The sequence below is a fragment of the Limnobaculum zhutongyuii genome (assembly GCF_004295645.1).
In the GTDB taxonomy this organism is placed as follows: Bacteria; Pseudomonadota; Gammaproteobacteria; order Enterobacterales; family Enterobacteriaceae; genus Limnobaculum; species Limnobaculum zhutongyuii.
Genome location: NZ_CP034752.1, coordinates 3,339,397 through 3,397,067, shown reverse-complemented (window position 1 = coordinate 3,397,067; position 57,671 = coordinate 3,339,397). Strand labels below are relative to the sequence as shown.

The 57,671-nt window shown below is 47.3% G+C and carries 34 protein-coding genes and 2 pseudogenes (1 of these 36 running past the window's edge); 27 read left to right on the top strand and 9 right to left on the bottom strand.

What is annotated here, in order from left to right; genetic code table 11:
* The 5 genes and pseudogenes from EKN56_RS15150 to EKN56_RS15125 all read left to right on the top strand — a co-directional run.
* Positions 1–3,359, top strand: partial view of an autotransporter-associated beta strand repeat-containing protein gene (locus EKN56_RS15150; protein ID WP_168189667.1) — the 3' portion only. It extends 1,990 nt beyond the left edge of the window; the window shows 3,359 of its 5,349 coding nt (coding positions 1,991–5,349); its start codon lies off the left edge, out of view; the stop codon is at positions 3,357–3,359.
* A 92-nt stretch (positions 3,360–3,451) separates the two neighbouring features.
* A complete protein-coding gene (locus tag EKN56_RS15145) occupies positions 3,452–7,234 on the top strand; it encodes an autotransporter outer membrane beta-barrel domain-containing protein (RefSeq protein ID WP_130592553.1) in 3,783 nt (1,260 codons plus the stop codon).
* An 875-nt stretch (positions 7,235–8,109) separates the two neighbouring features.
* The gene (locus EKN56_RS15140; protein WP_130592552.1) at positions 8,110–13,008 is read left to right on the top strand and encodes an autotransporter outer membrane beta-barrel domain-containing protein; all 4,899 of its coding nucleotides are present in this window, start codon (positions 8,110–8,112) and stop codon (positions 13,006–13,008) included.
* 597 nt (positions 13,009–13,605) lie between these two features.
* A pseudogene (locus EKN56_RS15135) lies at positions 13,606–16,382 on the top strand (autotransporter outer membrane beta-barrel domain-containing protein).
* 460 nt (positions 16,383–16,842) lie between these two features.
* Positions 16,843–20,139 (top strand): S8 family serine peptidase, encoded by a 3,297-nt coding sequence (locus EKN56_RS15125; RefSeq protein ID WP_130592549.1) that lies wholly within the window; start codon positions 16,843–16,845, stop codon positions 20,137–20,139.
* Positions 20,140–20,509: 370 nt separating this feature from the next.
* Here EKN56_RS15125 and EKN56_RS15120 read toward each other — a convergent pair whose 3' ends face one another.
* Positions 20,510–21,403, bottom strand: a complete 894-nt coding sequence (locus EKN56_RS15120; RefSeq protein WP_130592548.1) for a LysR family transcriptional regulator — start codon at positions 21,401–21,403, stop codon at positions 20,510–20,512.
* Positions 21,404–21,570: 167 nt separating this feature from the next.
* Here EKN56_RS15120 and EKN56_RS15115 point away from each other — a divergent pair, with 167 nt between their 5' ends.
* Entirely contained in the window at positions 21,571–22,248 is a 678-nt protein-coding gene (locus tag EKN56_RS15115) for a nitroreductase (protein WP_185955846.1), read from the top strand.
* A 482-nt stretch (positions 22,249–22,730) separates the two neighbouring features.
* Complete coding sequence (locus EKN56_RS15110) at positions 22,731–24,029, top strand: cytochrome P450 (protein ID WP_168189666.1); 1,299 nt, start codon at positions 22,731–22,733, stop codon at positions 24,027–24,029.
* A gap of 99 nt (positions 24,030–24,128) precedes the next feature.
* Here the strand turns inward: EKN56_RS15110 and EKN56_RS15105 are convergent, their stop codons facing one another.
* The 3 genes from EKN56_RS15105 to EKN56_RS15095 all read right to left on the bottom strand — a co-directional run bounded on the left by EKN56_RS15105 (position 24,129) and on the right by EKN56_RS15095 (position 26,426).
* Positions 24,129–24,869 (bottom strand): SDR family oxidoreductase, encoded by a 741-nt coding sequence (locus EKN56_RS15105; RefSeq protein WP_130592545.1) that lies wholly within the window; start codon positions 24,867–24,869, stop codon positions 24,129–24,131.
* 13 nt (positions 24,870–24,882) lie between these two features.
* A complete protein-coding gene (locus tag EKN56_RS15100) occupies positions 24,883–25,353 on the bottom strand; it encodes a (R)-mandelonitrile lyase (protein WP_185955845.1) in 471 nt (156 codons plus the stop codon).
* Between the two features lie 77 nt (positions 25,354–25,430).
* Entirely contained in the window at positions 25,431–26,426 is a 996-nt protein-coding gene (locus EKN56_RS15095; protein WP_130592544.1) for an aldo/keto reductase, read from the bottom strand.
* 164 nt (positions 26,427–26,590) lie between these two features.
* Here EKN56_RS15095 and EKN56_RS15090 point away from each other — a divergent pair, with 164 nt between their 5' ends.
* From EKN56_RS15090 to EKN56_RS15080, 3 genes are all read left to right on the top strand, one after another.
* Positions 26,591–27,484 (top strand): LysR family transcriptional regulator, encoded by an 894-nt coding sequence (locus EKN56_RS15090; RefSeq protein ID WP_130593726.1) that lies wholly within the window; start codon positions 26,591–26,593, stop codon positions 27,482–27,484.
* A 97-nt stretch (positions 27,485–27,581) separates the two neighbouring features.
* Entirely contained in the window at positions 27,582–27,923 is a 342-nt protein-coding gene (locus EKN56_RS15085; RefSeq protein ID WP_130592543.1) for a DUF6506 family protein, read from the top strand.
* 6 nt (positions 27,924–27,929) lie between these two features.
* Complete coding sequence (locus tag EKN56_RS15080) at positions 27,930–28,763, top strand: helix-turn-helix domain-containing protein (protein WP_130592542.1); 834 nt, start codon at positions 27,930–27,932, stop codon at positions 28,761–28,763.
* 457 nt (positions 28,764–29,220) lie between these two features.
* Here the strand turns inward: EKN56_RS15080 and EKN56_RS15075 are convergent, their stop codons facing one another.
* Together EKN56_RS15075 and EKN56_RS21315 are read right to left on the bottom strand one after the other, a co-directional pair.
* On the bottom strand, positions 29,221–30,639 hold the full coding sequence (locus EKN56_RS15075; protein ID WP_130592541.1) for a sodium:proton antiporter: 1,419 nt from the start codon (positions 30,637–30,639) through the stop codon (positions 29,221–29,223).
* Between the two features lie 103 nt (positions 30,640–30,742).
* Positions 30,743–31,632: pseudogene (locus EKN56_RS21315) on the bottom strand (LysR family transcriptional regulator).
* Positions 31,633–31,860: 228 nt separating this feature from the next.
* On the opposite strand from EKN56_RS21315, the gene EKN56_RS15060 reads away from it, so the two are divergent.
* The 6 genes from EKN56_RS15060 (at position 31,861) to EKN56_RS15035 (ending at position 37,482) form a co-directional block, all read left to right on the top strand.
* On the top strand, positions 31,861–33,174 hold the full coding sequence (locus EKN56_RS15060) for a CitMHS family transporter (RefSeq protein ID WP_130592538.1): 1,314 nt from the start codon (positions 31,861–31,863) through the stop codon (positions 33,172–33,174).
* Positions 33,175–33,201: 27 nt separating this feature from the next.
* On the top strand, positions 33,202–34,539 hold the full coding sequence (locus EKN56_RS15055; protein WP_130592537.1) for an acyclic terpene utilization AtuA family protein: 1,338 nt from the start codon (positions 33,202–33,204) through the stop codon (positions 34,537–34,539).
* Positions 34,540–34,541: 2 nt separating this feature from the next.
* Positions 34,542–34,841, top strand: coding sequence for an AtuA-related protein (locus EKN56_RS15050; protein WP_130592536.1), 300 nt, complete (start codon positions 34,542–34,544; stop codon positions 34,839–34,841).
* 147 nt (positions 34,842–34,988) lie between these two features.
* Complete coding sequence (atoD, locus tag EKN56_RS15045; RefSeq protein WP_130592535.1) at positions 34,989–35,645, top strand: acetate CoA-transferase subunit alpha; 657 nt, start codon at positions 34,989–34,991, stop codon at positions 35,643–35,645.
* Entirely contained in the window at positions 35,645–36,292 is a 648-nt protein-coding gene (locus tag EKN56_RS15040; RefSeq protein WP_130592534.1) for a 3-oxoacid CoA-transferase subunit B, read from the top strand. Before atoD ends, EKN56_RS15040 begins: the two co-directional genes overlap by 1 nt.
* Positions 36,293–36,303: 11 nt before the next feature.
* Positions 36,304–37,482: an acetyl-CoA C-acetyltransferase gene (locus EKN56_RS15035; RefSeq protein WP_130592533.1), complete on the top strand. Its 1,179-nt coding sequence runs from the start codon at positions 36,304–36,306 to the stop codon at positions 37,480–37,482.
* 115 nt (positions 37,483–37,597) lie between these two features.
* Here EKN56_RS15035 and EKN56_RS15030 read toward each other — a convergent pair whose 3' ends face one another.
* From EKN56_RS15030 to narX, 3 genes are all read right to left on the bottom strand, one after another.
* The gene (locus tag EKN56_RS15030; protein WP_130592532.1) at positions 37,598–38,839 is read right to left on the bottom strand and encodes a TerD family protein; all 1,242 of its coding nucleotides are present in this window, start codon (positions 38,837–38,839) and stop codon (positions 37,598–37,600) included.
* 155 nt (positions 38,840–38,994) lie between these two features.
* A complete protein-coding gene (gene narL, locus EKN56_RS15025) occupies positions 38,995–39,642 on the bottom strand; it encodes a two-component system response regulator NarL (protein ID WP_130592531.1) in 648 nt (215 codons plus the stop codon).
* Positions 39,635–41,440, bottom strand: a complete 1,806-nt coding sequence (narX, locus tag EKN56_RS15020; protein ID WP_130592530.1) for a nitrate/nitrite two-component system sensor histidine kinase NarX — start codon at positions 41,438–41,440, stop codon at positions 39,635–39,637. Before narX ends, narL begins: the two co-directional genes overlap by 8 nt.
* Before the next feature lie 323 nt (positions 41,441–41,763).
* Between narX and EKN56_RS15015 the strand changes: the two genes are divergently transcribed.
* The 11 genes from EKN56_RS15015 to EKN56_RS14965 all read left to right on the top strand — a co-directional run bounded on the left by EKN56_RS15015 (position 41,764) and on the right by EKN56_RS14965 (position 57,330).
* Complete coding sequence (locus tag EKN56_RS15015; protein ID WP_130592529.1) at positions 41,764–43,146, top strand: NarK family nitrate/nitrite MFS transporter; 1,383 nt, start codon at positions 41,764–41,766, stop codon at positions 43,144–43,146.
* 617 nt (positions 43,147–43,763) lie between these two features.
* Positions 43,764–47,528 (top strand): nitrate reductase subunit alpha, encoded by a 3,765-nt coding sequence (locus EKN56_RS15010; RefSeq protein WP_130592528.1) that lies wholly within the window; start codon positions 43,764–43,766, stop codon positions 47,526–47,528.
* Positions 47,525–49,030, top strand: coding sequence for a nitrate reductase subunit beta (gene narH, locus EKN56_RS15005; protein ID WP_130592527.1), 1,506 nt, complete (start codon positions 47,525–47,527; stop codon positions 49,028–49,030). The genes EKN56_RS15010 and narH overlap by 4 nt, the downstream gene beginning before the upstream one ends.
* Entirely contained in the window at positions 49,027–49,764 is a 738-nt protein-coding gene (gene narJ / locus EKN56_RS15000) for a nitrate reductase molybdenum cofactor assembly chaperone (RefSeq protein ID WP_130592526.1), read from the top strand. The genes narH and narJ overlap by 4 nt, the downstream gene beginning before the upstream one ends.
* Positions 49,761–50,450: a respiratory nitrate reductase subunit gamma gene (narI, locus tag EKN56_RS14995; protein ID WP_130592525.1), complete on the top strand. Its 690-nt coding sequence runs from the start codon at positions 49,761–49,763 to the stop codon at positions 50,448–50,450. The genes narJ and narI overlap by 4 nt, the downstream gene beginning before the upstream one ends.
* A gap of 113 nt (positions 50,451–50,563) precedes the next feature.
* Positions 50,564–50,902, top strand: a complete 339-nt coding sequence (locus EKN56_RS14990; protein WP_130592524.1) for an ABC-F family ATP-binding cassette domain-containing protein — start codon at positions 50,564–50,566, stop codon at positions 50,900–50,902.
* Between the two features lie 1,062 nt (positions 50,903–51,964).
* Positions 51,965–52,264 carry an IS1 family transposase gene (locus EKN56_RS14985; RefSeq protein WP_130592523.1) on the top strand — a complete coding sequence of 100 codons (300 nt, stop codon included), beginning with the start codon at positions 51,965–51,967 and terminating at the stop codon, positions 52,262–52,264.
* Between the two features lie 340 nt (positions 52,265–52,604).
* The gene (locus EKN56_RS14980) at positions 52,605–53,255 is read left to right on the top strand and encodes a response regulator transcription factor (RefSeq protein ID WP_168189665.1); all 651 of its coding nucleotides are present in this window, start codon (positions 52,605–52,607) and stop codon (positions 53,253–53,255) included.
* Positions 53,242–56,352 (top strand): ATP-binding protein, encoded by a 3,111-nt coding sequence (locus EKN56_RS14975; protein ID WP_130592521.1) that lies wholly within the window; start codon positions 53,242–53,244, stop codon positions 56,350–56,352. The genes EKN56_RS14980 and EKN56_RS14975 overlap by 14 nt, the downstream gene beginning before the upstream one ends.
* Entirely contained in the window at positions 56,349–56,765 is a 417-nt protein-coding gene (locus tag EKN56_RS14970; RefSeq protein WP_130592520.1) for an Hpt domain-containing protein, read from the top strand. Before EKN56_RS14975 ends, EKN56_RS14970 begins: the two co-directional genes overlap by 4 nt.
* 124 nt (positions 56,766–56,889) lie before the next feature.
* Positions 56,890–57,330: a DUF1090 domain-containing protein gene (locus EKN56_RS14965; protein WP_130592519.1), complete on the top strand. Its 441-nt coding sequence runs from the start codon at positions 56,890–56,892 to the stop codon at positions 57,328–57,330.
* Positions 57,331–57,671: the final 341 nt, after the last annotated feature.

The following is a 57,671-nucleotide window of genomic DNA, read 5'->3' as shown; positions in this document are numbered from 1 at the left end:
CCGGTGCAACCAGTGTTGCTGATGGCATCTTGCAAGCCAATAACACTAACGTTATTGCTGCCAGCTCCGGACTCAATATGACCGGTGGCGTATTTGACCTGAACAACTTCAATCAAACGTTAAAAAGCCTGAGCGGTACCGGTGGTGCAATTACTACCGGTACCGGGGTCTTAACGGTTAACAGCACCAATAGCACCAGCTACGCTGGTACTATCAGCGGTGACGGTAATCTGCTGAAACAGGGTACTGGCACGTTAACCTTAACCGGTAATGTGACGCTTAATGCCCCCAGCTCTGAGTTACAGGTAACCGGTGGTAGCCTGAACATTAGCGGCGGTAGCCAGACTCAAATAACCAAAGGAACTGTAGACAGTAACGCGGCACTGAACCTGAGTGACAGTGGTACCAATGTGCAAATGGATGACCTGTATGTGGGTAATTCAGCCAGCAGCAACAGTACCTTTTTCATTAACAGCGGTGCTCAGGCGCATATCAATAATATTCTGTATATAGGTTCACTGGCCAACTCACAGGGTAACGTGCTGGTTAACGGAGCCGGTACATTGCTGGATGCCAACAGCGTGTTGGTGGGAAATGGCGCAGGGCGAGGGATACTCAACCTGAATAACTCAGGTGTACTGTTAACCAATAGTCTGCAAAAAGGAACCGGTACATCAGGAACCGTCAACTTTAGCGGCGGTATCTTACAGGCTAAAAGCGACAATACTAATTTTATCAATGGATTTGCTGCTGGCGATCTGGTGTTAGGCGCGGCGGGAGGCACCGTTGATTCAAACGGTTTTAATATTGCGACCAGCAATATTTTTAGCGGAGCCGGTAGATTAACCAAGAGCGGTAACGGCATATTCACCTTAACCGGCGTTAACACTTATACCGGTGGCACAACGGTATCTGGTGGAACTCTGCGCCTGACTGGAGCCGGTACCGTCAGTTCTGGTGGCGTGAATATCGCTTCTGGCGCATCAATGTTTGTTGATACGCCTTCTTCCGGAAATTACAGCTTTAATAACGCCCTGACCGGAAGCGGTTTACTGCAGGTAGGATTACTCAGCGGCACGAATACTTTTCAGTTTGGCAGCGGGGCCGGTAATGCGTTTGCTGGTACGGTACAGTTGGGCAACAGTACTTTTGTGCTGTCCGGTAACAATACCAGCGCATTAACCAGTGCCACCTTACAGCTGGATAGCGGAAGTACGACTTCAGTTGGAAGCGGCAGTCAAAATATTGGTGGATTGACGCTAAACGGCGGCTCGTTAATTTTTAATAATCTGGCGACTGGGGTAATTAACACCGGTGCGCTAACGTTGACCTCCGGAAATGTCGCTATTGATCCCAGCGCCATTACCAATATTAGCGGTAATATTTTGGGGCAGGATGACGGCGTTGATTTCCGCTTAATTACCGCCAGTAGCGTATCCGGTAGTGCCGCGAATCTGACGCTGACGGACCTTTCTGGTAATCCGGTGGTTGAGACCGCCGATGTTATTCAAAATAGCAATCTGGTTGCTATTGGCTCTTATGATTTTGCTCTGGGCGATGACGCCACCGGGCTTTATACCCGTTACTCACTGTCACAGTTGGATTTGCAAAATGGGCAGACATTAACGCTGTCCGGCGATGCAACAGCGCCAACCGGCATGGATGAATTGCATGCCAAAATCACCGGCAGCGGTAGCCTGTTAATCAATGCAACCAACAGTATTACGCTGAATAATCTGGCGAATGACTATAGCGGTGCGACCACCGTAGGTACCGGAACGCTGATAGTAGGCAGCAATAATGCGCTGGGGAATACCAGCGATTTGATTATCAATAGTGGTGCCACTGCTAACCTGAACGGTAAAACTCAAACGGTAGGCTCGCTAAATGGTGCGGGCAGTTTGAATGTTAATGCTGGTGACCTGTCCATTAGTGACGGCGGAGTCTTTAGCGGAATTATCAGCGGTAGTGCCGGTAATATTACCCTGCTAGGGGGAAATATGCTGTTAACCGGTAATAATAGCTATACCGGTTCTACTAATATTAATAACGGTGTGACACTTCAAATCGGAAACGGTAGTACTACCGGTGATTATGCCGGAAATATTGCCAACAACGGGCAAGTTGTTTTTAACCGCAGCAATGCTTCGTCCTATACAGGTATCATTAGCGGTAGTGGCTATCTGTCAAAATTTGGTACAGGTACGCTGACTCTGAGCGGTATTAATACCTATCAGGGTGGGAGTGAAATCAGTTTCGGTACTTTGGTTGCGACTCAGGGTAACGCGCTGGGAACTGGTACGGTTAACAATAACTCAACGTTGGAGTTGAACTTTGCTAATAATAGTACATTCAGTAATGTTTTAAATGGCGTTGGTTATCTGGTAAAAACGGGTACCGGTATAGCTGTTCTGGATAGCCAGGGCTCCACTCAGGGCAATATTGCCGTTAATCAGGGCACCTTAGCGTTTGCTCAGGATGGTATATTCAATGCCACCAGCTTAACCACCGCCGATGGTGCTACTACCGCGCTGGCGGGGGAATCAATCCTCAACCTGAGCGGTGCGCTAACCCAAAACAGCAGCTCGGTGTTAAATGTTGGGGTAGGTACCGGTCAGACCGCGATTAATGCGGATACCGCTTCACTGGGCGGCACGCTCAATATCACCGATTTCAATGCTAATGTACCTAATAACGCCAGTGCGTTAATCAACACAGAATTTACCGTTATTCATACCACCAACGGCATTACCAACGATTTTACTACTGTTGATTTGGGTGGTGCACAAAGCGATGTGGATTACCTGACGCTGGCAGGTCGGGTGGTTAACGGTGTGGATTACAACGTCGGTCTTCATCTGACCTGGCAGGCCGGTGCCTTATTGGGCAACGGTATCTTTACGTTGGGTGATGCCAGTGACCTGTTTAATGTGGATGTGGTTCTGGCGGACCAGACCGGACCGTTTACCAGCAACTGGGATGGTAAAACCCTGACCAAAGAAGGCGCTGGTATTCTACAACTCTCTTCGGCGAATACTTATACCGGCAGCACCCTGATTAATGGCGGCACTTTACAGGCGGGGATCGCCAATGCCTTTGCGACCAGTAGCAATGTGGCGGTGGGAAGCGGCGCTACGCTTGACTTGAACAACTTTGCACAACAGGCCAATAACCTGAGTGGTGCAGGCAGCATTCTGTTGGGCAATGCGGCATTAACCGCGAACAACAGCGCGGATACCACCTTTAGCGGGGTGATTGGCGGTACCGGCAGCCTGAGTAAAACCGGTACAGGTACCCTGACCTTAAGTGGGGCGAATACCTATCAGGGGGCAGCACTCTCAGCGGCGGTACGCTGGTAGCCACTCAGGGTAGCGCATTAGGGACCGGCACCATTGATAATGGCGCAACGCTGGAGCTGAATTTCGCCAGTAACAGCACATTAAGCAATATATTGAGCGGTAGCGGCAGTCTGGTAAAAACCGGTAGTGGTATTGCCATACTCAACAGCCTGGGTTCCACGCAGGGTGACATTGCCGTTAATCAGGGCACTTTAGCGTTTGCACAGGACGGCATATTTAATGCCAGCAGTTTAACGACCGCCAATGGAGCAACGACCGATCTGGCGGGTGAATCTATTCTCAACCTGAGCGGTGCGTTAATCCAAAACAGCACTTCCGTATTAAATGTGGGCGTAGGTAGTGGTCAGACCGCGATTAATGCGGATACCGCTTCACTGGGCGGCACACTTAACATCACTGATTTCAGTGTCAATGTGCCCAATAACGCCAGTGCACTAATCGGCACAGAATTTACCGTTATTCATACTACCAACGGCATCACCAATGATTTTACAACCGTCGATTTAGGCGGAGCACAAAGCGATGTGGATTATCTGACGTTGGCGGGTCGGGTTGTTAACGGTGTGGATTACAACGTTGGTCTCCATCTGACCTGGCAGGCCGGTGCCTTATTGGGGAATGGTATTTTTACCGTAGGAAATGCCAGTGACCTGTTTAATGTGGATGTGGTACTGGCGGATCAGACCGGGCCGTTTACCAGCAACTGGGATGGTAAAACCCTGACCAAAGAAGGGGCTGGCGTTCTGCAACTCTCTTCGGTCAATACCTATACCGGCAGTACCCTGATTAATGGCGGCACTTTACAGACGGGGATTGCCAATGCCTTTGCGACCAGTAGCAATGTGGCGGTGGGTAGCGGCGCTACGCTGGATCTGAACAACTTTGCGCAACAGGCCAATAACCTGAGTGGCGCAGGCAGCATTCTGCTGGGCCACGCGGCGTTAACCGCTAATAACAGTGCGGATACTACTTTTAGCGGAGTGATGGGTGGAGCGGGCAGCCTGATTAAAATCGGCTCGGGTGATTTAACTCTGGGAGGGGTGAATACCTATCAGGGTGGCAGCACTATCAGCAGCGGTACACTGGTGGCGACTCAGGGAGGCGCACTGGGAAGCGGCGCGGTTAATAATGCCAGTACGTTGGAGCTGAATTTTGCCAGCGACAGTACCCTGAGTAATATTCTGAGCGGTAGCGGCAGTCTGGTCAAAACCGGCGCGGGTGTTGCTACATTAAGCGGAACGGGCTCAAATCAGGGAACAATTAATGTTAATCAGGGCGGTTTAAACTTCACTCAGAATGGTGCTTTTAATGGCGTCAGTCTGACCACTGACAGCGGAGCCGCAACCTCTGTGTCGGCCAATTCTTCACTTAACCTCAGTGGCGCGCTAACCCAAAGCAGCGGTTCAACGCTCAATATCAATACCGGAACGGTAGAGCCATCAATCACCGCAGATAACGCCTCGCTGGATGGAACCCTTAATGTCACCGGCCTTACGGTCAACGCGCCAGCCAGTGCCAGTGCATTACCGGGTTCTGAATTCGTCATTATTCATACTGATAATGGTATCACTGGCGATTTTTCCAGCATTGTATTCAACGGTTCCAGCAGCCCGGTAGATTATCTGACGCTGGGTGGTAGGGTGGTTAATGGTGTGGATTATCACGTTGGTCTGGGGCTCACCTGGCTGGCTGGCCCTGTATCGGGCAACGGTGTGTTTACGCTGACTGATGCCAGTGACCTGTTTAATGTCGATGTGGTACTGGCGGATCAAACCGGGCCATTTACCAGCACTTGGGACGGCAAAACCCTGACCAAAGATGGGTTAGGTACACTACAACTCTCTAAAGCCAATAGTTATACTGGTGCCACCCTGATTAACGCAGGTACGTTACTGGCCGGAAATACCAATATTATCGCCAATAGTGCACAGCTCACCGTGGCGGGCGGAGCGACCTTCGATCTGAATAACTTCGATCAGCAGGTTAATAACCTCAACGGTGGCGGTAATGTGGTATTGGGAGAGGCCTCCCTGACGACTAATCATAGTGTGGATAGTACTTTCAGCGGTGTGATTAGCGGTGCGGGCAGTCTGACCAAAACTGGCAATAGTACTCTGTTATTAACCGGAGATAACAGCTATGTAGGGGGAACTACCATTTCCAGCGGAATCTTACAGCTGGGTAATGGCGGTACCAGCGGTAGTGTTATCGGCAATATCACCGATAACGGCACATTAGTTTTCGATCGCAGTAATGACCATTTATATAACGGCGTAATTAGCGGTAGTGGCAATGTGGTTCAACAAGGCACAGGTACGTTGTTTATCGATAATAGCCAGACTTATCAGGGAACCACCGACGTTAATGCAGGGGCACTCATTCTGGTTAAAGATTCCGTGCTGACCAGTGCTAATACGGTCACTGTTGCGACAGGTGCGGAACTGGGTGGTTACGGTGGTGTTAACGGTAGCGTTATCAATAATGGCCTGTTGGCCGTAGCGGATGCCGCTGTTGGATTTGTTGATGCCCCGGCGGGGAATTTCACCATCGGCGGTAGTCTGACTAACTCCGGTGAAGTACGTATGGCCAGTCCGGATCCTCGCAGTCAGTTAATCGTTAAAGGCAACTATATTGGTAACAATGGGCTACTTACCATAAGTACTATTCTGGGTGGCGATAACTCAGCAACCGATCGACTGATAGTGGCTGGCGATACCTCCGGAACTACACGTTTGATGGTCAATAATTCCGGCGGAGCCGGAGCACAAACGGTGAATGGTATCGAAGTAGTCAGCGTAGGTGGCCAATCAAACGGTCAGTTCACTCTGGCGAATCGTGTGGTTGCCGGAGCTTATGACTATAGCCTGTATCAAGGGTTACCGGATGCCGCTAACGGAAACTGGTATCTGCGTTCACAAGGGCCAGGGGAAGCGCCTCAATGGCGTCCGGAAGCGGGTATTTATCTGGGGAACCAGTCGATGGTTAGCCAGTTGCAAATGCAAACGCTGTTTGACCGCCAGGGCAGTCAGTTCAGAAGCGCCGACAGCAGTAGCTGGGGACGCATCATCGGTGGCCGGGTAGACAGTAAGGCCGCAGGTGGTGATATCGATATGAACAGTGACTATACGCTGGTTCAGGTTGGTAGCGATTTACTGAGTTATAACTTTGGTGATTCTGGTTTGGTTGCCGGGGTGATGGGCAGCTGGGGAGATGTGGATTCTGATTCAACCGGTAATGCAGATTTAAACGGAACCCATCACAGTGCGACCGGTACCGTTGAGGGCTTTAGCCTTGGAGTTTATGCCACCTGGTTTGCTGATGCGAAAGAGCAAACCGGAGCCTATATTGATAACTGGTATCAGTATGGTTGGTATGATAATCACGTCAGCGGTGAAGGTATGGCAACGGATAGCTATAATTCCCGTCCGTTTGCCGCATCGCTGGAGACGGGGTACAGCTTTATTCTTAATGATAATAGCCTGAATCAATGGCGTCTTATTCCTCAGGCTCAGGTGGTATATAACAAATATTCTGCCGACAGTTTTGTTGATTCCAGCAATACCAAAATTGCTGGTCAGAATAATGAAATATGGAGTACCCGTTTGGGTACTCGCCTGACGGGGAATATACAGGGTAAGGGCTACACCCATCATCCATTTGCCGAAGTTAACTGGTGGTACAGCAAGCAGGATGCCTCAGTGACCTTCGACGGTATGCGCATCGATCAGGATATGCCAAACAACAGGGCAGAATTGAAAGTGGGCGTACAGAGTGAATTTGATAATAAGTGGAGTACCTGGGTCAATCTGGGTGTTCAGGGTGGGGCCGATAATTATCACAGCATAGGGGGTGGTATAGGTGTCCGCTATGTCTGATAGTTAATTATCTTAATAACCTGATTAAAACCGGTGTGTTGGTAAACGACCACCGGTTTTTTATTGCATTATGGTTTGCAAATAGAGCCAGTGTGAATTTTGTACTAAAAATAGTTTGTTAATAGGTACAGTGATTATTTTTATTTTACAGGAATAGATACAGTTCGATTCCTTATTTTATAACAGTGCGTGCAGCATGATCTCTTATTTTACGGAAACGTATTCAATAAGTTAATTACGATGTGTTGCATATTTTATGGTGTATTTGTTGCGTGTTATAAATACGATGTGTTGTAAAAATAGATATTAAACAGACTATTTAAAGTTATAAGTAAATTCCTACTTGAGTATATTAAAAATCTCATGATACCATGCGTCATCGCCTAATTTTAAAGTCTGATAGTTGATCTTTTATTATCAATAATCATGTTTTTTATTAATCCCTATAGCCTAAATAAAACTTGGGCTATAGGGCGTGTATATAGATTCAGAAATGATGTCGAGTATGTTTCACTTTCGCTACATGGCTATAGCCAGCATTACTATAGGCATAAGCTATTTTTTAGTTGCTCAGGGAAGGGCATATTAATTTTGAATAATAACAATAACATTGAGATTTAAAATTTTATTTTTTTGAATATCCTGCGGGTTATTACTGTGTTCGTTAAAAAATAAAAATAACGTATTTCTTTTTATATAAGAAATATCGTTATTTATCATTTGTTATTTTAGTAATTATTGTCTTAATAGTTCTCTTTTTTAATGTTAGTACTGTTTTTAGACAATATATGTATTTTTATATCAGGCAAATGAATCAGGTTGTTATCTGAGTTTATTCATGTGTCGAAAAGGATGATTTAATTAGGATTATTAGGATGAAAAAAAGACTCGACAAGTTGACTAACGGTAAATACAAATTTAATTCTCTTCATAAAGCCATTGTATTCTCTTTCCCGGCGGTATATCTGGGCTTCTCAATGAGTGCTATTGGGGCACAAACATTGACTGATGGTCAGGATATCTATGTGAATGGTTTGAATACCGGAACATATGATTTACTGTTAAATGGTGATGTTAGCTGGAATACGGCTTTTAATATTAATTCCGCAGGAAAATCAACTATTGCGATTGATGGTAATGGCAACATTATCACTATCAGTACTAACAGCGGACAACGTTTGTTTGATATCAATCAGGCGTTGGACACAATCTCTATCAAGAATGCCACTATTACAGCCGATCCATTTAGTGGGGCACGTTCAACCCTGATTAAGATCGATTCATCAAAAACTACGCTAAATCTTAATCTGGAAGGGACGACTTTCCTGAATATCGGTCCGACTAACTATACTTCAGGCTCTTCAGCAGACTACGGTCCTATCCTGTCCATTCGTGGTGGGTCCGGTTCTGTAATGAATATTGAAGGGGGTATTGCGGGCTTATTATTCAAGGGTAACCACGGATTGTGGGATCAACCGGGTGCGGTAGGTCTTTATTCTGACAATACCATGAATTTTAACGGTAAAGTGACTTTTGATAGTAACTGGACTGGTAACTACGGTGGTGCAGTAACCGTATATGAGTCAAATGGTAGCGTGATGAATTTTAATGGCGAAGCCAATTTCATCAATAACCATTCCTCTGTTTTTGGTGGCGCTATCGATTCCTGGGGTGGTGCAGCAACCCTGACCTTTAACGGACCAACTAATTTCACCGGCAACTATGTTTATGGATCGACGGTCGATTCCCTTGAATACCCGAACCATGTTAATGACCAGCATTCTCGTGGCGGTGCGATTAATATTGGTTATCTGAATCCGGGTTCTGCTGGTGTGCTTCTGAACTTCAATAATACCGTAACTTTCAAGAATAACTTTGTTGTCGAAACCAAAAATAATCGTGATGCATTGGGCGGTGCTGTCAGTGCTTATGGTAACGGTGGTAACTACAACTACCTGATGAACTTTAACGGAGCGACCACCTTTGACGGTAACTACGTTTACTCATTAACCGGCGATGCTTACGGCGGTGCGATTTATTATGATGCCGGTAATAAAGCAGTATTAAATCTGGGTCCTGGTTCAACCGTTACCAACAACGTAGCTAAAACTCAGGGTGGTGCTATCTATCTGGAAGGCGGCACCATTAACTTGAATGCTAACGGTGGCGATATTGTATTCCAGGGCAACCGTCAGGGCGCAACCTTTACCGATATTGGTGGTGGAATTTATGCACCAGTAGCTGGTACGGGAGATCCTAACGCTATTTATCTGGGTGGTTCAGGTAGCCTGAACATGGATACTGCTGCGGACAACCTGATTCACTTCTATGATCCAATTGCTTCTGTTTCCAGTGCAACAATGGAAATTAATAAAACCGGTGACGGCGAAGTGATTTTCCATGGTAACAGCAACAATCCGGGTGATGCTTTATATAACTCTGATATTAAAAACAACACGAATGTTAATGGCGGAAAATTCACATTAGTGGATGGCGTTAGCTACGGTAACGTAGGATTTGGTACTTTTTCAGTTAATGATAAAGCAACCCTTCAGGGCGGTGATAAGACTACACTGACAGCTAAAGGTATTAACATTAACTCAGGCGGTACAGTTCTGGTTAATGGCGGCATCTTTAATCTGACTGCTGGTGCGAATAATGTAGTTTCAACCGCAGGTTTGTTCACCGGTGCGGGTACCCTTGTTGCTCCAGTAATTTCTTTAAGCAATAGCGCTACTAACACGACTGTTGCAAATATCGAATCTGGCAAAGAGCTGATTGTGGATGCGCTGTTGCAGGATGCTGGCTCATTTAATAAAACTGGTGAAGGTACGCTGGTACTGACCAAAACTAACACCTTTACTGGCGAGACCACCATTGATGGCGGTACGTTAAAAGCAAATGTCGTTGATATTATTGCTGCCAGCTCCGGTCTGAAAATCACCGCAGGCGTGTTTGATCTGAATAACTTTGACCAAACGGTAAAAAGTCTGAGTGGAACCGGATCTATCACGATGGGTACCGGCAACTTAACGGTTAAAGACACCGATACTACCACCTATGACGGTATTATTAGTGGTAACGGTAGCCTGACTAAAGACGGTTCAGGTTCACTGACGCTGACCGCTGAAAATACCTATCAGGGTGGTACCAACGTTAAGGCTGGCACTTTAGTGGCAACACAAAGTAAGGCATTAAGCAGCGGAGATATCGTCAATAACGGTACATTACAGCTCGATTTTGCTAAGGATGAAGCGTTAGCTAACGCTCTGTCTGGCACCGGTACACTGAACAAAACCGGCAGCGGCAAAGCGACATTAACCCATAATGGCGGAAGTCAGGGTGATGTTAATGTGAAAGCCGGTACACTGCGTTTTGAACAAGCAGGCGATTTTAACGCCGCTAACGTAACCAGCGATGCTCAGGCAACGTTATCTATGGCTGCTAATGCTACGCTGGCTGTTGCTGAAAAATTCAAAGTCGATGGTAAGTTTGATGTGGCTGCCGGTAATGCCGCTTCTGTCGTGACGGCAAAATCTGCTGAAATTGGTAGTGACGCAACCTTTAATCTGTCTGGTTATAGTGTTCCAGCGACCATGAACAGCAAAGAGCTGGGTAGTAATGAGTTCCGTGTTATCACCACTTCAGCAGCAGGTAAACTGGCGGGGGATTTCAAATCGATTTCTGTTGGTGGTGCAGCCAGTGAAGTTGATTATCTGACCCTGACTCCAACTAATGACAAGCAAAACTACAGTATTGGCCTGGGCCTGTCCTGGTACGCTGCTGAATCTAAATCGCCTGAAAAAGCGCACGGTAGCTTTACTCTGGCTGACCAGAAAGAATTCTTTGATTTAGGCGCAGTTCTGGCGGATGAAGCAGCTAATGCGGCAACCAACTGGGATGGTAAAACACTGACGAAAGCGGGCGAAGGTACACTTCAACTTTCCAGTGCGAATACCTATACCGGTGCAACGTTGATTAACGCAGGTACATTACGTGCCGGAAGCGCTGATATAATTGCCAAGAGCTCACAGGTAACCGTAGCTGATGCTGGAACCTTTGATCTGAACAACTTTGACCAGCACGTTAATAACCTTAACGGAGCAGGTAAAGTTACTTTAGGTAGCGCAACCTTAACCACCACCAATGACGTAAATAATACCTTTAGCGGTGTGATCAGCGGTGCAGGTAACGTTGTTCAGGAAGGTAATGGCCAGTTAACCATCACTAACAGCCAAACCTACCAGGGCACTACCAACATTAATGCTGGTTATATGACTCTGCTGAATAACGCAGTGTTGGAAAGTAGCAACGTGACTATTGCCAAAGGTGCAGAACTGGGCGGTTACGGTGGCGTAAACGGTAGCGTGACCAACGATGGTTTACTGGCAACGGCTGATGCAGCTAACGGTTATGCTGCGGAACCTGCGGGTAACTTCACCATTGGTGGTAACTTCACCAACAATGGTGAAATTCGCATGGCCAGCCCGGATCCACGTAGCCAAACTATCGTCAAAGGTAACTACATTGGTAACAACGGTCTGTTAACCCTGAGTACTGTACTGGGTGGCGATAACTCTATTACTGATAAGTTAGTTATCTCTGGTGATACCTCTGGTACCACTAACGTGGTGGTGAACAACGCCGGTGGCGAAGGTGCTCAAACCAAGAAAGGCATCGAAGTTATTAGCGTTGGTGGACAATCAAACGGTCAGTTCACATTGGCTAACCGCGTAGTGGCAGGTGCTTATGAATACAGTCTGTATCAGGGACTTCCGTATGAAGAAAACGGCAACTGGTATCTGCGTTCTGTTGGACCAGAGAACAAGCCGCAACTGCGTCTTGAAGCCGGTATCTATTTAAGCAACCAGTCAATGGCCAGCGTATTACAATCACTGACACTGTTTGACCGTCAGGGTAGCCAGTTCAGAAGCGCAGATAGCAGCACATGGGGTCGTATTATCGGTGGTCGTGTTGATAATAAAGCCGGTAATGGTGCCCTTGATACCAACAGTGATTACACCCTGATTCAAGTTGGTGGTGACTTACTGAACTATACCGCAGGTGATACGGGTACTGTTGTTGGTGTGATGGGTAGTTGGGGTGATGTGGACTCTGATACCAGCAGCAAAGCCAATATGAACGGTAAACAATACAGCGCTACCGGTACGGTTGAAGGTTTCAGTCTGGGTGTGTATGCGACCTGGTTTGCTGATGCTAAAGATCAGAAAGGCGCCTATGTTGACGGTTGGTCTCAGTATGGTTGGTACAATAACAGCTCCAGCGGTGAAACGATGTCAACCGACAAGTATGATTCTACGTCGATGACATCATCACTGGAAACGGGTTACAGCTTTGTCCTTAACGATAATGCTATGAACGAATGGCGTTTAATTCCTCAGGCTCAGGTTGTTTATAATGACTACTCAGCAGACAGCTTTGTTGATTCTGGTAAAACGAAAGTTGATGGTCAGAAGAATGATAACTGGAGTACGCGTTTAGGCTCCCGTGTAACCGGCAAAATCAAAGGCGAGAGTTATACTCATCGTCCGTTTGCTGAAGTTAACTGGTGGTACAGCAAAGACGGCGCTTCCGTTAAGATGGATCAGGATACCGTTAAGCAAGATATGCCGAAAAACCGTGCTGAGTTGAAACTGGGTCTTCAGAGTGAATTTGATAACAACTGGAGTACCACTGTGAGCGTAGGTGGTCAGGTTGGCGATCAAAGCTATCGCAGTATGCAGGGCGGTATTAACGTTCGTTATGCGTTTTAATTAAAAGCGACCAGGTAATGCAATAGAAAAACGGCGTGTCATTGATGGCACGCCGTTTTTATTTTTATGTAATACCAAAAAATAAAAAATATTTATTGTTTATATTAATAAATTATAAAAACAACTTTTATCCTCATAAGTTATTAACTTCTAGCATTGTTCATTCACTTCACATATTAAAAATGTGATTCTTATAAAATATTTTTCATTTTAATATTGACTTAATTTAATGAATGAAGTTGTTGGTAATTTTAATTTAAAAATTCAGTCATGATTTAAATGGCTTATTTTAATGTAGTGATATTTATAAGTTGCTTGTTTTTTAAGGGTAATTTTTATTTTATTGTCTATGTTTTTCATTGTTTTTTAATTTATTTTTCTATTTAAAATAGGTTGTTACATTTTAATTTTTATTAAATTAAATTGAAATAACCTTCATAAACAATGAATTATAATATTTTTAAATGAATTAATTAAAATTCAAATATGTTGTCGTTTAAAAATATTAAATTTTAATTATAATGCTTTAGTGCGATATGGAATTAGTTAGAAATTAATAAATGGTTTAATTCTTTTTCATTTTTTAAAGGAGTAAAAATGAAATTCAGAAAAAATGCTATCACCGAATCTATCCTTTCTGTTGGTTTCCTCTTACCTTTCATCAGCTTTAGTGTATTGGCCGACGCCAATGTGCCTTGCGGCAATGGTGCAACAATTAATAATACGACGGTATTTGGTGGTGCTTATGTGGCATCTAATAACTGTGGCAATAACGTAACCATTACTACTTCAGGAAGCAAAACCATATTTGGCGGAAGTGAAACCAATAATACTAACGGTATCTATTTCGCCATGAATGGCCCTCATCCGGCTTTTATTTTTGGTACTGATCTATCGGTTACCACATCAGGCAGCACTGTTGATGCCATTCGTACTAATGGAACAGCGTCTACTAATGGGATTTACACGATTATTGCCGGCGATCGTGCCATCATCACCGCAAAAGGTAGTAACAGTAATGGTATTAACGTTGCGCAAAGTCCTAATGCCGGAGCGGGCTATGGACGGGTTTATCTTGGTCAGGAGAGTACGGTTACCGTAAAAAATGGTGTCGCGGTTCGTGTTAATTTAACCTCTCAGGAGCCTTTTTATAACCTGGCTTATATTGGTGATAAATCTAGTATAGAGGCGGGTGGTGTTGGTAGTAATAGTTCTAACTCTGTCGGATATGCTGTCTATGCAGGCAACCGTGATAGCGTATCAACCAACGGGACGGCAAAGGGAACCAATGCTGTCGCTATTATTGGCTCCGGAAGTACCATAAAAACAACGGGTAACAATGGCTATGCAGTTTATGCCAATAAAGGTGGTGTGATTCAATTACAGGGTAGTACAGGTCTGGCAACGATCTCTACCACAGGCATCGGCGCAGATGCGCTGCGCGCTGAGAAGAAATTAACCTCAGACAATAATTTCAATGCGCTAGGCGGAAGAATTGAACTAACCGGAGATACCACGATTAGCGTGGCGCAATCGGATACTGCCTATTTAATGCATACGCTGGGCGACGGGTCAGTGATTACCTCTGCTCAAACCAACTATTATACCGGTACTGAAGATAAGCTTTATGATGGTGCAGGAACGCTGATTAACCAGGCAGCTAAAGTCACCTCTTCAACCTCGGGTATTTATCATCTTGATGGCAAATTATATGCGGAATCGGGCCTGATTGATCTCAGTATGAAAGACGACAGTCAATTTACCGGTACTACCGCCGTTGGGCAGTATGTTTATAAAGACGCCAGCAATGCCAACGTAACGGACAATCTGGGTGTCATCAATTTGAATATTGATGGTGCAAACAGTATCTGGAATATGACGGGTGATTCTGAACTCACTAACCTTACCTTAACAAACTCCAGCCTGAAGTACAGTGAACCAGCAGTCGGGGGCACTTTTACGCCTAAACTATTAACCGTTGATAACAATTATAATGGTAATGGCAGTACGCTGATTCTGAATACTGTACTCGGTGATGATAGCTCTGCCACGGATAAGATGGTGGTGAAAGGGGATACCGCAGGTCAGACCGATGTTCAAATCAATAATATTGGCGGCAACGGTGCGCTAACCAATGTGGGAATTGAGATTATTACTGTTGCGGGTAATTCTTCCGGAACCTTCAGTAACAGCAAGCGTATTGTAGCTGGCCCTTATGACTATTTTGTACGTTCAGGTAGTTCGATTAGTGGTGCTAATCCTAAAAACTGGTATTTGATTTCTACGATAGAGCCAGAACCAACGCCAGATCCCGACCCTACACCGGATCCGATCCCAGATCCGATTCCGGATCCTGTACCAACGCCGGACCCAACTCCAACACCAGATCCGGAACCCCAGAATATTACGCCATCCTATCGTCCGGAATTTGGCAGCTACATTGCCAACCTGAGCGCGGCTAACACGATGTTTATCACCCGATTACACGATCGTTTAGGTGAAACGCAATATATCGACGCATTAACCGGAGAGAAGAAAGTTACCAGTATGTGGATGCGTCATGTTGGTGGGTATAACAGTTTCCATGATGGCAGCGATCAGTTAAAAACTACCGGTAGCCGTTATGTGATGCAAATTGGTGGTGATTTAGCTCAGTGGAGCAGTGATGGTTTAGATCGTTGGTTGCTGGGGTTATGGCTGGTTATGGAAATAATCACAGCCATACCGATTCAATCTATTATTCATCCAAAGGCAGCGTTGATGGCTACAGTGCGGGGCTTTATGGCACCTGGTATGCCAACAATCAGGACAAAACGGGCGCTTATGTAGATACCTGGGTGTTGTATAACTGGTTTAATAACGAAGTAAGCGGCGATGATATCAATACTGAAACATATAAATCCCGTGGCGTGACAGCCTCCATTGAAAGTGGTTACAGCTTTAAACTGGGGCAAAGTGAAAATGCCAGCTACTGGTTACAGCCTAAAGCACAAATCGTTTGGATGGGCGTTAGCGCCAATGACCGAACTGATGATAATGGTACCCGGATAAAAGACGATACCGATAGTAATCTGATGACCCGTTTAGGCATTCGCGCCTATGCCAATGGCCACAGCCATGTGGACGATGGTAAAGACCGTGAATTTGAACCTTTTGTTGAGCTGAACTGGTTACATAATACCGATAACTATACGGTGAATATCGGTGGTCTGTCTGACTCTCAGCAAGGGGCTAAAGATCTGGCTGAAGTTAAACTGGGCGTGGAAGGGAAGTGGAATAACAATATTACTTCCTGGATTAACGTCGGTCAGCAGTTTGGCAGTAATACCTATCGTGATACTCAGGGTATGATTGGTATTAAATATAGCTTCTAACCGTTCGTGTTTAAAACGGCTTCTGCGGTAATGAAATGTAATCCGTAGAACTGAATAACAACAGCGTGCCTTTTAAAGCACGCTGTTTTTTATGCGTATCAAACGCCATACCTTTTATTTACCGTGCTAAATAGCCCTGAATTTCCGCTTCAACCACCCCAAAAACCACGCTTTTCTATCGTGATATATCCCAACTACTTAACAATAACCAAATAAAAAAACCAGAATTTAATCAAATGATTTAAATAAATATCGTAAATTTTAATATCAGAAGCACATCACAAAATAAGAACTATCCTGTAAGTGTAAAAAAGTATGTTGATATTTATCAATATGTAACCAGTCAATAAGTGGTCAAACTTAGCGCCGTAGTTTGGTACCGCGTTAAATCAAAATAGAAAGTGGCATCGTTGCCACTAACAGAAACGTTTATATAAGCCTCGCTTGAAGGAATTTTTATATGAATACGATGTTCGATACATTTTTTGATAGTGCTCACCAAAAATCGCTTATTACTCATAAAAAACAGGAAAAAACCACAGGGCTAACGAAGTCTGCGGTTGCTTTGGCTATTGCTGCGGCAACGTTATCCATGTCCGGTGGTGCCTCTGCTGCTTATGTCGAAACAGGACAAATTGGCGATAAAACCAGCTGGGAAACCGAGGAGTACAGTAAAGATTGGGGACTGAAGGCCATGAAAGCCTCAAGTGCCTATGCGCTGGGCTATTACGGGCAGGGCGTCAGAGTTGGGGTAATGGACTCCGGAGCGCTACTGTTTAAACATTCCGACCTGAATGGCGATCGCTTTCATGCGGTTCATGCCTCGGGAGTCTACGGTTCTTCTGGCTTACGCTACCCACAGGTAGCAACCGAGGGCCAGCAGGGTGCTTATGAAAAGGGTGAAGCCTTTGATATCACCGGTGAATGGGTATTAGGCCTTAATGACGGACACGGTACCCACGTAACCGGCACCGTCGGCGCTAACCGCGATGGTGAAGGTATGCACGGTGTAGCCTGGGGTTCCGATATTTATGTCGGCAACAATGGGGGCACCGATAGCAACAACTATGGCCCATTCCAGGATTACCAGTACTTCTATACCGGCTGGAAAGCTATGGTGGATGCGGGAGCTGAAGTTATCAATAACAGCTGGGGTACCAATATCCGTATTGTGGACCGGGGCACAACCGGAAGCGATAACGGTAATACCGGCGTTCACCTTCCGGCAGATAACATCAACCAGTCAGAATATGAGTATTTCTATTTCAATAAAATGTATGGTGATAACCCGTCATTTGTTGATGCAGCTTACGATGCGGTAAAAGGCACCTCGGTGGTACAGATTTTTACCACCGGCAACCGTGACTTTGCGAACCCATTCTATCGCGCCCTTTACCCCTATTTTAATCCGGAGGCTGAACAGCACTGGATTGCGGTGGCTGGATTACAACGTGTAACCGGAACCGATAATTACGCCCTCTCTTATACCTGGAACGAAGCCGGTGATGCCAAATGGTGGACGGTGGTAGCGCCGGGTAGTGTGATTTACTCAACAACAGTGAATTCAACCACTGGCGAAGCTGGTTGGGGAAATTCATCCGGTACCTCGATGTCAGCACCTCATGTTGCCGGGGCGATGGGCGTTCTGATGTCCCGCTATCAGGATATGAGTGCGATTCAGGTGCGTGATGTGATGTTTACCACCGCTAACCACCTGAATCCGGACGGCAGCGTATTAAACGGCTGGACGGCAGCAGATGGTGTACCGGATGTTCGTTACGGCTGGGGTATTCCGGATCTGGATAAAGGCATGTACGGTCCGGGTCAGTTCCTTGGTAAATTTGAATACAACATGGCAACTACACCGCTGGATGTCTGGAGTAATGACATCAGTCAAAAAGGGCTGGATGCGCGTCAACAAGAGGATCTGGCGTGGTTGCAAGCCTATCAGGCCAATGGCATTGCTGCCGGTGGTGATTATGAGTTAGGTGATGACTTTGTCGTCAGTGATGGCAATAGCGATCCTACCGATCACATTATCGATCTGGCGGATGCAGAAAAATGGCGTCAGGAATACTACGACAAACGTGCAGCGGCAATTCAGGCCAAAATTGATGCCGGTCTCTATACCGCGACGTTGGTGAAGCAGGGGGCCGGTACTTTAGTGATGACCGGCGATAATACCTATGCTGGCGGTACTACGGTTGAAGGCGGTACGCTATATGGTTTCACTGAATCATTTGGTGATGGCAAAGTGATGGTCAATGGCGGCCAGTTTGGGGTTATTTCCAGTTATAACGACAGCTTTACGCTAAAAGGTGAGCTGACATCAACGGAAAGCCATAAAGCTAATATCGAAGTTAATGCCGGTGGTACCTACGTGATTAGTGCCGAGGAGAGTGTCAATGTAGGTGCACTGACCTTTAATGATGGCTCGATGATTACCGTCGGTTCCACTCGCCGGGACGTATTTAACGATGCTTATTTGCATGGCATTACCGCAACGGGAAGCGTGACGGCAGATACCTTAACCGATGCGGATAAAGCGATAATCACCCCGGACTATGCTTTCTTTAAGACCGATCTGGCGATTTCTGATAACACCATTACTGCCACGTTCGGTCGTAATAATGATGTTTCATTTGCCAGCTATGGTAATCACAGCAACGGTCGGGCAATTGCACGTGCCATTGAGGCGTCAGGGGCTACGCCAGTGGCATCACGCTCAGTCAGTCCTGCCGCTTTAAGCTCTGGTGGTCTCTACGATAAACTGTTAACCGCCACTAAAGATGAGGTACGCAATACCTTCAATTCTCTTGGTAGCGATATGTATCTGAACACGCGCAACGCCAGCATTGTAAACTCCATGACTACCACTCAGGTGATTAAAGATCAGGCTGCGGGTTCTGGTAATGGCCGTAAGGTAGAAATGGCGGATGGTTCCGCTCGTCTGTGGATGGCTGGTATCGGCAGTTGGTCTGAGGTGGATTACGGTCAGTCCAATATGGATGTGGATTTCTATGCGGCTCTGATTGGAGTGGAAGCGGATATCGCCGCCAGTACTAAGATGGGAATGTTCTTCGGTACCGGTTCTACCAAGTTTAAAGGTGGCACACATGGTAAAGTGGACAGCAATGATATGCACCTTGGTTTGTACGGTATCACCAACTTCGCTGAGGTCGCTTCACTGAGTTATGGTTTGATGTACACCCATCAGGATGCGGATGCAAAACGTAATTTAGTGGTGGTGAATGATATTGGCAGCAATTCGGTTTCTGCGGATGCTGATATTGCACAAATCTTCACTGAAGCTGCATATTTGGGGCTGAATACCAGTAGTTATTCCATCGAACCTCATCTGGGCTTCAGTTGGATGCATATCAAATCTGATGATTACACTGAAACTGTCAGCGATATGGCATTTAAAACCAAAGTTGACGATCAGGACCTGCTGGTAACCACCTTTGGCGTTCGTGGCGGCCTGCCGTTTACCGTTGGTGAGTTACCGATGACTGTGAAGGCCGATATCTATGGTATGCACTTCGCCGGAGATAACACCGCAGAGGCTACCATGTATCTTGCGGATTCAGGTGTGGCAAATATCAAGGGCGGTAAACTGTCGACGATGGCGGGAGCCGCGCTGGGTGTTGAAGCACAAATCACCAAGTCAGCTTCATTCGGCGTGTCATATACCGGGGCTTACAACAGCGATATCACCTCAAATGGTGTTTACGCGAAGTTGAAAATTGACTTCTAAAACTTAACCAACCCGATTCACGTATGGAGAGCAAATTTCTGTACGTGAATCATACTTATTGCCTCGTCAGACGCGCTCCGTAGCTAAGTACCAATGGTCTTCCGACCGAGCATCAGGATGATATGAGCAATATCGTTTTTACGGCCGGAATATACACAATTGCTGACGAAGCCAGATGATTCAGTTTTATGTTTTAGCATAGCCAATCGAAGGGAGAGATTGCCGTTGGGGTCGTAGCAGCTTTAGCTGCCGGAGCGCCCCTAGGGAATCTAGGCCCGGAGCACTCCGTAGCTAAGTACAAATGGTCTTCCGGCCGAACACTAAGATGATATGAGCAATATCGTTTTTACGGTCGGAATATCCACAATTGCTAATTTACCGACTTAAACCACTCACAAAGAAAATCAACAAAAACCCTCACCTTTGGCGACAAATGCCGGTTCGACGGCCAAATCAGGCTAAAGCGAGTGGGGCCTTCAATATATTCATCCAGTACGGTACACAGGGTTCCGTTACTTAGTGCTTCAGTCACCATAAAATCGGGAATACAACCAATGCCAAGCCCGCTGACGGTGGCAGAGCGCAACGCATCAACATTATTGCAGGTGATGATATGTTTCATCCGCAATGAGTATTCGTCATTGGGTGTTTTTAATGGCCAGCGCTGCATCCTGCCGCTATTGGGAAACCGGAACCGAATGGCACTATGTTGTTCAAGTTCTTGTGGACTGGTGGGAATCCCATAACGTTCAAGATAGTCTGGTGAGGCACAAAGGCGTAACTGAAATAAATACAGAGGGCGAGCCATCAGACGGGAATCTGACAGTTCACCGCCACGAATGGCCACATCAATTCGTTCATCAATCAAATCAACCATTCGATCGTTAAAGTCCAGCTCTAATTCTATTTCCGGGTAGCGCCGAATAAATTCAGGCAGTGCCGGTAGTAGTAGGTGATAGCTGACATTAGGTGCACTGATACGCAATACCCCTCTGGGTACTTCCTGGGTTTGTGTCAGTGCGGCATGGGCATCATCCAGATCGTCGAGGATCCGGCGGCAGCGTTCGAGAAACATCGCCCCTTCATCGGTTAAGCGAATACTACGGGTAGAGCGCTGAAACAGACGAACCCCAAGCTGCTGTTCCAGCCGGGTTACGGCTTTACCGACTGCCGAAGGGGTAAGCCCTAACGCACGACCTGCGGCAACAAAACTGCCCAGCTCGGCCGTGCGGACAAAAGCGTTAAGTGCAGTTAACCGGTCCATCCTCATTTTCCCTTATTCTGTTTCAATTCGAGCGTTTTATTCCATTATATATGGAAATCAGCGCTGATTATTATTGAATTAGAGAAAGTTATAATAGCAACCCGTTTACAAGGTCGCGGTGGTAAACCATCGCGCAGCAACCAGCCAATCAGCATAAGGAGACTCTCTTGCAAACGCTACTTCCATTCGATCAGGCCGTTCGTGCCCGCCATTCTGTTCGCCATTTTTTAGCTAAACCTTTGGCCCAGGAAACCTTAATCAGTATTGCTAATGATGCTCAACTGGCTCCCTCTAACTGTAATACTCAGCCGTGGAACGTTCATATTGTTTCCGGAGCCAAGAGAGAAGTCCTTAGCCAACGCCTGCTGCAAGCTGATGCACAAGGTTTGCATTCTCCTGACTTTAGTTTTGATATGCAGGCATTTGGTGGTGCTTATGGTGAAAGAAGAAAACAGCAGGGTAAGATTTACTACCAATCCATCGGTATTGCTCGCGACGATCTGGAAGCCAGAAAAGCGGTAGTGAAAAATAACCTGAATTTCTATGGTGCGCCCCATGCGGCTTTTCTGTTTATGCCATCGTTTGGCGATAATGTACGCACGGCCGGTGATATTGGTATGTATGGACAAACTTTTTTGCTGTCGCTGGCTGCTCGCGGCTTAGCCGGTATTCCACAGACCATACTGGGCTTTTATGCCGATACGATTCGTGAGTTCCTGAGCATTTCACCAGAATATAAATTGCTGTTCGGTATCTCGTTTGGTTATGAAGATCGGAATGCTCCTGCCAATCAGTTTAAGATGGGACGCGCACCGTTGAATCAAAGTGTTACTTTTCATGATTAAAATGGGCCCCAGTATTATTGATAAAAGGTAGCGCTGATTAGATTTCAATGACTGGTTTTTCAATAGAATATCTTAAGCTTAATATATACAACCCCCCCATTAATTTTCGGTAGTATTAGTGGGAGGGTTGATATTTATTGTTAACTAATAAAATAGATAGCTGAAACAGGAAAGAGGCTAGCTATAAGGTGTGTATATATTATTGGTGGTGATTGTTTTTATATATAAAATTTTGATTTTTAATTGAATTATTATTCATAAACACTAATTAATAAGATGTTTTTTTAAGTAATAAAATCTGATTTTTTTTCTTTCGTTATCCGGTTTTTATTTGATCTGCTATAACTAAAACATATTAATACTATGGTTTGATAGTTGTTCAAACAGGTTTGATTTTCTCATTATATTGAAAGTCAGGAATGAATCAGACAGTCGATAATTTAAACCTTGTATCTAATATGGTTATTAAAGAAAGAGGCAAGATGCATCACTTAAGTACGGATATTTGTCATTATTTATACTCGTTAGCCGATGAGCAGAATGGTAAGAATGTTTCCCTTATGCTCAATGGTGTACCCACTTTGATTGTGCAAAACAGAGAGGATGCCGAGTATGTTTTACGCCGTAACTATGCGAACTATGAAAAAAATATGGTCTGGTTTAAACAGGCTCTGGGTGCATCGCGTTTTTTTGAAAATGGTCAGATCTGGAAACTACATAAAAATTTAACCCAGCCATTCTTAAATCGTTTTGATGATCAGCAAACGGTTAAACTCGCTATTCATTATGCACAGCAGGGGCTGGCACAGTTAATTAACGGCGGTCGGGAAGGTCAGGTAACGCTGGACGATGGCATATTTCGTAAAATGGCCATGGCGGTATTTCTTGAGAATTTCTTCCCCATTTCGCTGGAAGAGTCCGGTATCAATATTGATAGCATTGCAGAACTGATGGAGTTTAGTTCGGAATTCTCTTTTATACCGGCAGGTACACTGAATACTCAACATCGGAGAAGGTTGGTTAAGCTACGGGCACTGCGCCGTCAGGTTAATGGGCAACTGCAAATATTCAGAGATCCTAAATATACTAATCCGCTATTAGAACGCATTCTTCAGGCGGAAGCCGAGCCGGAAAATCAGGTAGTACTGGAAGATGAACTGATGGCGTTTTTAGCCGCGGGTTCAGAGTCAACGGCGGCGACCATGAGCTGGGTGTGCTATCTGCTAGCTTGCCATCCTGAGCAGCAGGAAAAGCTTTATCAGGAAGTGATGGCTCATCCTCAACCGACTAACTGGCAACAGCTTAGCCAAATGCCGGGGCTGATGACCTTTATTTCTGAAGCGCTACGTCTGTATCCACCAATACCTATCATTATTCGACAGGCGTTAGGCAAGGATAGGATTGGTGACGACGAAATTAGTGAGCAGCAAAATATCATCATTTCATTTATTGGTATTATGCGTAACCAAAACGTATACCAGAATCCGGCTGAACTTAACCTCAGAGATGATGATTACTCTCCACTTAATGATAAAGAGAGCGGCATCGGTATCTCATTTAGCCACGGGCCTCGTATATGTGGTGGTAAAGATTTTGCGCTGGTTGAGTTGGCAGGATTTGTTTATACCTTCCTGAAACAGGCTTCATTTACCCTGACGTCTGATTTACCCCCTCGCTTTTACTGGAAGTCTCAAATGGTCAATCAGGGCGGACAACCGGTTCGGGTTACGCCACGTTCGAATGAGAGAGTAGATATCGTGCCATCATTAGCCACTCCGTAGTATCTAATCTCTGCGGGGTAGGTGGTGAATGGCACTATGTTAATCGTGAAGTGGTAGGTTATATTTTTTCAGCCTAATTTTTCATGGCTGACCACCCGATCAAAGCTCTTGCTGGGTTGGACGGAATAGGATTTCATTAATATCGACATCTTCCGGTTGGCTGATGGCAAAGGCCACCACGTTAGCAAATGAGTCTGCGGAAATAGCCGTTTGGTCATAGAATTGCTTAATGTTTGCCGCGACATCAGCTTCGGTGATGCTGTCTACCAGCTCGCTATGCACGGCGCCGGGAGAAATGATGGTGGTTCGGATATTATAGGGTTTTACTTCTTGCCGTAGCCCTTCGGAAATAACGCGAACTGCGCTTTTGGTCGCAGCATAAACGGCACTTCCCGGGCGAACTTTATGGCCAGCAACGGAAGAGGTATTGATAATATGACCGCTTTTCTGAGCTTGCATATAGGGCAGTGCGGCCGCGATTCCATATAAAACGCCTTTTAGGTTCACATCGATCATGGCATTCCAGTCATCGATTTTGGCAAGCCCCAATAACGAATGAGGCATTAGCCCGGCATTATTCACCATAACATCAATACGACCATATAATCTGATTGCTTGATCAACCAAGGCTTGTACCTGATCCGGATGAGTGACATCGGTTTTTACTGCCGCATCAGCAGGCAAACCCAGTTCTTCGGCCAGCTTTTTCAGCCGGTCTTCACGCCGGGCACCAAGCACCAGTTTTGCTCCATCTTTTACCAGACGCCGCGCCAGTGCTTCACCTAAACCGCTGCTGGCTCCGGCAATAACGACCACTTTACCTTCAATACCCTGGTTCATAGATTCTCCAATATTATTTACTGTATTGCTGATGAGTAACCTGTTCCATCCACTCAACGACGCTGCCGTTCAGGGATTCTGCGATGGCAATATGGGTCATTGCAGTGTCGGGGGTTGCACCGTGCCAGTGTTTAACCCCCTCGGGGATCCAGACGATATCACCCTGATTTATCTCCCGGATTTCACTACCCCATTCCTGTACCCAACCACGTCCCTGAGTGACAATCAGGGTTTGCCCTAACGGGTGCGTATGCCAGGCCGTACGTGCTCCGGGTTCAAAGGTCACTGTTGCACCCCCGATACGGGCGGGCTCTGTACCCTGAAATGGCGCATCAATGCGCACTCTTCCGGTAAAATAATTTTCTGAACCCGGCTGTGAAGGCTGGGAGCCGGCAGGTGTAATTTTCATTTTTCTCTCCAGTTCAGCAAAAGCGGTTGATGTCAGCATGGATAAGATGATGGCGGAGGTAGTTAATAACGACATTCTGATACCCTCCCGCGTTAAAGTTTAGCGGATCAACAGGATCTCGCTTTGCCCGTGGTATAAACCACGGGCATTTATCAGAGTCCGGTCAGCTTTTCTAATGCTTCCGGATAGCGTTCACCCACCAGCTCAACTTTTGCTGCTGCACGCTCGATATCTTGCAGATCGGCGGCACTTAACATGGCGTTAGCTGCGCCAATATTCTCCTCCAGACGCTCCAGTTTGCGGGTGCCGGGAATAGGTACAATCCACGGTTTTTTCGCCAGCAGCCACGCCAACGCAATTTGTGCCGGAGTCATCCCTTTTTGCTGCGCGATATCCTGAATTAAGGTAATCAGCACCTGATTAGCCTTCAGCGCCTGTGGTGTAAAACGAGGCAACGTATTGCGGAAGTCGCTGCTGTCGAGCTGGGTATTCTCATTGATTTTACCGGTGAGGTAGCCTTTACCCAGTGGACTGTATGGCACTAGCCCAATACCTAACTCTTCCAGCAGGGGTAAGATCTCCTGTTCTGGTTTTCTCCACCACAGTGAGTATTCACTCTGTAATGCGGCCACCGGTTGAACGGCGTGTGCACGGCGAATGGTTCCAGCTCCCGCTTCTGACAGACCAAAATGTTTCACTTTGCCCTCTTTTATCAGGTCCTGAACGGCACCGGCCACATCTTCAATCGGTACATTAGGATCAACCCGATGTTGATAAAACAGGTCGATAACATCGGTTTTCAGGCGTTTAAGTGAGGCTTCTGCCACTTTCTTAATATGCTCTGGTCGGCTGTTAAGGCCAATCCATCCCGGGCCGCCGTTAGGATCGGGCTGAAAACCAAATTTGGTGGCAATCACGACTTTGTCCCGCAGTGGCGATAGCGCTTCTCCCAACAGCGTTTCATTGGTATAGGGGCCATATACCTCAGCGGTATCGAAAAAGGTTACACCCAGATCAACGGCTTTATGTAACAGGGAGATCATTTCCTGCTTATCTGTTGCAGGGCCATAGCCAAAGCTCATCCCCATACAGCCTAAACCAAGGGCGGAGACTTCCAGTCCACTATTACCGAGTTTACGTTTTTGCATTTTCTATACTCCTGCGATGAAGGGGTGACTAATCATGTCGGTGATAGAAAGGTAGCAAATGGTTAGCCAGAAGATTAGATAGATAAATATGCATGTGTATATGAATTCAATTCATCAATCGATATAGTGAGTGAACACGAACGGATAAATAGCCGGATGCCATGATGCTAAAAGAGAATTTCAACGATCTAATCTCATTTCTGGTAGTTGCCAGAGAACGGAGCTTTACCAAAGCAGCCGCGAAACTGGGGGTGTCTCAGTCGGCCCTGAGTCACGCGATTCGCGCTTTGGAGGAACGGTTGGAAATTCGTCTGCTAACGCGTACTACCCGCAGCGTGGCACCAACCGAAGCGGGTGAAAAGCTGGTGGAAAGCCTGGGGCCAAAGTTTGCTGAAATTGAAAATGAGCTTAATGCACTAAGAGATATGCGTGAACGTCCGGCGGGGAATATTCGCATTACCGCCGGAGAGCATGCGGTTGATTCCATACTCTGGCCGGTGTTACGCACGTTTTTGGTGGAGTATCCGGATATTCATGTGGAGATCACCGTCGATAACAGCCTGACCGATATTGTCGCCGGACGTTTCGATGCCGGCATTCGCTTAGGTGAGCAGGTAGCCAAAGATATGGTGGCGGTACGCATCGGGCCGGATGTCCGGCTGGTTGTGGTAGCTTCCCCTTCTTATCTGGAGAAGTACGGTATTCCCGCTACGCCACAAGATTTGCAAAACCATCGCTGTATCAATATGCGCTTGCCGACCATGGGCGGGCTCTATGCCTGGGAGTTTGAGAAACAGGGCAGGGAGTTAAAAGTGCGGGTTGACGGACAACTGACATTTAACACCCTGCGCCAGCGGATTGAAGCGGCAGTTATTGGTCTGGGGATTTCTTTTGTTCCTGAAGATTCGGTCAAATATGAAATTGCTAATGGCAGTCTGATTCGGGTACTGGATGAATGGTGTGCGCCTTTCTCCGGTTATTATCTCTATTATCCAAGCCGCCGGCAGCATACCACCGCCTTCTCATTGCTGATTGAGGCGTTGCGCTATAAGTCGTAGATTACTTAAAAATGATGGGTAGTGTCGGTTTGGTACAATCTTATTCACCGCACAAACCATACAGTTAGCGAGTCATCATTAATATGGAGATAGCTCAATGACTGATGTATTTAAAGCCGCGTTTATTTTTACTGCACCCGATGCGGATCCACAAACCAATAGCGAGTGGGTGAAAACGCCAAAGATTCACCTGAAAACTATCGCCGTCAGCAGCTACCAGCAGGCTTGCGATCTGTTAGATGAATTGCATCAAGAGGGGATTAGTGCCATTGAATTATGTGCCGGATTTGGTCATCAGGGTGTGGCGCGCGTGGTTGAGGCTGCCAGAGGGCGGATGCAAATCGGCGTGGTGCGTTTTGATACCCATCCGGGGTTGGGATTTCGCAGCGGAGACAGTCTGGATGAACAGACCGCAATGGCCAATGCTAAACGGGCGTAAGCCAATATGCTGAGGCAAACTGCAGAGCCTTGTAATGCGCTATCCCCGTGGATAGCGCATTACTGGCATTGGCATTTGCCAGCCAGTGTGGCATTGCCGGAACTGTTTCCCGGAACCGGCGGTGAGTTGCTATGTAATTTGGGGGGAAATCTGCTGCTGGATGTTATGGCTGCCGAGAGCGGCATTATGACTAGCCGCTATCTGGTTAAAACGGGGGATATGGTGCTGCTTAGCCCACGCCGTTGCCGTCTGCGGCTAAGTTCAGCCGCAGGGCAGCCAGATATCAGGTTTATTTCGGCGCGCCTGCGCTGCGGTACGGCATTCCCGCTGTTTGGCTTATCGCTGGAAGAACTGAGTGATAATCCGTTATTTTTAGCTGATATTCGATTAAAGCACCCGACACCACTGCTGTTGGGCATTCCTTTTATCAGTCAGGTTCACCGGCTGGAGCGCTGGTTGGTACAGATGCTGGGGGATAGCCTGATGCATCTTCCGCATATGACACTGGCGGCGAATCGTCTCTATTATGGCGAGCATGTCTCTACGGTTCGTGAAGCACTGGCACTCAATCCTCGTACTATGGAACGGCGTATTCGTCACTTTATTGGCGTTGATGCCCGCTACTTCTGCCGCACCGCACGTTTTCAACATACTCTACGCCAGATATTGGCCGGACACCCGGTGCTGGACAGCGCTCTGGAACAGGGTTACACCGACCAACCTCACTTTATTAAAACCTGTCGTTTTTTTACCGGCCTGACGCCGGGAGAGTTGTTTACTGCTGAGCATCAGGCGTTGAATTATTATGTGACGTTGGAGAATAAGGCAGGCAATATTTAGGCTGGAGTATGTTTCGTCCACTAATAGTACCGAGTTCAAATCATCCACAGTGCAAGTGGCCGAGCAAGGGGCGTTAAAAGGCGAACGCCCCCTGCACCCCCGCGCCTTCGCACACGAATTCAGGTCGCGCTATGAATACATCATTTCATGATGTATTCACCCTTGCGGGCCAGCGCAAGCGCTGTTCAACGCGGTATACCGCGTTGTGGCGACTTCCTTCCTCCTTCGTTCAGCCTTAACGCACCGGCACAGAGCCGGAGTACTCGCCTCATCCATGAGGCTCGGCCCTTTGGGCCAGCACTTCGTGCTGTTCAAAATTGCTCCTGCAATTTTGTCCGGCGTCGCTGTGCCTCGAGCAGCATCCATGCTGCTCGTGCTGGCTTCTCTCAGTCGTCAGCTGAATTCCAGTGCTCTGATAGGAAGGGCAAAAAATAACCCCATAATCTCAACTTATGGCTTAACCCAAAAAGAAAATCACTGTCAGTACCAAAAACAACGGTATCAGTATTCCAAACGACCACTTCATATAGCCGAAGAAGCTCGGCATCTTAATGCCGCTTTGAGTGGCAATACTCTTCACCATAAAGTTTGGTGCATTACCGATATAGGTCAGAGCACCCATAAATACGGAACCCATAGAGATTGCCAGCAGCGTTTGCTGCATTGGCCCCATCAGGGTTGCGGCGTCACCGGCGGCCAGGTTAAAGAACACCAGATAGGTCGGTGCATTATCCAGGAAGCCAGACAGTGCACCGGATAGCCAAAAGTACATGGCATTAATTGGTGCCCCCTGAGGATCGGAAACCAGCGACACTAAGCCCGCCATATGGCCTGCGTGACCGGCGCGTAAAATGGCTAATACTGGGCCAATCGTGATAAAGATACCGGCAAACAGCTTGCCCACCTCGAGGATGGGTTCCCAGTTAAACTGGTTAGCAGAACGGATTTGTTTGGCGGTCAGCATCATCGATAGACCCGCAATCACCAACAGCAGCAGGTCGCGGGTAATGTTTTGCAATTCAATATGCACACCCAGTACGGTGAATTCGATGCCCGGTTTCCAGAAGCCGGAAAGCAGTACGCTGGTCACCACGCCAAACAGCAGAATAAAGTTAACTTTACCGTAGAGGCGTAGCTTAGAATCTGGCGTTGGGTCCTGTGGCTCGATCTCATCTTCACGTTTGTAGTAATAGCTATCTACCAGATAAAACAACGTCAGCAACACCAGAGTACAAATCAGCACCGGCATTAGCATGTGTTGTGCGGTCCAGAAGAAATCGACCCCCTTCAGAAAACCGATAAACAGCGGCGGATCCCCCAGCGGGGTCAGTCCACCGCCAATGTTGGCGACCAGGAAGATAAAGAAAATGATCACATGGACCCGATGCTTACGGTTGTCATTGGCACGAATCAATGGACGAATCAGCAGCATGGCGGCTCCGGTGGTTCCCATTAGTGACGCTAACAGCGCACCAATCGCCAACAGCCCGGTATTCAACGCGGGAGAACCATGCAGATTGCCTTTCACCAGAATGCCGCCGGAAACGGTAAACAGTGAGAACAGCAAAATAATAAACGGAATATATTCGGCAAACATCGCATGGGCAACCAGCCCGACGCTGTTATCCATGCCAAAAGTCATCGCAAACGGAATCAGGAACAGTACCGACCACAGGGCGGTAATCTTACCAAAATGGTGGTGCCAGATAGTCGGAATCAACAGTGGGCATAAAGCGATAGAGAGCAAGATACCAACAAACGGGATCCCCCATGCCAGGCTGAGGGTTGAACCGTCGATATCTGCCGCAAATCCGGCAATGGGCGTGAATAGCCCAAATAAGAGGCATAATAATTTTAATTGTGATTGATGGGACATCCGATGTTACTCCGATAGCGGACGAAATTAATTTTAAAAATAATCAAATACGGCATAAACATTTAGCTATTTTGCTAATAAAATAGCGCAGTTTTATTTTTTATTAAGAAATGCGCTGAGTTTGCAACAGAAAATCATAAAATTTATGGCTTATTTTTGACAACTCTTTATCTTTTTTCTTAATGATATAAATTTCACGGATAAGATTACCTCCGCTAATAGGCTTAACTAAAATATCCGGATGCTGAAACATATATAATGTTAATTCAGGAAGAAAGGTAATTCCGGAATTAGAGAGCAGCAGGCCAAATAAAGTGCTTAATTGTTCTATTTCAATATATTCAACGCTTTCATTATTAATAACATCAACATGCAATGATTGATAAATACTGGTAGTTGGCCCAAATCGAATGATAGTGTTGTTATGGCAGATATCCTCTAACGTAATGATCGATTTTTTTGCCAGGGGTGATTCTTGTTAAATACGATAAAGTACTTCTCGGTATGAATCTTATGGCTTTCAACGTTTGGGTCTTTGGGTAAAAAGCCAACCACGCCCAGCTCCACCGCCTCGTTCGTTACCGCCGAAACGCAATAGTCTGACGGTAAATCCTTGACTTCAAAGGTAGCTTTAGGTTCAACCTGATTAAAATATTCAATATAATCCGGCAACAGTTTAACGGTAATCGAAGGTAGTGCAGCAATGGATATTTTGAATTGCTCATTATTAATATGGTCATGCCAACGCGACAGACCCAAATTAAATTCGCGCATCATATCGGCGGCAATACTCTGGAATACGATACCGTCTGCGGTGAGTTCAACGCGTTTAGTATTGCGGTCAAATAGCCGTACGCCCACTGCCTTCTCAATAGAGTAAATCAGGTGACTAAATGCCGGTTGCGAAAGGAATATGGATTCCGCCGCACGGGTGAAGTTACGGTGTTCGCACAAGGCTAAAAAAGCCCTAAACTGTTTGATTGATAAATTCATAGGCGTTGTTTTCTCCTGGGCGCTATTATATATGCTATCTGCCTTTCCTGTATTGTGATGAGCGCCTCATTCCTATTTAATCAACCATTCATCTTTTGGATGTCACTATTTGTTTATTGAATTTCCCTGTTTTTTTATTACCGCTAGTATGGTGGAAACAATAATGGATTAAGCCCGATATTTATTTACCTCTAGTTTCCTCATAATAATAAGGATAGGAGATCATCTATGATCGCTTTGTTTGGCCTACTGACTATTCTTGCCGTACTGGCAGTAATAATGACCAAGAAAATGTCCCCGATGGCGGCACTTATCGCCATTCCTATCGTCATGGCCCTGCTGGCGGGCTTTGATGTTTCTGCCGTTAATAAGTTTGCGGTAGGGGGAGTAAAAAATATTGCACCGGTTATCGGTATGTTTGTGTTTGCTATCCTGTTTTTCGGCATTCTCACCGATGCCGGCATGCTGGATCCGATTATCGATAAAGTATTAAAAGTGGTTGGCAATAAGCCGTCCCGTATTACGTTAGGTTCGGCAGTGCTGGCCTCTATCGTTCATCTGGATGGTTCTGGCGCGGTGACCTTTCTGGTGGTTATCCCGGCAATGTTGCCGCTGTATAAGCGCCTGAAAATGGACCCTCGGGTTCTGGCCTGTTCTGTGGCTATGGCGGCAGGGGTTTGTAATATGCTGCCGTGGGGTGGTCCAACCTTGAGAGCCGCTTCATCACTGCAAATTCCGGTAATGGACCTGTTCTTGCCGGTATTACCGGTCATGCTGACCGGCCTGACCTTTGTGTATGTTTGCGCCTGGCTGTTGGGCAAACGTGAAGAACGTCGTCTGGGCTATAGCAAAGGTATGGCTCCGACAGAAGAGTATCAGCATCAGGGTACGCAACTGACGGATGAAGAGCTTGCTATCCGCCGTCCACACCTGTTTCTGGTCAACATTGGGCTGGTGATTATTGTTCTGGGTTCGATGATCAGCGGTAAAGTTGACCCGATTATCTGCTTTATGTTGGGTACCATTATTGCGTTACTGATTAACTATCGTAAACAAGACCAGCAAAAAGCGCGTATTGACGCTCATGCCAAATCGGCGCTGATGATGGCCGGTATTCTGTTTGCTGCCGGTATCTTCACCGGGGTGATGAAAGAATCAGGCATGTTGAAAGAGATGGCATCCTACGTGGCGACCCACATTCCTGCTGAGTCTGCTTCTCACTTCCCATTCATTATCGGCCTGTTCGCCATGCCGTTAAGCATGATCTTTGATCCGGATTCCTTCTACTTTGGCATTCTGCCGGTGATGGCAACCGCGGGTCAGGAACTGGGTGTTCCGGTAATGGAAATGGGTCAGGCCGCTATTCTGGGTCAAATGACCACCGGCTTCCCGGTAAGCCCGTTAACCCCAGCAACCTTCCTGTTGGTTGGTTTAGCCGGCATCGACTTGGGAGAACACCAGAAGTTCTCATTCTTCTTCCTGTGGGCAGCATCAATCGTGATGACGCTGGCAGCGGTAATGATTGGCATATTCCCGATTTAATTAAATAGTCAGATTAGGTGTAGTGATATGAAAACAATAAGAATTGGTGGCGGAGCCGGCTATGCCGGTGACCGTATCGAACCCGCGGTCGAACTGGCTCAGAAAGGTGACATTCAGTATCTGGTATTTGAATGTTTAGCGGAACGCACCATCGCCATTGGTCAGAAACAAAAGGCCGCGGATCCAACCAAAGGCTTCAATGAATTACTGGCAGACCGTATGCATGCAGTACTGCCAACCTGTATTGAGAAAGGTATAAAAATTATTACCAATATGGGTTCGGCAAATCCTTTATACGCCGGAAAACTGGTGGCAGAAATCGCCCGTTCTCTGGGAGCTAAGAAGCTAAAAATTGCGATAGTCAGTGGGGACGATGTGCTGCATATGGCAATGGATAACGATGTGAAACTGGATGAAATTGGCAAACCGATTTCTCAGAGCAATAAACAGATTATCTCCGCCAATGCCTATATGGGTGCCGAAGCCATGGTACAGGCACTGAATAACGGTGCGGATATTGTGATTGCCGGCCGGGTTTCGGATCCATCGCTGTTTCTTGCACCAATGATGTATGAATTTGGCTGGCAGCCGGATAACTGGGAAATGCTGGGCAAAGGCACCATTATTGGTCACCTGCTGGAGTGTGGCGGTCAGATCACCGGTGGTTATTATGCTGATCCCGGGTTTAAAGATGTTCCAGGTCTGGCTCGCCTTGGCTTCCCAATTGCGGAAGTGGACGAGCAGGGTAATGCAACTATCACCAAAGTTGCGGGTTCCGGCGGTAACGTAACGGTAGATACCTGTAAAGAGCAGATGCTGTATGAAATTCACCAGCCGGATCGCTATCTGACACCGGATGTGGTGGCTGATTTCTCCCATGTGACTTTCACTCAGGCAGGACCTGACAGAGTTGAGGTTCGCGGTGGTAATGGCTTTGAACGCACCAATACCCTGAAGGTATCGGTAGGTTATCAGGATGGTTTTATCGGCGAAGGGGAGATCTCTTACGCGGGTCCGGGGGCGGTAGCGCGCGGCAAACTGGCGCTGGAAATTGTGAAAGAGCGTTTTGCCCTGTGCGGCTTTGAGCCGGAAGAAGTGCGCTATGACCTGATAGGGGTTAACTCACTGCATGGCGATACCTTATCCCAGAGCAGCCAGCCTTATGAAGTGCGTGCTCGTGTAGCAGCTCGCTGCGCCACCAAAGCACAAGCGGCCAAAGTGGGGAATGAAGTAGAAACGCTATATACCAACGGCCCGGCAGGGGGCGGCGGTGCAACCAAATCGGTTAAAGAGATTCTGGCGATGGATTCAACTCTGATTTCTCGCGATTTAGCCACGGCCACCGTTGATTATCTGGAGATCTAATCATGAAATTACGTGAAATTGCCCACTCCCGTACCGGTGATAAAGGGAATACTTCAAATATCTCGCTGATTGCTTACTCTCAGGATGATTATGAAACCCTGAAAAATGCCGTCACGGCCGAAAAAGTAAAAGCGTACTTTGCCGATATTGTTAAAGGTGAGGTGGTGCGTTACGAACTGCCTGCCATTGGTGCGTTGAACTTTGTGATGTATGGCGCACTGGGAGGCGGAGTGACCCGCTCTCTGGCGCTGGATATGCATGGCAAAGGATTAAGCTCCGCCATCATGGACATGGATATCTAATCAGCTTTAGTCAACGGCGGTGAGGTGCTCACTGTTATCTGCACCGCCGTAACATCCATTAATAAAGATAGTTAGCACCTGAAATGCCCATCTCAGTCTGAATGGGTAGAGGGATCGCTGTTGTCGTTATTCAGCAGGAGAATAACCATGAATAACAAGTTAATTAATGCCGCAACGTTTCGCGACAGCTTGCGTGATGGCATGACCATCATGTTTGGCGGCTTTATGGGCATAGGTACACCCGCGCTGCTGGTGGCAGAAATTCTCGAGTCCGGCGCGCGTGATCTGACGATTATTGGTAATGACACCGGTTTTACCGAAACCGGTGTAGGCCCGCTGATTGTTAGCGGTCAGGTTAAGAAAGTGATTGCGTCCCATATTGGTACTAACCCGGAAACCGGACGCCGTATGATCTCCGGAGAGCTGGATGTAGAACTGGTTCCTCAGGGCACACTGATTGAGCGTATTCGCTGCGGCGGCTCTGGTCTGGGTGGATTCTTAACCCCTACCGGTGTTGGCACTGTGGTGGAAGAAAACAAACAAAAGATGGTGATTGATGGTGTCACCTACCTGCTGGAGTTACCGCTGCGTGCGGATTTGGCAATTCTTCAGGCGGCGAAATCTGACCGTATGGGTAACCTGCTGTACTCGCTAACGGCGCGTAATTTCAACCCGATTATGGCGCTGGCCGCCGATAAAGTGGTTGCCCAGTGCGACCAGATTGTTGAGATTGGTGATATTGAGCCCGACTTCGTTATGACGCCTGCGGCCCTAGTGGACTACCTTTATCAGGGGGATAACTGATGAATGCGAAAGAAATTATTGCCCGTCGTGTGGCTAAAGAGCTGAAAGATGGTGATGTGGTGAATCTGGGTATTGGTTTGCCCACTCAGGTGGCGAATTATTTACCGGATGATGTACATGTGACATTGCAGTCGGAAAACGGCTTTCTCGGTTTGGGGCCGATAACTCAGGAAGATCCCAATCTGGTGAATGCCGGTGGACAGCCTTGCGGTATGTTGCCGGGCGCCGCTATGTTTGACAGCGCATTTTCATTTGCTCTGATTCGCGGCGGTCATGTGGACCTCTGCGTACTGGGCGGCTTACAGGTTGATGAACAGGCTAATCTGGCAAACTGGGTGGTACCGGGAAAAATGGTGCCGGGTATGGGTGGTGCTATGGATCTGGTGGTGGGCGCGAAAAAAGTGATTATCGCCATGGAGCATAACGCCAAAGACGGCGGCGCTAAACTGCTGCATCGCTGTAATTTTCCGCTTACCGCGCAGGGAAAAGTCAGCATGGTAGTCACCGAGCTGGCGGTATTCAGCTTTATCAATCAGCAAATGGTATTAATTGAAATCAGCAATGACACCACGGTAGATAAATTGCGTGAGCTGACGGAAGCCAACTTTACCGTTTCCCCTGAATTACGGCCAATGCAGGTTAACTGAGGAGCATTAAGATGAGAGATTCTGTTGTTATTGTTCAGGCTAAAAGAACCGCCATCGGTAAATTTGGCGGCACGTTAGCCTCGGTTCCTGCGGTGGATTTAGGGGCGACGACGATTGCTGACTGTCTGAGCAAACTGCCTGACGATCTGAATGTAGATGAAGTAATTCTGGGTAATGTTTTGCAGTCGGGGTTGGGGCAGAATCCGGCTCGTCAGGCCGCAGTAAAATCAGGGTTATCGATTGAAGTACCGGCGTTTAGCGTAAATAAAGTCTGCGGTTCCGGTCTGAAAACCGTTGCGCTGGGAGCCCAGTCAATTCTGGCAGGCTGTAGCTCGGTGATGGTAACCGGCGGTATGGAAAACATGAGTGCCGCACCTTATCTGTTGGATAAAGCGCGTCAGGGTTACCGGATGGGTAACGGCACTCTGGTTGACTCAATGATTAAAGATGGCCTGTGGTGTGCGTTTAATGATTATCACATGGGTATCACAGCGGAAAATATTGCTAAACGTTATGGCCTGACCCGTCAGGAGCAAGATGCGGTTGCTGTAGCATCTCAGCAGAAAGCAGTGGCGGCGATAAGCAGCGGCCGGTTTGCGGCAGAAATTACCCCGATTGAAATCAAAAGTCGCAAAGGCACCATTCTGTTTAATCAGGATGAGTATCCACGCGGTGATACCACCATGGAATCACTGGCGGGTTTGCGTCCGGCGTTTCTGCCAGACGGTACTGTCACTGCAGGTAATGCTTCCGGTATTAATGATGCGGCCGCGGTGCTGGTTCTGATGCGTGAAGATGAAGCCAAAGCGCGGGGTATTCCGGCACTGGCACGTATTCGCGGCTGGGCTTCTGCCGGTGTGGAACCTGATGTGATGGGGCTGGGCCCGGTTCCTGCTACACGCAAAGCGCTGAAAATGGCAGGAGTAGAGCTGGCGGATATCGACCTGATAGAAGCTAACGAGGCCTTTGCCGCTCAGTTCCTGGCGGTAGGTCGCGACCTTGGTTTAGATCAGGAAAAAGTGAACGTCAATGGCGGTGCCATTGCCCTTGGCCATCCAATTGGTGCCAGCGGCGCACGTATTCTGGTAACGCTAACTCACGCATTACATAGCTATGACAAAGGATTAGGTATGGCGACGTTGTGTATCGGTGGCGGGCAGGGTATTGCGATGGTTATCGAGCGAGTTTAGGTTTGTTGCCTCAGGCCTGAATAGTGGTTTGGCGTTGGTCATCCTGATGGTTGGGATGACCAAATGCTTTTTATGCTGGGGGACGCTTTAGTTCAGCCATTTCTCAGAAAACGGATTATATGTAACGTTTATTGCCTCGGCTGGACACTTTTTTCCCTTTAAAGACATAAGGACCATCCATCGTCAGGGTGAGTTCGTCGCCTGTTCGGGTAAGCCATGGTGTGGATTCACTGCCTGCTCTGGAGGTTACGCCAGAAGGTCTCAGGGTAATGTTATCCCGATCAATTTCAATAATACCAATTACATAGGTATAAACCATACTGTTGAAGAAGCCTTTTTTAAATTCAAATGCACAGTCAACAATTTGATCGCCATATTCCATGCGCATGGTGGGCTTGAGTGAGGCGATGGCTACAATACCATTGCTGAGTGCGGAGTACACACTACACACCAGAGCAACTTTCCCTCCCATTAAGCGAGAGATTTCCGGATTAATTTCAACGGTTTCGCATCCCGGGGCTGACACGCTGGCAGTGACCACATCACCAGTATGAAAGACAAAAGGATCGGCATTAAATGCGCCGCTCTTGTCGGGAGCTTGAATAATCGACATTTGACCATCAGGACGAAGAATACCCACTCTGAGATCCAGATCGTCATTATCTTTTCTGCCATCACCATTATCAATCCAGGTTGCACTAACACGGATACTTTTAGGTGCGGCGGCACCTTTAAGTAGTGAGATTTTATGGCTACTATCTGGTTTGGTTAAGGTGACCCGCTTCTTTTCCATGTTCACCGGAGGGGGCGCCGTAACGGCTACCGGCATTGGTTCTTCTACTTCGACACCATAAAAATGACATAATCCGGCAAGCCCGGAGGCAAATCCCTGCCAGACGGCACGGGCTTTGTTCTGACCGTTCCGGACGTACAGTTCCAGCACAATAATTCCTGTTTCTTGTGAGAATATGCCGGGAGCAAACTCCAGCGTGCTACCAGCCGTTAACACCTGAGCGCGCAAATTATTGACGGAAGCGAAGCCGCCGGCGCTGCCATCCTGAGTTAGCGTAATCGCAATTTTCGTGATATTGGCAGGAAGGCGCGAGAGATCGAAATCAATACAGTGAGTTACGCTTGAACCTTGGGTCGAGGGCGAGATAAACGACGCTGCTCCGGAGGCATGGTGCGGAGCATTGAAGAAAACCATGTCATTATCATTAATCACTTTTCCAGAGTCAGTGACCAGAAAAGCCGTTAGATTAATATCAAGATTAGCACCAGCGGTATGGGAGACGCGTACTTGTCCTTTGGCCTGAGAAAGTGAGGTATTCTCACCGGGTTTTAACGATTGAAGCATTAAACCTCTCCTTAAATGATATTCCTTTAATCGGGTGGTATTTTGATATTAATAATAAGCAATTTATTGATTATACATCATAAATACTCAACCCGAATAAATCGATGGTTCAATGCTAACCATTGGCCGTGGTGGGAAAGGGATTATCCCGGCTATCAAAACACCTTCTCTTGCAACACCCACACCGCTGCTTCGACCCGCGATTTAAGCTTCATTTTCCTCAGCAGATGTTTCACATGTACTTTTACCGTGCTTTCAGCGATATCCAGCTTACGGGCGATAAGTTTATTAGATAGCCCCTGTGCAATCAGTTTTAATATTCCCTGTTCACGAGGGGTGAGTTGCTGTATGTCGCGCTCACCAGAAGGTTGGGTGGTACGCAGGCTGGCGGCCAGAATTGGCGTTAACTTTTCACTTAATACCATCTGACCGGTAGCTGCCTGACGCAGTGCTTCCAGTAGATCTTCCGGCTCCATATCTTTTAGCAGATAGCCATCAGCACCACGTTTTAGTGCGGCGACAATATCATCTTCATGATTGGAAACGGTAAACACCACAATACGACCGGATAGCTCTCGTTTACGCAGTAAATCCAGCGTTTCCAAACCGTTCAAACCGGGCATATTTAAATCGAGCAAGATAAGGTCCGGATCGTACTGCTCCGCAAGATCTACACCCTGTTCGCCGCTGCTGGCTTCCGCAATAACGCTCAGGGACGTATCCATACTAATCAACTGTTTAACACCGTTGCGAATCATTGGATGATCGTCGATTAATAAAATAGAGGCGGTCTGGTTAGTCATTGATTGCTCCTGGTAATCTCATCTCGTCAGGCAGCGGGGTAAATTCAACGTTGACTTCAGCCCCTCCCTGCGGTCGATTATAAATTTCAAATTTGCCGTTCAGACTTTTAGCCCGGTCACGCATGATGATCAGCCCATAGTGATTTTGTCGGGCGTGGCCTTCCGGTAGTCCACGTCCATCATCACTGATAAGCATTTGGATAGTGCCCTGATGTTGTTCAAGGTTGATGGTGACCTGTGTGGCGTTGGCATGTTTATAGATATTATTCAGTGCTTCACGGGCGATTTGTATCAGATGAATCGCCTGATGGCTGGGAACCTGATGTAATGACAGACGATAGTTGAGGGTAATCGGAAAGTGTAATTTCTCACTAAATTCCTGAACCGTCGCCTGTAGCGCCGCCAGTAGTCCAGCCTCCGGTAGTTGTAAACGGAAGGTGGTGAGCAGTTCCCTCAACAGCTGGTAGGCGCTGTTCAGCTCATTGCGCATTTCCGTCAGGCGTTTGGCGCTGCTCGTTTCCGGAAAGGCGTTTTCCATCTGCAGACAACTGACCTGAATTTTCAGAAAAGAGAGGGACTGGGCAATAGAGTCGTGTAATTCTCTGGCGATTGCCGAACGTTCTTCCATTAACAGCAGTTGTTGTCGTTGGTGGGACTGCCGCTCCAGTGTCAGTGTACTGGTTAGTTGGTCAATAAGCATATTAAGAAGCTGTTGGTGCTCATCGGTTAATGCAATATCAATCGGGCGCTCAGCTAATATTAGTCCATATTGCCCGTGCTGATCGGCTAAACGCCAACTTAGCGTCTGACGAGGGCCACTGTATCGGGGATGTTTTGCCATACAGGCATGGCAACTCTCCTGACGGCAGTGCTCCGGACGGATAAGCTCGTCATTACTAATCTGTTGAAAATAATTAATATCATTATTCTCATACAGTCTGATTTGCAGGTTATATAACGGCGTAATATTCTGAAACTGATTCAATACTGACAGTAATCTTGAGCAGAGCGGCTGGTTAGTATGTAGCTGCTGGCTGGTGTGATAGAGAAATGACAGCGTCTGATTCTTATTCTGTAGCTCGGCGGTTTTCTCTTTAACACGGCTTTCCAGACTGGAATAGATCTGCGAAAGCTCATCGGACATAGTATTCAGCGTTGAGCCAAGCATTCCCATCTCATTGGTGCTGATGGCATTAAAACGCTGTGTGAAATCGCCATGACCAATAGATTCGGACATCGACAGCAGCTTGCGCCACGGCCGTAAAAAGCGAGTACGTAAATAGTAGACGGCGATGGCCATCACCAATAGTGTCAGGACAATAAAGGTAATTTGCTGATGGCGAATAGCGATCAGACTTTGTTCCGTTTTATGGTCGATGGCCAGTACTAACTCATCCAACTGATGAACGAACTGAATAACCTGAGCGGTGGCTTGTTCAGGGCTGGGTGCCCGTTCTAATTGTGGTCGTAACTGCTGGCGCCAGTAGTTTTTAAGTGCGGTTAACTGTGAGGTTAGCTGTTCCTTTTCTACTGTTTGTTCGAGCATTGGGCTGTTCTGGTCCTGCTCCAACTCATCTAAATAACGTTTGCTCTCATCGTTTAGTGGCACCATGGTCAGAATGCGGTAGCTCTGCATCCGTAGTGAACCAGCTTTATTGATGGCATGGGCATGCCCCTGAATAGCTTCAGCTCTCCAGCTGGAAATCGACATGCTGATAATACCCAGTAGGCCAAGTATCAGTAGCAGCAAAATAACCTGATTCACAATAGAAAAGGGAACAGGGCAACGTTTTTTCACAATGCAATTATTCCTGAATGGATCTACACAGCTTCTTTTTAGACCAAATGTTCACCAAACCACATACCCAGATGGGATTACTCCCAAATAGTTGAGTGGGTAAAAATTGCATTGGTTATCAAACACTCTGGTTTTCAATTTGGTGATAAATAACAGGTTTTCTTTGAATGATGGCATACCCACTAAGTGGATAGAGATATTTACAGGCTAAAATATTACTACAGCCCCTTTGATGTGCATCAAATATAACTGACAAATTGGTACTAGGGTAGCGGCTAAACAGCTTGCAGATTTTTGAATTGAATTCACCTAAAGAGGCCTATATGAATAACCAATCTGCCACTCAATCCCCTAACAATCGGGCATTGATTCAGGACTGGAAACCGGAGGATCCGAAATTTTGGCGAACAACAGGCCGAAAAATTGCGCAGCGTAATTTATGGATTTCTGTTCCCTGCCTGTTATTGGGTTTTTGTGTCTGGATGTTATTCAGCGCAGTAACCATTAATCTGAATAAAGTGGGCTTTCAGTTCAACACCGATCAGTTGTTTATGTTAACGGCGTTGCCCTCGATTTCCGGTGCCATATTGCGGGTACCTTACTCCTTTGTGATCCCTATTTTTGGCGGTCGCCGTTGGACCGCGTTCAGCACCGTGATTTTGGTGATCCCTTGTATCTGGCTGGGGATTGCGGTGCAGGATCTTTCCACTTCCTACAATACCTTTGTGTTGATCTCTTTGCTGTGTGGTTTTGGTGGCGCTAACTTTGCTTCCAGCATGGCAAATATCAGTTTCTTCTTTCCTAAGGAGCGTCAGGGGGGAGCGTTAGGTATTAACGGCGGTTTAGGTAATTTGGGGGTTAGCGTCATGCAACTGGTTGCCCCGTTAGTGGTTACCTTAGCGGTGTTTGGCGGTGCCGGTCAGAGTATTGGTGGTGGGGAAACGCTGTGGTTGCAAAATGCGGCGTTTGTCTGGATCCCGCTGCTGCTGGTTTTTACTCTGGCGGCCTGGTTTGGTATGAACGATCTGTCGGCGGCTAAAGCATCGTTGAAAGAGCAACTGCCGGTGTTGAAGAGTGGACACCTGTGGTTGATGAGTCTGTTATATCTGGCAACCTTTGGTTCATTTATCGGTTTCTCTGCCGGTTTTGCCATGCTGTCAAAAACGCAGTTTCCTGACGTAAATATTCTGCACTTTGCGTTCTTTGGCCCGTTGTTTGGTGCGCTGGCTCGTCCGGTTGGTGGCATGTTATCCGACCGTTTTCGGGGGACTCGGGTGACGTTGATTAACTTTATCTTTATGGCGATCTTCGTTGCTTTACTGTTTACCACCTTACCGGGAGAGGGCAAATCAGGCTCGTTTATGGCTTTCTTTGCGGTATTTATGGGGCTGTTCCTGACGGCGGGTTTAGGTAGCGGTTCTACTTTCCAGATGATCTCGGTGATTTTCCGTTTGATTACGGTACAGAAAGTGAAAGCGCGCGGCGGTAGCGATCAGGAAGCCCAACGTGAAGCAGCGACAGATTCAGCGGCGGCGTTAGGCTTTATTTCTGCTATCGGCGCTGTGGGCGGATTTTTTATTCCTAAAGCGTTTGGTACCTCGTTGCATATGACCGGCTCGGCAGTTGGGGCGTTGGATCTGTTTTTGGTGTTCTATATTGTTTGCGTGGTGATTACGTGGGGAGTGTATGGGAGACGGAAGGGGTAGTGTTGTTTTTTCTGCATTGCATTGATTTCGTCTACTAATGTTGCTTCAGAGGATATTCCGGCCGTGACGGCATAGTGCTTATATTGTCGCTGTGCACGGCCGGAAGACCATCTGTACTTAGCTTCAGAGTGCGTTGGGCCTAGCCCGCTTAGGGGCGCTTCGTTGGCTTACGCCAAGTCGACCCCAACAGCGGTCTCTCCCAACGATAGGCTTTTGTGAACTTCTCGTTTGGTAAGAGTACTTAAAACTACTTCTAATCGTCCCTCTATAAGTGAAAAATCCTCGCTGCATTTCTGACGGGGATTTTCTATTTTTAGCTTTCACCATATCTCTCCGCCTTTCCTCTACCCCCAAATAGTTCACTATGAAATTATTCATGTGGTTTCTGTTAATGAAATTTAAATTTTAATTAAATATCAATAAATTAAATTATTAATCCTTTGTGCCACTTTGGTGGTAGTTACGGGTTTTCCAGAATTTCAAGTGTCAGGCAGGATTGATTAAAGTCAACTTTACTCAAAACGACACGGATAAGATGGGCCCATTCCATAAGTAATGCGTTCTGCATTTTTATCATAACGGCAGCGACTTCAGGCTGTGTTGCAGGAGAGTCCCGGATGAGTAAATTTCTCGATAGGTTCCGCTATTTTAAGCAATTAGGTGATACCTTCGCCGATGGGCATGGTCAGGAGTTGAATGTTAACCGCGATTGGGAAGATGGTTATCGTTCACGCTGGCAGCATGACAAGATTGTTCGTTCTACCCATGGTGTTAACTGTACCGGTTCCTGTAGCTGGAAGATCTATGTTAAAAACGGTTTAGTCACCTGGGAAACTCAGCAAACTGACTATCCTCGCACCCGACCCGATTTACCTAATCATGAGCCACGGGGCTGCCCGCGCGGTGCCAGTTATTCATGGTATCTGTATAGCGCTAACCGCCTGAAATACCCTCTGATGCGTAAACGTCTGATTAAGCTGTGGCGTGAAGCGAAAAAACAATATAGCGATCCGGTAGAAGCCTGGAGCTCGATTGTTGAAGATACAGAAAAAACCAAAAACTATAAGCAAATTCGTGGTCGCGGTGGCTTTGTGCGTTCTGACTGGCAGGAAGTGAATGAGCTGATTGCTGCTGCTAACGTTTATACCGCTAAAAAATATGGCCCGGACCGGATTGTTGGTTTTTCACCTATTCCCGCCATGTCGATGGTGTCTTATGCCGCAGGAACACGCTATCTGGCGCTGATTGGCGGTATTAATCTCAGCTTCTACGATTGGTATTGTGATTTACCGCCGGCTTCACCGATGACCTGGGGAGAGCAAACCGACGTTCCTGAATCTGCCGACTGGTATAACTCCTCTTATATTATTGCCTGGGGTTCAAACGTACCTCAAACCCGCACGCCAGATGCCCACTTCTTTACCGAGGTGCGTTACAAAGGCACCAAGACCATTGCCATTACTCCTGACTATTCTGAAATCGCCAAACTGTGCGACCAGTGGTTAAGCCCGAAGCAGGGTACTGACAGCGCTATTTCACTGGCAATGGGCCATGTGATTCTGAAAGAGTTCCATCTGGATAAGCCAAGCGACTACTTCACAGACTATGTGCGTCGCTACACCGATTTGCCCATGCTGGTGATGTTGGAGCCGCGTGACGAGGGTTACTACGCGGCCGGCCGCTTGCTGCGTGCTGATGACTTAGTGGGAAAACTGGGTCAGGACAATAATCCGGAATGGAAAACCGTAGCCATTAATCAGGCCACCGGTGAACTGACCGCACCGCAGGGTTCTATTGGTTTCCGCTGGGGCGAGAAAGGCAAATGGAATCTGGAGCAGAAAGACGGCAAAAATCAGCAGGAGATAGCATTACAGCTTAGCTTACTGGGTCAGCACGATGAAGTGGCGACCGTTGGGTTCCCTTACTTTGGCGGTATTGAGAACGAAAACTTTAAAAGCGTCGAGTTACAGGAAGTGCTTCATCATCAGTTGCCGGTTAAGCGCTTGCAGCTGGCGGACGGCACCAGTGCGTTAGTCACCAGCGTTTATGATTTGATGATGGCTAACTACGGCATCGATCGCGGTCTGAATGATGAAAACTGCGCTAAAGACTATGACGATGTGAAAGCCTATACCCCCGCATGGGCAGAGCAGATCACCGGTGTTAATCGTCAAAACATTATTCGTATCGCCCGTGAATTTGCTGACAATGCGGACAAAACTCACGGACGCTCGATGATTATTGTTGGTGCGGGTTTAAACCACTGGTACCACATGGATATGCAGTATCGTGGCTTAATCAATATGCTGATTTTCTGCGGCTGTATCGGTAAGAGCGGCGGCGGTTGGGCCCACTATGTAGGACAAGAGAAGCTGCGTCCACAAACCGGTTGGCTACCGCTGGCGTTTGCTCTCGACTGGCAGCGTCCACCGCGCCATATGAATACCACATCATTCATCTATAACCACTCCAGCCAGTGGCGTTATGAAACGCTGGCAACGGAAGAACTATTATCTCCGCTGGCGGATAAATCCCGCTTTAGCGGTAATCTGATCGACTTTAACGTGCGGGCTGAACGTATGGGCTGGCTGCCTTCGGCACCTCAACTGAATACTAACCCGCTAAAAATTGCAGAGATGGCCCGTGCCGCAGGTCAAAGTCCGGTAGATTACACGGTAGATAGCCTGAAGAACGGCAACCTTAGCTTCGCGGCTGAAGATCCGGATAACCCGCAGAACTTCCCGCGTAACCTGTTTATCTGGCGCTCTAACTTGCTGGGTTCTTCCGGTAAGGGACATGAGTATATGTTGAAATACCTGCTGGGTACCGAACACGGTATTCAGGGGATGGATTTGGGCCAGCAGGGTGCCGCTAAACCGGAAGAAGTTCAGTGGCGTGATGATGCCGGAGAAGGTAAGCTGGACTTAGTTGTGACGCTGGATTTTCGCATGTCCAGTACCTGTCTCTATTCCGATATCGTATTGCCGACGGCCACCTGGTACGAAAAAGACGATATGAATACTTCGGATATGCATCCGTTTATCCACCCATTGTCAGCGGCGGTAGATCCTGCCTGGGAGTCGAAAAGCGACTGGGAGATTTATAAGGGCATCGCTAAAAAGTTCTCTGAAGTGGCGGTAGGTCATCTTGGCGTAGAAACCGATGTGGTGACGCTGCCAATTCAACACGACTCGGCGGCTGAACTGGCGCAACCTTATGGCGTGAAAGACTGGAAAAAAGGCGAATGTGACCTGATTCCGGGAAAAACTGCACCGCACATAATGGTGGTAGAACGCGACTATCCAAATACTTATGCCCGTTACACCGCGCTGGGGCCGCTAATGGACAAACTGGGCAACGGCGGTAAAGGCATTAGCTGGAATACCCAAACCGAAGTGGAATTCCTGAAAAAGCTTAATTACGTTCAGATCGATGGTGCAGCCGCAGGGCGGCCTAAAATTGAAACGGCGATCGATGCGGCGGAAGTCGTATTGTCTCTGGCACCGGAAACCAACGGACAGGTAGCAGTTAAAGCCTGGGAGGCGCTGGGCCAAATCACCGGTCGTGATCACCGCCATCTGGCACTGAATAAAGAAGATGAGAAAATCCGCTTCCGCGATATTCAGGCGCAGCCGCGTAAAATCATCTCCAGCCCAACCTGGTCGGGTCTGGAAGATGAACATGTCTCTTATAGCGCCGGCTATACCAACGTTCATGAGTTGATCCCATGGCGCACCATTAGCGGTCGTCAACAGCTGTATCAGGATCATGAATGGATGCGCGCCTTTGGTGAGAGCCTGCTGGTATATCGTCCACCCATCGATACCCGAGCGGCTAAACCGTTACTCAATGCCAAGCCAAATGGCTATCCGGAAAAAGCGCTGAACTTCCTGACGCCGCACCAGAAGTGGGGAATTCACTCCACTTACAGCGACAACCTGCTGATGCTGACGCTGTCCCGCGGTGGTCCGATTATTTGGATCAGCGAAGAGGATGCCAAATCGCTCGGCATTGAAGACAACGACTGGATTGAAGCCTTTAACAGCAATGGTTCACTTAGCGCCAGAGCGGTAGTGAGTCAGCGAATTCCATCAGGCATGACCATGATGTACCACGCTCAGGAACGTATTATTAACCTGCCGGGTTCAGAAATTACCGGTCAGAGAGCGGGTATCCATAACTCGGTTACCCGAGTTAGTCCAAAACCAACCCACATGATTGGTGGTTACGCCCAGCTGGCATACGGATTTAACTACTACGGTACCGTAGGTTCTAACCGCGACGAGTTTGTGGTGATTCGCAAAATGAAAAACATTAACTGGTTGGATGACGAAGGCCACGATCAGGTTCAACAGGATACTAAACGGGAGAAAGCCCAATGAAAATTCGTTCACAAGTCGGGATGGTGCTGAATCTGGACAAGTGTATCGGCTGTCATACCTGTTCAGTAACCTGTAAAAACGTCTGGACCAGCCGCGAAGGCATTGAGTATGGCTGGTTTAATAACGTAGAAACTCGCCCGGGTATTGGTTATCCCAATGACTGGGAAGATCAGGAGAAGTGGAAAGGCGGCTGGATCCGTAAAATTAACGGCAAGCTGGTGCCACGTATGGGGGGGAAAGTGGGTCTGTTAGCCAAAATCTTTGCTAACCCCCATCTGCCTCAGTTAGATGAGTATTACGAACCGTTTGACTACGATTACCAGCATTTGCAAACCGCGAAAGAGGGTAAAGCACAGCCGGTTGCCCGCCCACGCTCTTTGATCACCGGTCAGCGCATGGACAAAATTGAAGGCAGTGCCAACTGGGGCGAACTGTTGGGCGGTGAATTTGAAAAACGCGCTAAAGATCAGAACTTCGAGAATATGCAGAAGGAAATGTACGGCCAGTTTGAAAATACCTTCATGATGTATTTACCACGACTGTGCGAACACTGCCTGAATCCTGCCTGTAGCGCGACCTGTCCAAGCGGTGCCATATACAAGCGTGCGGAAGACGGTATTGTACTTATTGATCAGGATAAGTGCCGTGGCTGGCGTATGTGTGTCACCGGCTGTCCGTACAAAAAAATCTATTTCAACTGGAAGAGCGGTCAACCAACGGTCTGTTCCGAAACCTGCGTAGGGCGTATTCGCTACCTCGGCGTGCTGCTGTATGACGCAGATATGATCGAGAAAGCTGCCTCGGTGGAAGATGAGAAAGATCTGTACCAAAGCCAGTTAGATGTGTTCCTCGATCCTAACGATCCAAAAGTCATAGAGCAGGCGCTGAAAGACGGCATTCCTTTAAGCGTCATTGAAGCCGCCCAGCAGTTACCGGTGTATAAAATGGCGGTGGACTGGAAGCTGGCTCTGCCGCTGCATCCGGAATATCGCACCTTACCTATGGTGTGGTATGTGCCGCCGTTGTCACCCATTCAGTCCGTTGCTGATGCGGGCTACCTGCCGCACACCGGTATCTTACCGGACGTTGAAAGCCTGCGTATTCCGGTGGAATATCTGGCGAACCTGCTGACCGCCGGTGATACCAAGCCAGTGCTACTGGCGCTGAAGCGTATGATGGCAATGCGTCACTATAAGCGTGCCGAAACCGTGGAAGGCCAAAAAGATCTACGGGCGCTGGAAGAGGTCGGACTGACAGAGGCTCAGGCGCAGGAGATGTATCGCTATCTGGCCATTGCCAACTATGAAGATCGATTTGTGATCCCATCCAGCCACCGTGAAATTGCGCGTGAAGCCTTCCCGGAAGCTAAAGGTTGCGGTTTCAGCTTTGGTGACGGTTGCCACGGTAGCGACAGTAAATTCAATCTGTTTAATACCAAACGTATTGCTTCTATTGACGTGACGGCCAAAACGCCAAAAGACGTGGGAGGACAGGAGTCATGATCAGTTTAAAAATACTCTCTTACCTGCTGGAGTACCCGGATCAGGCACTGTGGCAGGGAGCTGATGAACTGCTTGTGGCAACGGCTGAAGCGGATGAGCTGACGGCGGAACAAAAAAGTGCGCTTGCGGCGCTGATCCACTGGCGCTGTCAGGGCAACTTGCTGGACGCTCAGGAAGAGTACAGCAGCCTGTTCGATCGCGGCAGAGCAACGTCACTCTTACTGTTTGAACATGTTCATGGTGAATCGCGGGATCGCGGTCAGGCAATGGTGGATCTGTTGGATCAGTATAAGCAGGTCGGTTTACAAATTGATAGTTGCGAACTGCCTGACCATTTACCGCTGTTTCTCGAATTCCTGTCTGTTTTAGATGAGTCGCAGGCACGGGGTTGGTTGCAAGATATTGCTGCCATTCTTGCACTGTTGGGGGCTCGCCTGCATGAACGTAATAGCGGTTATGGGGCGCTATTTGATCTGCTAACCGAGATTTCCGGTAGCGAAGCACGCAGTGCCAACCTGAAAGAAACCGTTGCGACAGAAGCGCGGGACGATACGCCACAAGCTCTTGATGCCGTATGGGAAGAAGAGCAAGTGAAATTTATTGATGCACAAAGTCAGAATGAGTGCGGCAATTCTGCACAGCAGGCTCATCAGCGGCGTTTTGCTGGTGCCGTTGCTCCGCAATACCTGAGTGTTGAATCAGCCTCGGCGCGCACCGGAGGAAACCCTGTATGAATTACCTGAATATGTTCTTTTTTGATATTTATCCTTATATGGCAGGCACCATCTTTTTGATCGGTAGTTGGATTCGCTATGACTATGGTCAGTACAGTTGGCGTGCCGGTTCCACCCAGATGTTGGATAAGAAAAGCATGCTGTGGGCATCGAATCTGTTCCATATTGGTATTCTGGGTGTTTTTGCCGGTCACTTTTTCGGTATGTTAACCCCACACTGGATGTATGAGTCGTTCTTGCCGCTGGAAGTGAAGCAGAAGATGGCGATGATTGGCGGTGGAACCTGTGGTCTGCTGATGCTGATGCTGATGCTGATTGGCGGAGTGGCATTGCTAAAGCGTCGTTTAACTAACCCAAGGATCCGCGCTACCACCACTACCATGGACATTCTGGTGCTGACTCTGCTGTTGGTTCAAGTGGCATTAGGTTTACTGACTATTCCATTTTCTGCACAACATATGGACGGCAGTGAAATGATGAAGTTGGTGGGATGGGCACAAAGCGTAGTTACTTTCCACGGTGGTGCCTCCGCCCATCTGGAAGGCGTCGCTCTGGTGTTTAAGATCCATTTGGTTTTAGGTATGACACTCTTTGTGCTGTTCCCGTTCAGTCGTCTGGTGCATATCTGGAGTGTGCCAGTGGAATATTTGACTCGCCGTTACCAGTTAGTGAGAAATCGTCACTAACCGCAAGGGTTTTGGGCAATTGTCTCTATCTTGTTGGTAATTGATTCGGTCATAATATCGTATCGTACAGACCCGGCTATATGCCGGGTCATTTATTTCAGATATACCATGCAATGAATACAAATCCATTTATCGCCCGTTGGGGGCGATCCGGTAATCTTTTGTGTCACGGCGAATGGCACATCACCTATCTTGAACGTCCTTTTATTCTGCCGGAAAACCGAAAGGATAAAGACATGGGCACCTACGGCATTTATTACATTATCGATCCGGAAAATGAACTATTTGCCGAGGGGCGGGATGAGGATGACTGGATTCTGGAAAACATCGACTGGCTGGCAGACAGTTTAGTGGATAACGGCTTGCCCATCGATGAAGAACATGTGCGATTGTTCTATCGGGCGATTAACCCACAGGACTGGCGCTGTGGTAGCTGTGCCGGATGCATGTAAAGCTACTGACGCATTGAAGATCTTTTTCTGGTATTACACTCCAGTCGGAAAAAATGAATCAGCTTTTGAGCCACTCATATAACAAAGGATGTACAACCTCAACCGGTAGGATTAGCATTTTTAGGTCGGGAATTTGCAGAACCGGCGCTCATTAGCCTGGTGTATGGTTATGAGGTTCATCATCCCGTTCGCGTGGCACCTGTGGTAACTCCGGAGTTAGATACCATTTCAACCCCGGTGGTGAAGGTTGATTAAACCACTCTGTTACTAAATTATAATTTAAAAATCTAAAAGGTACCCTTGGTGCCTTTTTTTAGTTCTGAATATGTATCCTATTTTGTTTATTTATTCTGGGTAGTGATTTTGTTTATCATTTATTGCTTTTCTAAAATATTGTTATAGTTTATTTTGTTACTATTAATATTTGATAGTTATTAAATCTAAAGTGTTTCTACTGCATTTTTTGTTATTTATTTTTTTTGATTTCTTTTATTTTGCTTATCTACTCTTTATTTAGTTTCAATATTTATCATCATTTTTTTATTTAAGTCGATCAATTATTTTGAGTTTTTATTATTAATCAAGATTAAAATCTTTAGTCACTTTTTTTAGATTGATTTATCGAGTAATTTGTTGTTAAATCAATTTTGTTCGATCTATTGTGTTGGTTTTTTGCTCAATTTTAGTGCTGATGAATTTATTGTTTATGAAGATTATTGCTGGTGTAATACGCTTTATTATTTTTATATAATGTGTTGTTGTTATGTTTTGATTTCTTCTTTCTTTAGCTTATTGGCTAGAGATGAAGGGGTGTTGTGGTGTGCTGTTGTAAAAGTTAACTGTGCATTTTTGTATGTTGATAACCTTTATTGCTAAGAGGTTATTAAAACAATAAAAATTGATTTAATTATTTAATTCATCAGGCATTAAACACCCTGAACGGCACAGTAATTATAGTGATATAGCGTTCAGCAGCAAAATGTAAAGATTAAACGAGTATGTGTTCAGTTCTCACCTGAACGGTGAAGAACTGGCAAGCAAGGCAATTCACGGGAGGTTTATATGGTATGGGATGCATACAAATTAATGACGACACCGGAATGTAAATACTGTGGTCAAAAAGAACATATCCGTAAGCATGGCAAAGGTAGCACCGGTGCACAGCGTTACCAATGTGTAGCGTGCGATAAAACATTTCAACAGAAGTACATCTATATTGCCTATCAGCCCGAAGCGATGGAAGAGATCATTACCCGCTACCAGACTGGGGAGTCTACTCAGGAAATCAGTGAACATATGAAAGCCAATATGAGTACGGTGAAACGATGTCTGGGTCAGGCCGACCTGCTTGAAAAAGCCTGAGCGATAGAAAAATCATAACTTATCTACTCATTGTTTTATTCGCCATTTTGTCCGTTACAGTAAAACAGCAACAATGCCAGTCACCTTAAGTCACTGGCATTGGTTATATACATCCCTTCCTTCCTCTTCACTCATTTCTGCTTCTATTCAGTTTCATTAATCTAATCGCCACTCATTTTTCCCGAATGAAGCAAATTTCTATATTATTAATACCAGCCGTAAGGCGTTGTTGATACCTGAAAGATTAGAGGGTGCAGCAATTATCAATTCACTGTTAGAATCATCATAATTGTTGGATTGTATTATGAATGGAATTTTGGCGCTGAATAAGGATATGGCGATGAGTACATGGTTAATTGTCGACGATCACCCTGCAATCGGTTTTGCGGTCAAAGCAATTCTTGCTCCTTTAGGTGATAACACCATTATCAGTGCGACCGATGGTATATCTGCGCTGGCGCAGATAAAAGAGAAACAGCCGCAGTTAGTGATTCTGGATATCATGCTGAACAAGATGGATGGTCTGCAAATTTTGCAGCATCTGCGTCAGTTAGAAAATCCGGGCAAAGTTATCATCTATACCAGTTTACCGGCAGAAACCTATGCTGAACGCGCATGGCGTGCCGGAGCCAGTGGCTTTTTTGGTAAAGATCAAGACATCAGCCAACTGGCTTCTATGTGTCAGTTGGTATTACAGGGCTATCACTGCTTTCCTGATTTTATGACGGAAGCTTTACAGCGAGTCGTAGAGCCGGAAGAAAAAGATAAGAGTGCACTGGCGCGCTTGTCTGACCGTGAATTAACCGTTTTACGCTACCTATCCGAAGGATTAAGTAATAAAGATATTGCTGACAGGCTAATACTCAGCAATAAAACCATCAGTACCTATAAGTCGCACCTGATGGAAAAATTGCAGTTAAACAGCGCAGAAGAGCTGGTCACTTTTTTCGATAATCATTCTGTCAGCGAGCCGCCTGATGAAGCTCAATAAGTTATTTTTTATTCTATTACTCTGGTGTTTTACGGCGCTGGCAGACGAACCCCCGGCATTTCGGGAAGTGAATCTGGTTAGTCGGGAGCAGGTACAGTTACCTGAGCCGACGCTGAATGGCAGCGACTGGCAGTGGCTACGCCAAAAACGCACTCTGGTATACGGTACCTCAGCACCCAATTACCCTCCTTATGACATCACTTCCGGCGTACAGGATTACGGCGGTATAAATGGTGACTACCTTGGTATTATTGCCTACACCCTTAACGTTCAGATTCGTGTGCGCTACTACAATAGTGAAGCATTATTGATGCAGGCGTTGGCGAACGGTGAAGTTGATTTGATTGGTAATGCCGGTAGTGAAGAGGCGAAAAAATATAAGCTATTGCTGACTCTGCCTTATCTGACGGCGGTGCCAGCGTTGGTGGAGCGTACCGACAGCCTGCTGCATGATAAACCGCCACAGAGAATTGCCATTGAGCGGCTTTACAGCAGCCGTAAAGCATTAACTGGCCGCTATTCCGGTGGCTATCAGGTTTATGATTCTCCAAGGCGTGCGCTGGAGGCCCTGTCATTTAACAATCTGGATGCCTTTATTGGTGATGCCACCTCGGCTCAGTATCTGATTAACCAGTCCAATCTGAATAATTTACGGTTGCAGTTGTTGCCTCAGGAAGATGTTGATGGCTTTTCCTTCGCGGTAGCGGGCAACAATACCCGACTGGTAAAAGCATTAAATTCCGTTTTGACTATTATTCCTGACCGCACCAATGCGACCATTCAAAGCCGCTGGAGTGGCGGAAGTCCGGAAACCACTAGCGCTCGCCATTTGTTGTTTACCGCGCTGGAGCGCAAATGGATAGAGGAGAATCCGACCGTACGGGTGGTGGTAAACGATGATTTTCCTCCGTTGAGCTTCTTTGATGCTCAGGGCGATTTTCGCGGGCTGACCGCTGATATCATGGAAGAGATCACCAACCGAACCGGGCTAAAGTTTGACGTGATTCGAGCCAATACCCTGCGCCATTCGTTGGAGGAGGTCAAATCGGGCAAAGCGGATGTGGTCGCTGGCGTCACGCTTGATACCGTCTGGCCTAATGGACTTTTAACCACGCGCTCATACCTGTTTAGCTCCTGGGTGCTGGTCGGGCATGAAAAACAGCAGGATGAAGCGGAGTTACGGCAAATTGCTCTGGTTAAGGGGCATCCGCTGGAGGCGTTTTTGAAACAGCAGTACGCCACAAGCCGTATCTTACCGGTGGATTCACCACAGGATGGCATCGATGCTTTAATGGCTGGCAAAGCGGATGCCTTAGTACTGCCGATGATTAGCGCCGATTTTCTGCTTTCTCACGACCAGATGGCTGACTTAAAAATTATCCGTGGTTTAGAAACCGAGCCGGCGCGCTTTGTAATGGGAATCTCAGAAAATGAGTATCCACTGGCGACCATTCTCGACAAAGCGCTGTTGAATATTCCGCCGGAAGAGATGCATGCCATGACTCGTAATTGGTATAGCAAAGCCTACTTAATGAAAGTGGCGGATAACAAAAAAGATCGGCTGACCGAGTATTATCCTCTGCTGTTTACGATACTGATCCTGCTATTAGTGCTGTTACTGTTAGCCTTGCTGGTTAGCCGCCGTCGTTTACGTACCGCGTTGCAGCGTCAGCAGCAAGCATTGTTAGATGCATTGCCGTTACCGGTCTATCTTACGGATTTCAATGAACGCATTGTTGCCGCCAACAGCCATTTTCATCGCGCGGTGGGCGATACGCCACCTCTGGCGGTGGGGCAATCGCTATCCCACTATCAGCTAAGTCAGTCGAGTGCGGTGGATATGGTTTTATATCCTGATGACAGCGATCCGAATGCGCTGTTTATTACCCGCAGTTGGGAAGTCTCGGGGCAGCAACGCACGCTTCAGCAGTGGAGCATGCTGCTGATGAACAATGCAGATTATGCCGGTAATAAAGTGGGTGGCTGGTTTGATATCACGGAACGGGAACGACTGATTAGCGAACTGCAACAAGCGAAAGAGCGGGCCGATGCCGCCAATCGGGCTAAAACCACGTTTCTTGCCACCATGAGCCATGAAATCCGCACGCCGCTTAATGCCATTATTGGCATGCTGGAACTGGCACTACGCCAACAGCGACAGGGGGAACCATTGGATGACGGGCTGCTGAATATCGCCCATGATTCGGCTCACTCCTTACTGGCCCTGATTGGCGATATTCTGGATATTTCACGGATTGAATCTGAGCGTCTGGTACTTCATCCGGAAAGAGCCGACCTGCGCCATTTGATTGAAGCAGTCGCCAGTTTGTTTGATGGCGTTGCGCGCCAGAAGGGGCTGGATTTCGGTCTGGAAATTGATGCTGAAGTGCATGGTGATGTGTTAGTGGATCCATTGCGCTTTAAGCAGGTGCTATCGAATCTGGTGAGTAATGCCATCAAATTTACCCAACAGGGGCAAGTGACTCTGAGCGTGATGGTGGAGCAAATCAGTGCCGACCGGTTGGATGTGTGCATTCAGGTACGGGATACTGGTAAAGGTATTGATGAAGTGACCCGCCAACGGCTATTCCAGCCATTCTCTCAGGCGGAAAACTCCGGCAGCGGTGCGGGGCTGGGGCTGTATATCAGCCGAACGTTGGTAGACATGATGGGCGGCAGCATCAGCCTGAATAGTGAACCGGCGATAGGCAGTGAATTTACCGTACAGCTCTCATTGCCACGTCTGGTCACGTTGGAGCTTCCTGCCTCAGCGATGGCGACAAACGAGACTGGCCGACGCCTGCGTATTTTGATCGCTGAGGATCATCGGGCAGGCAGAATGCTGCTGACACATCAGCTAACCCATTTAGGCCATCAGGTTACCGCCGTGACGGATGGGCAAGAAGCGCTGGCAGCCTGTGAAAGCCAAAGCTTTGATTTGGTGATCACCGATTGCCAGATGCCAAATATGGATGGCTACCATTTTACCCGACGGCTGCGTGGGCTGGAGCGAGAACAGCAGCGCCCGGCAATCACCGTGTGGGGGTTAACCGCCAATGCTCAGGACAGTGCCTATAATGCCTGCAGGCGGGTATGAACGATTGTCTGTTTAAACCAATCAACCTGAAGGGGTTAATGGAAAAGCTGGCTACCCTGATAACCACATCGCCGGAGTCTGAGTCTGAAGCCGAACCGGTAACATTCAATGTTGCCAGTTTACCGGCCGCATTACAGCAGCCGGAGGTATTGGCGGAATTTATCACCACCTTACAACAATGCCTGACAGAGGACGCGGCAGCATTAACCGCAGAGGCAGAAAGGGAAACGCTGAACGTGGAAAACATCGCCGCTCTGGCACATAAACTGGCAGGATCGGCCCATCTGGTTCATGACGCCGGACTGGCTCAGGCATGCCAGCAATTGCGGCAACAGTGCGACCGGGAAGGAATAGCGCGGGTTCAACAGCACATTGCCAGCCTGCAAATGCAACTACGGACTACAAACGGTTAAGCCGTTCCTACAAGCTTCTGAGGAAGGCAGGGGGTATCAAAGTAATTAGGGAAAATCTTAATATGCAATGGAAGGGAGGGGAGTGATAGCTCCCCACTGTAAAAGCAAATTGAGGATTTTTAACATGAGCAAAGCTAAATTACTGATTTTACCTTTAGTACTGGCAATGGGCGTTGGTTTCTCTTCTATGGCATCAGCTGCCGGTAATGACTGTGCTGCTAAGCGTGCTGCTATTGAAAACCAAATCAGAGAAGCGCAAAAGTATGGTAACGCGAACAAAGTTGCCGGCCTGAAAAAAGCACTGAGCGAACTGAACGCTAACTGCACCAACGGCGGCCTGGTTAAAGATGCAGAGAAGAAAGTTGCCAAACTGGAAAAGAAACTGAACGAAAAGCAAGAAGATGTACGTGAAGTACAGGCTGACCTGCGTGAAGCTCAGGCTAAAGGCGATGCTAAGAAAGTTGCTAAATACCAAAGCAAACTGCAGGAAAAGCAGAGTGATGTTAAAGAAGTGACTGCTGACCTGAATCAGGCACGTGCCGAACTGGCTGCCCTGAAAGGCTAACAGAAACAATCAAAAAGGTGCTACGGCACCTTTTTGATTGATAGCAAAGTCCGATAGCTCAGTTTTATGCCTAAAAATGGCTAATTGTTGGATGATTCCTGATCCAACGTACTCCAGGATTAAGCACAAACGATTTTCCGGCAGAGTATCACCGCGATATCTTTATCCTTACTATCGCCTTTACAACTGGAATATCTAAAAGGGTAATGGTTTTGATTTTACCAAAGCCAATCGGAGGGAGAGGCCGCCGTTGGGGTCGTAGCAGCTTTAGCTGCCGAAGCGCCCCTAGGCGGACTAGGCCCGACGTCCTCAACCGCTGAGTACAAATGGTCTTCCGGCCG

What these genes read in the sequence shown, in the direction of transcription:
- EKN56_RS15075 (WP_130592541.1), bottom strand. Translation starts at nt 30,639, where the DNA reads ATGTCCCATCAATCACAATTAAAATTATTATGCCTCTTATTTGGGCTA.
- narJ (WP_130592526.1), top strand. Translation starts at nt 49,027, where the DNA reads ATGATCAGTTTAAAAATACTCTCTTACCTGCTGGAGTACCCGGATCAG.
- EKN56_RS15095 (WP_130592544.1), bottom strand. Translation starts at nt 26,426, where the DNA reads ATGCAAAAACGTAAACTCGGTAATAGTGGACTGGAAGTCTCCGCCCTT.
- EKN56_RS15055 (WP_130592537.1), top strand. Translation starts at nt 33,202, where the DNA reads ATGAAAACAATAAGAATTGGTGGCGGAGCCGGCTATGCCGGTGACCGT.
- EKN56_RS14985 (WP_130592523.1), top strand. Translation starts at nt 51,965, where the DNA reads ATGGTATGGGATGCATACAAATTAATGACGACACCGGAATGTAAATAC.
- narI (WP_130592525.1), top strand. Translation starts at nt 49,761, where the DNA reads ATGAATTACCTGAATATGTTCTTTTTTGATATTTATCCTTATATGGCA.
- EKN56_RS15110 (WP_168189666.1), top strand. Translation starts at nt 22,731, where the DNA reads ATGCATCACTTAAGTACGGATATTTGTCATTATTTATACTCGTTAGCC.
- EKN56_RS15085 (WP_130592543.1), top strand. Translation starts at nt 27,582, where the DNA reads ATGACTGATGTATTTAAAGCCGCGTTTATTTTTACTGCACCCGATGCG.
- EKN56_RS15090 (WP_130593726.1), top strand. Translation starts at nt 26,591, where the DNA reads ATGCTAAAAGAGAATTTCAACGATCTAATCTCATTTCTGGTAGTTGCC.
- EKN56_RS15140 (WP_130592552.1), top strand. Translation starts at nt 8,110, where the DNA reads ATGAAAAAAAGACTCGACAAGTTGACTAACGGTAAATACAAATTTAAT.
- EKN56_RS14990 (WP_130592524.1), top strand. Translation starts at nt 50,564, where the DNA reads ATGAATACAAATCCATTTATCGCCCGTTGGGGGCGATCCGGTAATCTT.
- EKN56_RS15125 (WP_130592549.1), top strand. Translation starts at nt 16,843, where the DNA reads ATGAATACGATGTTCGATACATTTTTTGATAGTGCTCACCAAAAATCG.
- EKN56_RS15010 (WP_130592528.1), top strand. Translation starts at nt 43,764, where the DNA reads ATGAGTAAATTTCTCGATAGGTTCCGCTATTTTAAGCAATTAGGTGAT.
- EKN56_RS15030 (WP_130592532.1), bottom strand. Translation starts at nt 38,839, where the DNA reads ATGCTTCAATCGTTAAAACCCGGTGAGAATACCTCACTTTCTCAGGCC.
- EKN56_RS15040 (WP_130592534.1), top strand. Translation starts at nt 35,645, where the DNA reads ATGAATGCGAAAGAAATTATTGCCCGTCGTGTGGCTAAAGAGCTGAAA.
- EKN56_RS15035 (WP_130592533.1), top strand. Translation starts at nt 36,304, where the DNA reads ATGAGAGATTCTGTTGTTATTGTTCAGGCTAAAAGAACCGCCATCGGT.
- EKN56_RS15105 (WP_130592545.1), bottom strand. Translation starts at nt 24,869, where the DNA reads ATGAACCAGGGTATTGAAGGTAAAGTGGTCGTTATTGCCGGAGCCAGC.
- narH (WP_130592527.1), top strand. Translation starts at nt 47,525, where the DNA reads ATGAAAATTCGTTCACAAGTCGGGATGGTGCTGAATCTGGACAAGTGT.
- EKN56_RS15060 (WP_130592538.1), top strand. Translation starts at nt 31,861, where the DNA reads ATGATCGCTTTGTTTGGCCTACTGACTATTCTTGCCGTACTGGCAGTA.
- EKN56_RS14975 (WP_130592521.1), top strand. Translation starts at nt 53,242, where the DNA reads ATGAAGCTCAATAAGTTATTTTTTATTCTATTACTCTGGTGTTTTACG.
- EKN56_RS14965 (WP_130592519.1), top strand. Translation starts at nt 56,890, where the DNA reads ATGAGCAAAGCTAAATTACTGATTTTACCTTTAGTACTGGCAATGGGC.
- EKN56_RS14970 (WP_130592520.1), top strand. Translation starts at nt 56,349, where the DNA reads ATGAACGATTGTCTGTTTAAACCAATCAACCTGAAGGGGTTAATGGAA.
- EKN56_RS15015 (WP_130592529.1), top strand. Translation starts at nt 41,764, where the DNA reads ATGAATAACCAATCTGCCACTCAATCCCCTAACAATCGGGCATTGATT.
- EKN56_RS15120 (WP_130592548.1), bottom strand. Translation starts at nt 21,403, where the DNA reads ATGGACCGGTTAACTGCACTTAACGCTTTTGTCCGCACGGCCGAGCTG.
- EKN56_RS15080 (WP_130592542.1), top strand. Translation starts at nt 27,930, where the DNA reads ATGCTGAGGCAAACTGCAGAGCCTTGTAATGCGCTATCCCCGTGGATA.
- narL (WP_130592531.1), bottom strand. Translation starts at nt 39,642, where the DNA reads ATGACTAACCAGACCGCCTCTATTTTATTAATCGACGATCATCCAATG.
- EKN56_RS15100 (WP_185955845.1), bottom strand. Translation starts at nt 25,353, where the DNA reads ATGTCGTTATTAACTACCTCCGCCATCATCTTATCCATGCTGACATCA.
- EKN56_RS15050 (WP_130592536.1), top strand. Translation starts at nt 34,542, where the DNA reads ATGAAATTACGTGAAATTGCCCACTCCCGTACCGGTGATAAAGGGAAT.
- EKN56_RS14980 (WP_168189665.1), top strand. Translation starts at nt 52,605, where the DNA reads ATGAGTACATGGTTAATTGTCGACGATCACCCTGCAATCGGTTTTGCG.
- atoD (WP_130592535.1), top strand. Translation starts at nt 34,989, where the DNA reads ATGAATAACAAGTTAATTAATGCCGCAACGTTTCGCGACAGCTTGCGT.